The sequence below is a fragment of the Bradyrhizobium sp. DOA1 genome (assembly GCF_001593325.1).
Classification (GTDB): domain Bacteria; phylum Pseudomonadota; class Alphaproteobacteria; order Rhizobiales; family Xanthobacteraceae; genus Bradyrhizobium.
In genome coordinates, this window is record NZ_JXJM01000001.1 from 7,044,547 (window position 1) to 7,092,228 (window position 47,682).

38 protein-coding genes and 1 pseudogene are annotated in these 47,682 nt (G+C 64.7%); 9 read left to right on the forward strand and 30 right to left on the reverse strand.

Features of this window, described 5'->3' with window-relative positions:
- The 4 genes from SE91_RS35800 to rimP form a co-directional block, all read right to left on the reverse strand.
- On the reverse strand, nucleotides 1–171 hold a 171-nt coding region (locus SE91_RS35800), incomplete at its 3' end, for a translation initiation factor IF-2 associated domain-containing protein (RefSeq protein WP_156490082.1).
- Between the two features lie 70 nt (nucleotides 172–241).
- Nucleotides 242–925, reverse strand: coding sequence for an RNA-binding protein (locus SE91_RS32645; RefSeq protein ID WP_061850568.1), 684 nt, complete (start codon nucleotides 923–925; stop codon nucleotides 242–244).
- Between the two features lie 23 nt (nucleotides 926–948).
- Nucleotides 949–2,556: a transcription termination factor NusA gene (nusA, locus tag SE91_RS32650; protein WP_061850569.1), complete on the reverse strand. Its 1,608-nt coding sequence runs from the start codon at nucleotides 2,554–2,556 to the stop codon at nucleotides 949–951.
- Between the two features lie 2 nt (nucleotides 2,557–2,558).
- Nucleotides 2,559–3,314: a ribosome maturation factor RimP gene (gene rimP, locus SE91_RS32655; protein ID WP_061850570.1), complete on the reverse strand. Its 756-nt coding sequence runs from the start codon at nucleotides 3,312–3,314 to the stop codon at nucleotides 2,559–2,561.
- A gap of 371 nt (nucleotides 3,315–3,685) precedes the next feature.
- Between rimP and SE91_RS32660 the strand changes: the two genes are divergently transcribed.
- A complete protein-coding gene (locus SE91_RS32660; RefSeq protein WP_061850571.1) occupies nucleotides 3,686–4,768 on the forward strand; it encodes a DUF2336 domain-containing protein in 1,083 nt (360 codons plus the stop codon).
- Here SE91_RS32660 and trmB read toward each other — a convergent pair.
- The 16 genes from trmB to murJ all read right to left on the reverse strand — a co-directional run bounded on the left by trmB (nucleotide 4,765) and on the right by murJ (nucleotide 19,805).
- On the reverse strand, nucleotides 4,765–5,475 hold the full coding sequence (gene trmB, locus SE91_RS32665; protein ID WP_060734341.1) for a tRNA (guanosine(46)-N7)-methyltransferase TrmB: 711 nt from the start codon (nucleotides 5,473–5,475) through the stop codon (nucleotides 4,765–4,767). The two genes, SE91_RS32660 and trmB, sit on opposite strands and share 4 nt — an antisense overlap.
- Nucleotides 5,472–6,629: a M20 family metallopeptidase gene (locus SE91_RS32670; protein WP_061850572.1), complete on the reverse strand. Its 1,158-nt coding sequence runs from the start codon at nucleotides 6,627–6,629 to the stop codon at nucleotides 5,472–5,474. The genes trmB and SE91_RS32670 overlap by 4 nt, the downstream gene beginning before the upstream one ends.
- Nucleotides 6,630–6,713: 84 nt before the next feature.
- The gene (locus tag SE91_RS32675) at nucleotides 6,714–7,127 is read right to left on the reverse strand and encodes a helix-turn-helix domain-containing protein (RefSeq protein ID WP_008540161.1); all 414 of its coding nucleotides are present in this window, start codon (nucleotides 7,125–7,127) and stop codon (nucleotides 6,714–6,716) included.
- Nucleotides 7,128–7,345: 218 nt separating this feature from the next.
- Complete coding sequence (gene lnt / locus SE91_RS32680) at nucleotides 7,346–8,959, reverse strand: apolipoprotein N-acyltransferase (RefSeq protein WP_061850573.1); 1,614 nt, start codon at nucleotides 8,957–8,959, stop codon at nucleotides 7,346–7,348.
- A complete protein-coding gene (locus SE91_RS32685; RefSeq protein ID WP_061850574.1) occupies nucleotides 8,956–10,074 on the reverse strand; it encodes a hemolysin family protein in 1,119 nt (372 codons plus the stop codon). Before SE91_RS32685 ends, lnt begins: the two co-directional genes overlap by 4 nt.
- 1 nt (nucleotide 10,075) lies before the next feature.
- Nucleotides 10,076–10,585 carry an rRNA maturation RNase YbeY gene (gene ybeY, locus SE91_RS32690; RefSeq protein ID WP_061850575.1) on the reverse strand — a complete coding sequence of 170 codons (510 nt, stop codon included), beginning with the start codon at nucleotides 10,583–10,585 and terminating at the stop codon, nucleotides 10,076–10,078.
- Nucleotides 10,586–10,641: 56 nt separating this feature from the next.
- Nucleotides 10,642–11,637, reverse strand: coding sequence for a PhoH family protein (locus tag SE91_RS32695; RefSeq protein ID WP_061850576.1), 996 nt, complete (start codon nucleotides 11,635–11,637; stop codon nucleotides 10,642–10,644).
- A 64-nt stretch (nucleotides 11,638–11,701) separates the two neighbouring features.
- Complete coding sequence (miaB, locus tag SE91_RS32700; RefSeq protein ID WP_061850577.1) at nucleotides 11,702–13,096, reverse strand: tRNA (N6-isopentenyl adenosine(37)-C2)-methylthiotransferase MiaB; 1,395 nt, start codon at nucleotides 13,094–13,096, stop codon at nucleotides 11,702–11,704.
- 191 nt (nucleotides 13,097–13,287) lie between these two features.
- Nucleotides 13,288–13,968 carry an HAD family hydrolase gene (locus SE91_RS32705; protein ID WP_061850578.1) on the reverse strand — a complete coding sequence of 227 codons (681 nt, stop codon included), beginning with the start codon at nucleotides 13,966–13,968 and terminating at the stop codon, nucleotides 13,288–13,290.
- A 4-nt stretch (nucleotides 13,969–13,972) separates the two neighbouring features.
- Nucleotides 13,973–14,428 carry a Fur family transcriptional regulator gene (locus SE91_RS32710; protein ID WP_008540193.1) on the reverse strand — a complete coding sequence of 152 codons (456 nt, stop codon included), beginning with the start codon at nucleotides 14,426–14,428 and terminating at the stop codon, nucleotides 13,973–13,975.
- A 39-nt stretch (nucleotides 14,429–14,467) separates the two neighbouring features.
- Nucleotides 14,468–14,953: a ribosomal protein S18-alanine N-acetyltransferase gene (rimI, locus tag SE91_RS32715; protein ID WP_061850579.1), complete on the reverse strand. Its 486-nt coding sequence runs from the start codon at nucleotides 14,951–14,953 to the stop codon at nucleotides 14,468–14,470.
- The gene (tsaB, locus tag SE91_RS32720) at nucleotides 14,950–15,645 is read right to left on the reverse strand and encodes a tRNA (adenosine(37)-N6)-threonylcarbamoyltransferase complex dimerization subunit type 1 TsaB (RefSeq protein ID WP_061850580.1); all 696 of its coding nucleotides are present in this window, start codon (nucleotides 15,643–15,645) and stop codon (nucleotides 14,950–14,952) included. Before tsaB ends, rimI begins: the two co-directional genes overlap by 4 nt.
- Before the next feature lie 88 nt (nucleotides 15,646–15,733).
- On the reverse strand, nucleotides 15,734–16,303 hold the full coding sequence (locus SE91_RS32725) for a NifU family protein (RefSeq protein ID WP_061850581.1): 570 nt from the start codon (nucleotides 16,301–16,303) through the stop codon (nucleotides 15,734–15,736).
- Nucleotides 16,304–16,542: 239 nt separating this feature from the next.
- Nucleotides 16,543–17,037, reverse strand: coding sequence for a universal stress protein (locus SE91_RS32730; protein WP_061850582.1), 495 nt, complete (start codon nucleotides 17,035–17,037; stop codon nucleotides 16,543–16,545).
- A gap of 102 nt (nucleotides 17,038–17,139) precedes the next feature.
- Nucleotides 17,140–18,192, reverse strand: coding sequence for a tryptophan--tRNA ligase (gene trpS, locus SE91_RS32735; RefSeq protein ID WP_061851437.1), 1,053 nt, complete (start codon nucleotides 18,190–18,192; stop codon nucleotides 17,140–17,142).
- A gap of 80 nt (nucleotides 18,193–18,272) precedes the next feature.
- Nucleotides 18,273–19,805, reverse strand: coding sequence for a murein biosynthesis integral membrane protein MurJ (gene murJ, locus SE91_RS32740; RefSeq protein ID WP_061851438.1), 1,533 nt, complete (start codon nucleotides 19,803–19,805; stop codon nucleotides 18,273–18,275).
- 126 nt (nucleotides 19,806–19,931) lie between these two features.
- Between murJ and SE91_RS32745 the strand changes: the two genes are divergently transcribed.
- On the forward strand, nucleotides 19,932–20,933 hold the full coding sequence (locus tag SE91_RS32745; RefSeq protein ID WP_061850583.1) for an adenosine kinase: 1,002 nt from the start codon (nucleotides 19,932–19,934) through the stop codon (nucleotides 20,931–20,933).
- Between the two features lie 188 nt (nucleotides 20,934–21,121).
- On the opposite strand, the gene SE91_RS32750 is transcribed toward SE91_RS32745, so the two are convergent.
- Nucleotides 21,122–22,927 carry an AMP-binding protein gene (locus SE91_RS32750; RefSeq protein WP_245318577.1) on the reverse strand — a complete coding sequence of 602 codons (1,806 nt, stop codon included), beginning with the start codon at nucleotides 22,925–22,927 and terminating at the stop codon, nucleotides 21,122–21,124.
- A 9-nt stretch (nucleotides 22,928–22,936) separates the two neighbouring features.
- Entirely contained in the window at nucleotides 22,937–24,133 is a 1,197-nt protein-coding gene (locus tag SE91_RS32755; RefSeq protein ID WP_061850585.1) for a serine hydrolase domain-containing protein, read from the reverse strand.
- Nucleotides 24,134–24,479: 346 nt separating this feature from the next.
- Between SE91_RS32755 and SE91_RS32760 the strand changes: the two genes are divergently transcribed.
- Nucleotides 24,480–24,800 (forward strand): hypothetical protein, encoded by a 321-nt coding sequence (locus tag SE91_RS32760; protein ID WP_008571809.1) that lies wholly within the window; start codon nucleotides 24,480–24,482, stop codon nucleotides 24,798–24,800.
- A gap of 126 nt (nucleotides 24,801–24,926) precedes the next feature.
- Nucleotides 24,927–26,420, forward strand: coding sequence for an NAD-dependent succinate-semialdehyde dehydrogenase (locus SE91_RS32765; RefSeq protein WP_061850586.1), 1,494 nt, complete (start codon nucleotides 24,927–24,929; stop codon nucleotides 26,418–26,420).
- A 176-nt stretch (nucleotides 26,421–26,596) separates the two neighbouring features.
- Here the strand turns inward: SE91_RS32765 and SE91_RS32770 are convergent, their stop codons facing one another.
- Nucleotides 26,597–27,511: a phosphoribosylaminoimidazolesuccinocarboxamide synthase gene (locus SE91_RS32770; protein ID WP_061850587.1), complete on the reverse strand. Its 915-nt coding sequence runs from the start codon at nucleotides 27,509–27,511 to the stop codon at nucleotides 26,597–26,599.
- A gap of 59 nt (nucleotides 27,512–27,570) precedes the next feature.
- On the reverse strand, nucleotides 27,571–28,488 hold the full coding sequence (locus SE91_RS32775) for a pirin family protein (RefSeq protein ID WP_060734330.1): 918 nt from the start codon (nucleotides 28,486–28,488) through the stop codon (nucleotides 27,571–27,573).
- Between the two features lie 158 nt (nucleotides 28,489–28,646).
- Here SE91_RS32775 and SE91_RS32780 point away from each other — a divergent pair, with 158 nt between their 5' ends.
- Nucleotides 28,647–29,708, forward strand: coding sequence for a helix-turn-helix domain-containing protein (locus SE91_RS32780; RefSeq protein ID WP_061850588.1), 1,062 nt, complete (start codon nucleotides 28,647–28,649; stop codon nucleotides 29,706–29,708).
- A 144-nt stretch (nucleotides 29,709–29,852) separates the two neighbouring features.
- Nucleotides 29,853–31,277: a serine hydrolase domain-containing protein gene (locus tag SE91_RS32785; protein ID WP_061850589.1), complete on the forward strand. Its 1,425-nt coding sequence runs from the start codon at nucleotides 29,853–29,855 to the stop codon at nucleotides 31,275–31,277.
- A gap of 197 nt (nucleotides 31,278–31,474) precedes the next feature.
- Here SE91_RS32785 and SE91_RS32790 read toward each other — a convergent pair whose 3' ends face one another.
- On the reverse strand, nucleotides 31,475–33,133 hold the full coding sequence (locus SE91_RS32790) for an ABC transporter substrate-binding protein (protein ID WP_061850590.1): 1,659 nt from the start codon (nucleotides 33,131–33,133) through the stop codon (nucleotides 31,475–31,477).
- 198 nt (nucleotides 33,134–33,331) lie between these two features.
- Between SE91_RS32790 and SE91_RS32795 the strand changes: the two genes are divergently transcribed.
- Entirely contained in the window at nucleotides 33,332–34,927 is a 1,596-nt protein-coding gene (locus tag SE91_RS32795) for an ABC transporter substrate-binding protein (RefSeq protein ID WP_061850591.1), read from the forward strand.
- A gap of 206 nt (nucleotides 34,928–35,133) precedes the next feature.
- Here the strand turns inward: SE91_RS32795 and SE91_RS32800 are convergent, their stop codons facing one another.
- The 3 genes and pseudogenes from SE91_RS32800 to SE91_RS38355 form a co-directional block, all read right to left on the reverse strand.
- Nucleotides 35,134–37,365: a CHASE2 domain-containing protein gene (locus SE91_RS32800; RefSeq protein WP_061850592.1), complete on the reverse strand. Its 2,232-nt coding sequence runs from the start codon at nucleotides 37,363–37,365 to the stop codon at nucleotides 35,134–35,136.
- 137 nt (nucleotides 37,366–37,502) lie between these two features.
- Nucleotides 37,503–40,115 (reverse strand): beta strand repeat-containing protein, encoded by a 2,613-nt coding sequence (locus SE91_RS38350; protein ID WP_502687185.1) that lies wholly within the window; start codon nucleotides 40,113–40,115, stop codon nucleotides 37,503–37,505.
- A pseudogene (locus SE91_RS38355) lies at nucleotides 40,092–41,855 on the reverse strand (FecR family protein); the annotation flags it as partial. The pseudogene SE91_RS38355 and the gene SE91_RS38350, both read right to left, overlap by 24 nt.
- A gap of 621 nt (nucleotides 41,856–42,476) precedes the next feature.
- Between SE91_RS38355 and SE91_RS32810 the strand changes: the two are divergent.
- Both SE91_RS32810 and SE91_RS32815 read left to right on the forward strand, forming a co-directional pair.
- A complete protein-coding gene (locus SE91_RS32810; RefSeq protein WP_061850594.1) occupies nucleotides 42,477–43,205 on the forward strand; it encodes a transglutaminase-like cysteine peptidase in 729 nt (242 codons plus the stop codon).
- A 198-nt stretch (nucleotides 43,206–43,403) separates the two neighbouring features.
- Nucleotides 43,404–44,519, forward strand: coding sequence for a lysozyme inhibitor LprI family protein (locus tag SE91_RS32815; protein ID WP_061850595.1), 1,116 nt, complete (start codon nucleotides 43,404–43,406; stop codon nucleotides 44,517–44,519).
- A gap of 205 nt (nucleotides 44,520–44,724) precedes the next feature.
- Here SE91_RS32815 and SE91_RS32820 read toward each other — a convergent pair whose 3' ends face one another.
- Both SE91_RS32820 and SE91_RS32825 read right to left on the reverse strand, forming a co-directional pair.
- Nucleotides 44,725–45,924 (reverse strand): ABC transporter substrate-binding protein, encoded by a 1,200-nt coding sequence (locus SE91_RS32820; RefSeq protein ID WP_060737251.1) that lies wholly within the window; start codon nucleotides 45,922–45,924, stop codon nucleotides 44,725–44,727.
- Nucleotides 45,925–46,017: 93 nt separating this feature from the next.
- Nucleotides 46,018–47,682: AMP-dependent synthetase/ligase (locus SE91_RS32825; RefSeq protein WP_061850596.1), on the reverse strand; the 1,665-nt coding region annotated here is incomplete at its 5' end.

Genomic DNA, 47,682 nt, shown 5'->3' on the forward strand with positions numbered 1-47,682 from the left:
CTCAGGCGCGCCGTCGATCCGGCGCTTGCCGCGCTTCTCGACCACGACCTGCTTGCTGCGGCCATGGCTGAAGCTCTGGCGCACGGTGCCCGTTTCGACGCGCGGCTTGAGCGATAGCGTCTTGCTCGGAACGCTCAGCTTCTTGTCGCCAGGGGTCTTGGTATCAACCATTCAGCAGTCCTAATCCTGATTATCAGTGTTGTGCGTTTACCGCACCGTCCTATCGGGTCGTCGTTATCTCTCAGAAATCCTGGCCGGGCTTTTCGGCAGTCTTGTCGGCGTCCGCCATCCGGTATCGGACCAGCATCTGGCTACGCGACAGGAATGACTTGCTCGCCGGGCCCGCGAGCAGGGCAGCATGTATCACATTTGACCGGGTCAGTGCCAAATCCAATTCTATCGATTTCAGTGCGGTGACGGCGGGAATCTGCGGCTTGGCGCCGCGATTCCCGGCATTTTGCCGCGCCAGCATGTCCAATTTGCGGATTCCGTCCGCGGCCCCGTCGCTGGCGTGGATCAGGACCTCGACCGTGCCTTCCCGAAGGGCGCTTTCGACCTTGCCGAAGCCCGCCACGACCTGGCCCGCCTTGGCGGCGATCCCAAGGGCCTCCGTCACGCTCCGAACCAGGAGCGCCTCGATATCGGCAGGAAGCGTCTGAAGGGTGCGCAGCTCGCGCTTGAAGGCCTTGCTAAATTGGTGACGCCGCACGGCTTCCGCAACCACCTGCCGGGAGGCGGTGACCCACATGCCGCGTCCGGGCAGCTTGCGCTTGAGATCGGGAACTATGTCGCCTTGCGGCGAGACGACGAAGCGGATCAGCTCGTCGATCGGCCGGACCTCGCGGCTGACCGCGCACATCCGCATGGTCGCGGACCTTTCGGTCCGCGGTCCATGGTCGAGTTCGTGGTCAGTATCTGCAAGCATTCGGGCGACATTCTCCGTTGCCCTTAAGCCGGCTGATCTTCGGTCGCCTCGGCCTCTTCGGGCTTGGCGAGATCGGCCTCGGTGATCCAGCCGGCCTTGAGGCGGGCCTGCATGATCCACGCTTCGGCATCGTCACGGGTGATCTCGATGCCGTCGAGCGCGCCGGCGTGCTTGGTCGGCTCGCTGCCTTCCTTGCGCTCGGTCCAGCCGACCAGATCGTCGGTGGCGCAGCCGGCGAGGTCGTCGACGGTCTTGATGTCGTTCTCGCCGAACTTCACTAGCATCTTCGAGGTCACACCGGGCACGTCCTTCAGAGCGTCCTCAACACCGAGCTCCTTGCGCCTGGCCTCGAGCTCGGCTTCCTGCTGCTCCAGATATTCGCGGGCGCGGTTCTGCAGCTCCTGTGCGGTCTCCTCGTCGAAACCCTCGATGCCGGCGAGCTCCTTGACGTCTACCATCGCGAGTTCCTCGACCGAGGTGAAGCCTTCGGACGCCAGGAGCTGGCCGACCACCTCGTCGACGTTGAGCGATTCCATGAAGACGCGCGTGGAATTCTCGAAGTCCGCCTGGCGGCGCTCCGATTCCTCCTGCTCGGTCAGGATGTCGATGTCCCAGCCGGTGAGCTGCGAGGCCAGACGCACGTTCTGGCCGCGGCGGCCGATCGCCAGCGAGAGCTGGTTGTTGGTGTCGGGCACGACGACCTCGATGCGCTCGCGGTCCTCGTCGATGACGACCTTGGAGACCTCCGCCGGCGCCAGCGCGTTGACCACGAAGGTCGCGATGTCGGGCGACCAGGGGATGATGTCGATCTTCTCGCCCTGCAATTCGTTCACCACCGCCTGCACGCGCGAGCCGCGCATGCCGACGCAGGCGCCGACTGGATCGACAGAGGAATCGCGGGAAATCACGCCGATTTTCGCGCGCGAGCCCGGATCGCGGGCCACCGCCTTGATCTCGACGATGCCGTCATAGATCTCCGGCACTTCCTGCGCGAACAGTTTTGCCATGAACTGCGGATGGGTGCGGGAGAGAAAGATCTGCGGACCACGGGTTTCGCGGCGGACATCGAAGATGTAGGCGCGGACGCGGTCGCCGTTGCGGAAGACTTCGCGCGGCAGCATCTCGTCGCGGCGGATGATGGCCTCGCCGCGGCCGAGATCGACGATCACGCTGCCATATTCGACGCGCTTGACGACGCCGTTGACGATGTCGCCGATGCGGTCCTTGAATTCCTGATACTGCCGGTCGCGCTCGGCCTCGCGCACCTTCTGCACGATCACCTGCTTGGCCGATTGCGCGGCGATGCGGCCATATTCCAGCGGCGGCAGGGTGTCGGCGATGGTGTCGCCGACCTGGGCGCCGGGATTGGCGCGCTGCGCATCCACCAGCGAGATCTGGTTGGAATGGTTTTCCACCTTCTCGACCACCAGCATGTGGCGCGACAGCCGCAGCTCACCCTTCTTCGGGTCGATCTCGGCGTGAACGTCAGTCTCGCTGCCGTAGCGGGCCCGCGCCGCCTTGGCGATGGCGTCCTCCATCGCGGCGATGACGATGCCGCGGTCGATGGATTTCTCGCGCGCAACGGCGTCCGCGATCTGGAGCAATTCAAGTCGATTGGCGCTGACTGCCATGGCTAGTCTCCTTGGTCAGGATCGATCTCGCCGCGCCGCGCGCGTTCGGCGGCAAGGCGATGTTTCTTGGTATTGGTCGGAGCCGGCTTCTTCTTCGGCTTGGTGTTCTTGGTCGTTTTCTCGCTGATCTTGGCGTGTGGAGCCTGCGGCGGCTCCAGGCCCAGATTGCGGCGCATCTCGCGCGCCTCGGCCTTGCCGCGACGCATCGATTCCGCGATCAGCTCGTCGGTCAGCACCAGGCGTGCTTCGCCGATATCCTCCATGGTCAGGAGAACGTTGGGATCATCGCCCGCCTTAACGTCGTCGCGATGCAGATGGACGCGATCGCCTTCGACGGCACCGATCGTGCCGCGGAACCGCTTCCGCCCCTCATGGGCAACCGCCATCTCGACCTTGACCAGATGTCCGGCATAGCGCTCGAAATCGGAGCGGCGCACCAGCGGACGGTCGATCCCCGGCGAGGAGATCTCCAGCCGGTAGGCGCGATCGATGGGGTCGGCGACGTCGAGCACGGGCGACAGCGCCCGCGAGATCGCTTCGCAATCCTCGATCTGCATCGTGCCGTCCGGCCGCTCGGCCATGATCTGCACGGTGCAGCCGGCCTCTCCGGAAATACGGATCCGCACCAGGCGATAGCCCATGCCCTGAAGCACGGGCGCTGCGACCGCGGACACCCGTGCCGCGACGCCCGGCTCGACCACGAGCCGCGGCTCGGCCAGCAATTCGGCATCCGTGGAACCAGAGATCGGTTCGGTCATGGCAGGGATCAAGGCGCTCGTTAGGTTTAATGCTTGGGTTAAGGCTTGGTTAATCTCAAAGCCCGCTTCGGAACTCTCCCGACACGCGTCGGGCCGCATCTTCCGCCAAGCCGCGTTCAGGTAATAAAAAAGAGCGGGTCCTTTCGGGCCCACTCTCACTACGCGGATCGTATGAGAAGATGAATTGGCGCTGATATAGCCCTTTCCACTCTCCCGGACAAGGCCCATTGCAGGGCCGAGGCGGCTTTTTGCGCCCTTCGGACCGCCCGCCGCGCAACGCTTCCTTCATCAAGCAGGCCTAGATTCCCTAATTGTGGGGCGGCTTGAGCTACGGCGCGCCCACGGCGTGCCAGATCCCGAGTTGCGTTTTCATGACCGTTGCCACGTCGCTCATTCCTGGACTGGACGATATCGTCAAACGCGGCGATCCGAGACGTCGTGGCGAGATCGCGCGCGCCATCTCCCAGCTGTTCTTCCAGGACGCCGAGAACCTCCGCCCCGAGCTCATCGCTCTCTTCGACAATCTCCTGATCGATCTCGTCCCGCATGCCGAGCTCGACTCGCGCGTCGATCTCGCCGAGCGCTTCTCGCGCCTGAACAACGCGCCGCCGCATCTGGTGAACCAGCTCGCGCGCGAAAACGAGATCATGGTGGCAGGCCCCGTGCTGCGCCGCTCGCCCGTGCTCGACGAGGCCGCTCTGGTCGAGATCGCGCGGCTGAAGGGGCAGGGCCATCTGCTGGCGATGACGGAGCGCCCCGCTCTGCCTGTCGTCGTCACCGACGTGCTGGTCGAGCGTGGTGATCGCGACGTGGTGCGCCGCGCTGCTGCAAATGCAGGTGCGGTGTTCTCGCCGGGCAGCTATTCCGAGCTGATCAAGCGCGCCGCGCAGGACGGCGTGCTGACACTCAAGATCGGCCAGCGCAACGATCTCTCGGGCGAGCACCTGAAGGAGCTTCTCAACGGTACGCTCGACGTCATCCGCCGCCGCCTCTCCAGCGTGGTCAATCCCGCGCGCCAGGTCGAGATCAAGCGCGCCATGGCCGCCATCGAGGAGGCTTCGCTGCCGCCGGGGCCACGCCGCGATTTCTCGGGGGCACAGCGCACGGTGCTGGGATTGCATCGTGATGGTCATCTCGGGGAGAGCGCACTGCTCGGTTTTGCCAAGGCCCACAAATACGAGGAATCGATCGCGACGCTCTCGGCGATGGCCGGCGTCCGTCTCTCAATTCTCGATCGCCTGATTTCGGGCGATCGCTACGATCCGCTTCTGATCCTCGGCCGTGTTCTGAATCTTGGCTGGCCCACGGTGCGCGCCCTCATCCTGCTTTGGTACGGCCCGCACCGCACGCCCGCCGATGCCGACATCGAGGCCGCGCGTGTCAACTACACGCGCCTGATGCCGGCGACCGCCGAGCGCATCGTGAATTTCTGGCGCAATCGGCAGACGATCTAAAGCCGCCTGAATCGCAGGTAAGCCGCCTTGCGTCCCTCGCGCGCGGCCTTCCGGCCGTAGCGCGTCATGGTGTAGCCGTCCCAGGGCTGCCTGAAATCATCGGCGCGCTCCGCGAGCCATTTGAAGTCCGAAGACCGCGCCAGATGCGACAGTGTCCAGGCGCAGTAATCGTCGATGTCGCAGACGAAGCGGAATTCGCCGCCAGGCTTGAGCACGCGCGCCATTGCGGCAATCGTCCTGTCCTGCACGAAGCGCCGCTTCCAATGCCGCCGCTTCGGCCAGGGATCGGGATGGATCAGGTCGATCCGCGACAGCGAGGCCTTCGGCAGCCAGGCCAGCAGCTCGGCGGCATCGCCGGCGAACAGACGGATGTTGCCGATATTGGCGGCCTCGATCTGCGCGAGGATCTTGGCCATGCCGTTGACATAGGGCTCGCAGCCGATGAAGCCGGTCGTGGAGAAAGTTTGCGCCTCGGCCGCGAGATGCTCGCCGCCACCGAAGCCGATCTCGAGCCGCACGTCCTCGGCCGCGGGGTCGAAGATCCCGCGGGCATCCGCCGGTGCTTCGCCCTCGATGTCGAGGGCAAGATGCGGCAGCAGCTGCTCGATCAATCCGGCCTGGTGCTGCCTGAGCTTGTGGCCCTTGCGGCGCCCGAAGAAGGCGCGCTCGGTGTCATCGCGCTCGGGATCTGACTTGCGCTCGCTCATCGCAGCGTCTGATACAGGCGATGGAGCAGCCGCGCACGCGGCGCGAGCGACGAGACGTAGAGCTGCTCATAATGGGTGTGTGCGCCCTTGCCGTCGACGCCGAGCCCATCGAGCGTCGCGGTATGCGCGGCGGTGAAATTGCCGTCCGAGCCGCCGCCGGTGTGGGTGTCGATCAGTTCGAAGCCAAGATCGGCCGCAACCGTCTTCGCATGCTCGTAGAGCGAGGCGCCTGCATTGCTCTTCTCGTAAGGCGGCCGATTGAGCCCGCCAGTGACCTTGACGGTGACGCCGTCGGTCTTCGATGTGAGCGCGAGGATCTTGCCGACGAACTCGTCCGCATCCTTCAGGCTCACGACGCGCAGATCGACTTCGGCATAAGCCTCCTCCGGCGTGACGTTGGGACGCGTGCCGCCCCGCGCCACGCCGACATTGACGGTGACCCCGCGCGTCAGATCGTTCATGCCTTCCAATGCCAGAATCACATTGGCGAGCTCGCGAACGGCGCTGCGGCCGTCTTCCGGCCGGGAGCCGGCATGCGCAGGCACGCCCTTGATGAAGACCTTGAAGCGTCCGACGCCCTTGCGCGCCGTGACGATCCTGCCGCCGTCGCGCGCCGGCTCCGTCACCAGCACGTATTTGGCCTTGCGCCCTTCCTGCTCGATCAGCGCGCGCGAGGTCGGGCTGCCGATCTCCTCGTCGGAGGTGAACAGGTGGGTGATGCCGAGCGGCGAACGATCGCCGCTCGAACAGAGCGCGCGAAAGGCGTGATGGGCGATATAGGCCCCGCCCTTCATGTCATAGATGCCCGGGCCGAACGCGCTGTCGCCCTCGACCTTGAACGGCAGGCGCTCCATGAAGCCGAGGGGATGAACGGTGTCGAGGTGGCTCAGCACCAGGATGCCCGGCCGGTCCTGGCCCCAGCTCGAACGCGCCACGAGATGATCGCCGCAGCCATCGACGCCGGCGATGCGCTCGAGCGTGACGGGCAGATCGCAATATTGCTCCGCGACCACGGAGATCAGCTTGTTGACCTGTTCGGGCGCTTCCGTCGGCGTCTCGATCTCCACCCAGCGGCGGATGCCATCGAGAATGGTTTGGGTATCGAACCAATTGGAGCTGGCCATCAACGCATCTATGCCTTTGAATCGCATCATCGGAGAGGACGCGCACCGAGGCGCGTCGCAAATGACGACATAGGCCAGATTTGACGCAGTCTCAAATCGCCATTGAGGATGGCGTCAGCGCTTGTCGGGGCCTTCGCGGGCGGCGATCTGCTCGACGAGATCGACGATGGAGCGGCGCATCTTGGAATCGGCGATCCGGGTGAACGCCTTGGTCAAGGCGAGTCCCTCCGATGTCGCGAGGAAATCCGAGACGTAAGAGGGCGAGGCGCCTTCGCTGAAGCCGTCCGGACCCGGCACGCCGCTCGGGCCGCCCTCGAACAGGAACGACACAGGCACCTGGAGAATTTCGGCAATCTGCTGGATGCGGCTCGCGCCGACCCGGTTGGTGCCCTTCTCGTATTTCTGGATCTGCTGGAAAGTCAGGCCCAAAGCTTCACCGAGCTTTTCCTGGCTCATGCCCAACATGATGCGGCGCATACGCACGCGACTGCCGACATATTTGTCAACAGGGTTGGGCGCTTTCGACATTTCCCCAGTCCTCCAAACATCACCTTCGGCGCAATCATCAAGCGTGCCTCGGGTGCAGCACCGTCAAATCAAACCCTCTTATTGGGAAACATTGCGGAGAAATTTAGCAATGCCCACTGTCTTTTGCAGCCGGTGCAGAATGGGGAGCCCGCGTGCAGTCTGTCAACCGTGGGACTACGGTTGTCAAAGGATTCCAGGCGACGTCCGCGGTGAGACGATCAGGAGTGCCGTTTGGTGACGCGACGGCGAACCGCCACAATCATAGCGAGCGCGACGAGCATGATTGCTGGTACATCACCCACCCGCGCATAGACAGTCGGCGGGATCGCGGCCGGAAGGCTTGCATCCAAAATGCCTTCGATTCCAAGGCCGAGACTGGCGATGGTGCGACCCATCGGATCCACCACTGCGGAGATGCCGGTATTGGCGGAGCGTACCAGCGGCAAGCCGAGCTCGATCGCACGCATCCGCGATTGCTCGAGATGCTGATAGGGACCGGTCGAGATGCCGAACCAGCCGTCATTGGTGAGGTTCACGATCCAGCCTGGACGTTCGTTGCGGCCTGCTACCTCGCCGGGAAAGATGGCTTCGTAACAGATCAGCGGCAGCGCCGGCGGTGCGCCCGCGACCGGTAGCGCATGCCGTACGGTGCCGGCAATGAAGCCGCCGCGCATACGCGTCAATTGCTCGAAGCCGAGCTTCTCCATCAGCCCCTGGTAGGGAAGAAATTCTCCGAATGGCACCAAATGCAACTTGTCGTACACAGCGAGGACGCTGCCGTCGTGATCGATGACGTAGATCGAGTTATAGGCGCGCGTGATCGGCGTGCCCCGCGGCAGGTCGGGCGCGCGGACCGAGCCCGTGATCAGCACCGTGCCGTTCGGCAGGAGGTCGGCGATTTGCGCCATCGCGTCGGCTTCGCGCGTGAGGAAGAACGGAAAGGCGGATTCCGGCCAGATCAGGATGGTGGCATCGCGCACGCCGGTCGATTGCGGACCCGAGGCCCGATCGGACAGCGCCAGGTATTTCTTCATCACCTCCGCCTTGGCGGCGTAGTTGAATTTCACATCCTGCTGGAGGTTCGGCTGCATCAGACGCAGCTTGGCGCCTGATACCATCGTGGTCGGATGCAGCGACAGGCGGATGGCGCCGAAGACGCCCATGGCGATCAGCAGCGCCATCGCGGCGGCCGGCGCGCGCCATTGCAGGCGGCGATCGGGCGATCGATCGATCAGTGTCGCGGGGCTCGCGAAGATCGCGACCGTCAGGAACGTCATGCCCCACAGGCCGATCAGCGATGCCGTCTGCGCCAGCGGCAGCGGCTCGGACAGCGCATAGCCGAACGCGTTCCAGGGAAAGCCGGTCAGCGCGTAGCCGCGTAGCCACTCACTGATGGTGAGGCTTGCCGCGAGCGCCAGCACGCGCGTGGCGTTCTTGGTCCAGAGCAGCCGCGCGAGCGCAAAGCCGATCGCGGTGAAGATCGAAAGGTAGGCTGGTAGCCCAAGCACGGCAAACGGCGTCAGCCAAGCGAATACGTCGGCATCGACGAAGAAGGCGTAGCCAATCCAATAGAGGCCGGGCACGAAGTAGCCGAGCCCGAACCAGTAGCCGGTCAGCGCCGCGGCAGGAACGCCGCCATAGCGTCCGCCGCCGGCGCCGTCGATCAGCCAGACCAGCACTGGGAAGGTGAGGAACAGCACCGGAAAGAGGTTGAACGGCGCCAGCGCCAGCACCGACAGCGCTCCGGCCGCCATGGCGATGACGGCGCGCTTCCAGCCCCAGGTGAGGATGATGGCAAGCGCAATCTGCCGAAGTCGCTGGAGTGCGCTCACTGCGGACCGGCCCCGTCGCTCGGCGGCGGGGTGGACGTGTCACTGGCCGGAGCTTGACCGCTCTCCGGCGCGGCTTCGCGGCGCCGGCTCTCGCGCTGGGTGCGCGGCGCGGGACGCTCCTTCCGCGTCGAGATGCGCAGCCGCTTGACGCGGCGCGGATCGGCATCGAGCACCTCGACCTCATAGGCGCCCGGGCCCGAGATCACCTCGCCGCGCACCGGCAGGCGGCCGACGAAGCTGACGAGATAGCCGCCCAGCGTCTCCACCTCCTCGCCGGCCTCGCCGGTGATGAAATCCTCGCCGATCACCGAGCGGACGTCGTCGAGGCTGGCGCGGGCGTCGGCGATGAAGGCGTTGTCGGGCAGGCGCACGATCGAGGGGGGCTCGTCGCTGTCGTGCTCGTCGTCGATCTCGCCGACGATCTGCTCGACGATATCCTCGAGCGAGACCAGCCCGTCGCTGCCGCCATATTCGTCGACCACCAGCGCGAGGTGGATGCGCGTGGCCTGCATCTGCGCGAGCAGGTCGATCGCCCGCATCGACGGCGGCACGTAGAGCAGCTTGCGGATGATGCGTGCGTCCTCGAGTGGCAGGGCAAGGTCCACGGCCTTCAGATCGAGGCCGGCCGGCAACGGTTTCTTGCGCTTGGCCTTGGTCGCTTCCGTCACGCGCGCCCGCACGGTCATGAAGGCGAGCAGGTCGCGGATGTGGACGATGCCGACGGGATCGTCGAGCGTCTCGTTGTAGACGACGAGTCGCGAATGGCCGGCGCTCTCGAAGCGGTCCATCAATTCGCCGAGCGGAATGTCGCGCTTCACCGCCACGATGTCGGCGCGATGCACCATGACGTCGGCGATGCGGCGCTCATGCAGGCCGAGGATGTTGCGCAGCATGGTGCGCTCGACCGCGGAGAAGCCGGTGTCATCAGGCGTCGACGCGTCGAGCACGACCTGGAGATCGTCGCGCACCGATCCCGCCTTCCAGCCGAACAGCGTCCGGATGGCGCGCAGTAGCCAGCCTTCCGCGGTCGGGCGCATCACCTCGCCTTGCGTCACGACGGCGGGCAGATTGCGCGTCTCGCGAGGGTTGTCCTGGACTGGATCGGAATCAGGCATCTCAGTTCGTCCCCAAGCGGTCTGCATAGGGATCGGGAATGCCGAGATGCGCCAGGATCTGTGTCTCCAGCGCTTCCATCTCCTCCGCCTCGGCGTCGTTCTCGTGGTCGTAGCCGATCAGATGCAGGAAGCCGTGCACGGCGAGGTGGCTCAGATGATGCTCGAATGGCTTGTGTTCTTCGTCCGCCTCGCGCCGCATGGTCTCGTAGGCGATGGCGATGTCGCCGAGCATGCGCGGCGCATCGCCAACCTTCCACTCTCCCTCCGGCTGCAGCGCGGGGAACGACAGCACGTTGGTCGGCTTGTCGATGCCGCGCCAGTTGCCGTTGAGGGTGCGGATGCCGGCGTCATCGGTCAGCATCACGGCCACTTCGGCGTCGGCAACATCTTCATCGACGCTCTCGGCGGCGGCCGCAACGGCGCGCTGGATCACGGCTTCGGAATCGGGCTCGCTCTGCCAGCAATCGGCGACGACGAGGACCTCGGTAATGGGCAGGTTGGGATGGGACATTGTTTTGTCTGGGACGAAAGGCGCTGTTCGCGACCTTGGGGTCCGATGTTGCCTCGTCAGGATTGACCGGAGGCCGGCCGCTGCGGCGACCCTTCGTAAGCGGCGACGATCCGCGCCACGAGCTCGTGGCGGATCACGTCCTCGGCCTTGAAATGAACTTGCGCGATGCCTTCGACGCCGCTCAGCAACCGGGTTGCTTCCGCTAGACCCGAGGTCTGGCCGTTCGGCAGGTCGATTTGGGAGGGATCGCCCGTCACGATCATGCGGCTGTTCTCGCCCAAACGGGTCAGGAACATCTTCATCTGCATCGAGGTCGTGTTCTGCGCCTCGTCCAGGATGATGGCGGCATTGGTCAGCGTACGGCCGCGCATGAAGGCCAGCGGCGCGATCTCGATCTCGCCGGTCTGGAGCGCGCGCTCGACGATGCGCGCGTCCATGAGGTCGTAGAGCGCATCGTAGATTGGACGCAGGTAAGGATCGACCTTCTCGCGGAGATCGCCGGGCAAAAAGCCGAGCCGCTCGCCGGCTTCCACCGCCGGACGCGACAGGATGATCTTGTCGACCTCCTTGCGCTCGAACAGCTGCGCGGCATGTGCGACCGCGAGCCAGGTCTTGCCGGTGCCGGCGGGGCCGATGCCGAACACAAGCTCGTGGCGCTTCAGCGCGCGGATGTAGGAATCCTGCGCGGCCGTGCGTGCTCGCACCGGGCGCTTGCGCAGATTGATGCTGTCGAAGGTGGACTTGGCCGATTTGGCGTCGAACTCGAACAGCGAGCCCTGGGCGATGACGGCGCGGATCGCGCCCTCGACCTCGCCCTGGTCGAGGTCCTGTCCCTTCACGGCCTGGGCGTACAGCATCTCCAGCACGCGGCGCGCGGCGTCGCAGCCGTCGCGCGTGCCGCCGATGGTGATGTGGTTGCCCTTGGAATCGACGACCACGCCGAGCCGCCGCTCGATCTGCGCCAGATGCTGGCCATACGGGCCGACCAGCGCGGATGCGGCACGGTTGTCGTCGAAATCGATGACGACCTGGGTCTCGGGCGGAACTTGCATGTCGCGGTCAAATTTGCGGCTGGGAGCGAACGAAGACGAATCCGATGCGCTTTTTGGCAAGGGTTCAGGCTCCACTGGCTTGCGATAAAGCGGGCTCGCGCGCATTGCGCGGCGTCACGAGCTCGCCGAGAAAGCTGTAGCGTTCGAGGCTGTCGATCCTGACCGGCAGGATTTGTCCGATGATGTCGGGCGAGGCCATCACATGCGCGGGCTGGAGGTAAGCGGTGCGGCCGACGATCTGGCCCTCCTTGCGGGCCGGACGCTCGAACAGCACATCGACCGTTGAGCCAATCGCAGCCTTGTTGAAGGCCGATTGCTGGCTGTCGATCAGTTCCTGGAGCCGCTCCAATCGCTGGTCCATCTCGGCGGGGGACACCGTCTCCTGCATATCCGCGGCCGGCGTACCCGGCCGGGCGGAATATTTGAACGAATAAGCCGCAGCGTAGCCGATTTGCGTGACAAGCGCGAGGGTCGCGCGAAAATCTTGCTCGCTCTCGCCGGGAAAGCCGACGATAAAATCTGATGAAAAAGCAATGTCTTGGCGTGCGGCGCGGAAACGGTCGACAACTCGCCGGTAATCATCGGCGGTATGTTTGCGGTTCATGGCCGCCAGAATCCGGTCGGCGCCCGACTGCACCGGCAGGTGCACGAACGGCATCAGGGCATCGAGATCGCGATGGGCCGCAATCAGGCTGTCATCGACGTCGCGGGGATGGCTGGTGGAATAGCGCAGCCGGGCGATGCCCGGAATCTTCGCCAGATGCTCGAGCAGCTTGCCGAGCGGCCAGCTTTGCCCGTCCGGCCCCTCGCCGTGATAGGCGTTGACGTTCTGCCCGATCAGCGTGAGCTCGCGCACGCCGTTGTCGGCGAGCCGCTTCACGTCGTCGACGATCTTCGCCACCGGGCGCGAAACTTCGGCGCCGCGCGTGTAGGGCACGACGCAGAAGGTGCAGAACTTGTCGCAGCCTTCCTGCACCGTGACGAACGCGGAAATGCCGCGCGCGCGGATCGCGTCGGGCTTGGGCTGCGCCAGGAAGCCGAACTTGTCCTGGGCGGGAAATTCGGTCTCGATGGCGCGGCCTTCGTCGCCGGCGCGCTTCAGGAGATCCGGCAGGTGATGATAGCTCTGCGGACCGACCACGACGTCGACGACGGGCGCGCGGCGCACGATCTCCTCGCCCTCGGCCTGCGCCACGCAGCCGGCAACCGCGATCTGCATCGCGCGGCCCGCGCGCGCGGCCTCGTCCTTGGCGACACGCAGCCGGCCGAGCTCGGAGTAGACCTTTTCCGAGGCCTTCTCGCGGATATGGCAGGTGTTGAGGATGACGAGGTCAGCATCCTCTGCGCTCGCCGTCTCAACGAATCCTTCCGGGGCCAGCGTGTCCACCATGCGCTGGGCATCGTAGACGTTCATCTGGCAGCCATATGATTTGATGTGCAGCTTGCGCGGCGGCGTCATGGAACCCAAAATGGAGGTGGAGGACCGCCCTCAGATATAGGCTGGAGGGACGAAAATCCAGCGAATGGAGCCTCCTGGCCGTCGTTCTGGGGCGCGACGCTGTCGCGAACCCGGAATCCAGAGATTTTAGCGCAAAATTCCGGGTTCACGCGCGTCGCACGCGCCCCGGAATGACGGTGCGAGGCACCAAATCAGCCCGCCAAGGCCTTGGCTCCCGCCTTCCGGACCAGATCCGGCAATTGTCGCATATCGTCGAATGTCAGGTTGGCGCCTGCGGCGCGCAGCCTCTCGGCGTGACCCGGCGGGCAGTGGCCGCCGCCATGAAAGCCCAAGACTGTCATCCCAGCGGCACGCGCGCCTGTCACCCCGGGGACGCTGTCCTCGATCACCAGGCACCGCTCCGGCGCGACCTTCATCTGCGCGGCGGCGAACAGGAACAGGTCGGGCGCCGGCTTGCCGCGCGCGACCTGGCTTGCGGAAAAGATGTTCGGGGCGAGCAGGTCGTAGAGGCCGGCGCAAGTGAGGCCGTGATGAATCTTGTCCGGCGTGCCGCTGGACGCAACGCATTTGGGCAGATCGATCGCGGCGATCGCTGCCGCGACGTGGGTGATCGGCTGCAAATCGCTGGCGTAGGATTGCAGCGTCGCCGCATTGACCTGCTGCTCCAGATCGTCCGGGAGGCTGCGCCCGATTTCCTGCTCGACGATCCTCCGCGCGTCTTTCTCAGACACGCCGAGGAAGCGGACCAGCACCTGCTCCGACGTGATCGGGTAGCCGTGTCTGGTCAGCACGTCCGCATGCGCGCGACAGGAGATCACCTCGCTGTCCACGAGCACGCCGTCGCAATCGAAGATGATGAGGTCGATGGGCACTAAATCAAGACGTCGGCTTGTCGTCGTCGAGCGGGACGCAATAGAGCTCGAGCCGGTGATCCACCAGCTTGTAGCCGAGCTTGCGGGCGATCTCCGCCTGCAGCTTCTCGATCTCCTCGGAGGTGAACTCGATCACCTTGCCGTCGCGCAGGTTGATGAGGTGGTCGTGATGGCTGTCGCGCATCGTCTCGTAGCGCGCGCGGCCCTCGCGAAAATCGTGGCGCTCGATGATGCCGGCATCCTCGAACAGCTTCACGGTGCGATACACCGTCGAGATCGAGATCTTGTCGTCGACGGCAACGCAGCGGCGGTACAGCTCCTCGACGTCGGGATGGTCGACCGCCTCCGCGAGCACGCGCGCGATGACGCGGCGCTGCTCGGTCATGCGCATGCCGGTGGCGGCACAACGCGCCTCGATGCCGGAGGCTTTGGATGCGGCGGAAGCTTTAAGTCCAGTCATGTGTTGTCTGCCTGACGAGGGCGCTTTCTGCCACCGATGTTACGCCAAGTCACGCCGCATCAGAAGGGCGTTCAATTGTTCCCCGTTCGGCTGCTTATAGTAGCGTTCGCGGCGCCCCACCACCATGAATCCGGCCCTCTCGTAGAGCCGGCGCGCCGGCTGGTTATTTTCCTCGACCTCGAGAAATATCGTGCGCACGCCGCGCCCGGCGAGATGGCCGAGATGGGTCATCAGCAGCGTGCGGGAGAGGCCGCGGCCGCGATGCGCCTGGTCGACCGCGATCGAGAGGATTTCCGCCTCATCCGCGCCGATCCGCGACACCGCAAAGCCGATCGTCTTGCGGCCGAGACGCAAGCGATGCACCAGCGTGTTGCGCTCGCTGATCATGCCCTCGAACTCGCCTTCGCCCCAGCCGCGGGCGAAGGAGGCGCCATGAAGCTGCGCCAGCCGCGCGGCATCGCGCGCGGACGCGGGCTCGACGGCAGCGGTGCCGCCGCGCCACCATTGCGACAGCCATCCCATCATGAGCTTGCGGCTTGTGCCGCGAACTGTGGCAGTGCGGCCGGCTTGGCGTCGGGCGCCTTCAGATAAAACGGCCGTGCCGGCGTGGTGTCGGGATTGGCGGCCGCGCCGAGCCACGCGACCCAGGCGATGTCGGGTGCGGCTTGCGCGTCGACTGCAACGGGCTGCGGCGCATCCTTCGGCCAGCGCTCGGCGAGGATGTTCGCGGCATTGCCGACCAGATGCGGCGCGCCGAATTGCGAGGCCGCGATTGCCTCGTCGATCGGCGCGACGCGTGGCCGCACCAGCTGGCTGCCGTCGCCGGCGACGATCTGGAAGTAAACGTGATCGTGTCGTGCATCGATCGCCGAGATGACCGGTGCCGATCGGCTCTGGCCGACGATTGCGGCGGCATAGGCGGACAACGTGGTCAGGCCGACCGCGGGCTTGCCGGCGGCGAGCGCAAGGCCGCGCGCCGCCGAAATGCCGACGCGCAGGCCGGTGAAGCTGCCGGGACCGACGGTGACGGCGATGCGGTCGAGCGCGGTGAAGGCGAGATCGGCCGATCGCATCACCCGTGCGATCAGCGGCATCAGGGCTTCGGCATGCCCGCGCTTCATCGGCAGCGATTCCTGCGCGCGCAGCTCGGCGGTTTCAGTGTCGAGCACGGCCGCCGCGCAGGCGTCGAGCGCAGTATCGATGGCGAGGATCAGCATGGAAAAGCGAATGGCGAGTGGTGAATGGCGAACAGTCTAGCCGATCGGAATGCCATTCGCCATTCGCTACCCGCCATTCGCTGATCGATCACATCGGCCGGACTTCGACCACGTCGGGCACGAAGTGCTTGAGAAGGTTCTGGATGCCGTGCTGAAGCGTCGCGGTCGATGACGGGCAGCCGGAGCAGGCGCCCTTCATGTTGAGATAGACGATGCCGTCCTTGAAGCCGCGGAAGGTGATGTCGCCGCCGTCATTGGCGACTGCCGGCCGCACCCGGGTCTCGATCAGGTCCTTGATCATGTCGACCGTCTCGGCATCGGCCTCGTCGAAGAACTCGTCCTCGTCGTCGAGATCGGCATGGCTGGCGGCCGTGCCGTCGGCGAGCAGCGGCGCGCCGGACATGTAGTGCTCCATGATCGCGCCGAGGATCGCGGGCTTGAGCTGCTGCCACTCACCGCTCGCCTTGGTCACGGTGATGAAGTCCGATCCGTAGAACACGCCGGTGACGCCAGGCACGTCGAACAGCTTCTCGGCCAGCGGCGAGCGCGTGGCGGCTTCGCGGCTCGAAAATTCCATCGGGCTGCCGTCGACCACGACGCGGCCGGGAATGAATTTCAGCGTGGCGGGATTGGGGGTGGCTTCGGTTTGAATGAACATGGTTTTCTCCAGACGTCGCCGGTTCAAGGCCGGCGCGTTGCCCTTATCCCCTAGCAGATGGCGATGGGGAACGCACGATCAAGGGGAGAGGTGGGCGTTTCGCTGTTATATCAGGAGGTTAGGGTACTCTGATGTTTCCGCGCCGTCATGGCCGGGCTTGACCCGGCCATCCACGCCTTGCTTCGCGGAACCAAGAACGTGGATGCCCGGGACAAGCCCGGGCATGACGAGTCCCTGAACTACGACAGCGAATCCACGCTTTGGTCGCTCAACGCGCCGGAAATGATGGTCACGGGGATCGGGAACGTCCCCACCGCATGGGCCAGCAGTGCGACGAGGGGGCCCGGCCCTTCCGCGCCGGGATTGGCCGCGAGCACCAGCATGGCAATATCAGGATCCTCGTCGATCACCGCTAGCAATTGTTCCATCGCGACGCCTTCGCGGATCACCCGTTCCGGCGTGATCGCGGCGATGCCGTTGGCTCGCCCGGCGGCGCGGTCGAGCGCGGCCTCCGCGGCTTCCTGCGCCTCGGCGCGCATGATGTCGGCGACGCCAAGCCATTCCTGGCTCTGCTGCTCGGGCTCGATGATGCGCAGCATCACCACGCCGCCGCCGGCGCGGATCGCCCAGCGGCTGGCGTAATACACCGCGCGATCCCATTCGGCGGTGTCGTCGACGATGACGAGGCATTTGGGCTTGTGGCCCGGCTCGTAGCAAAGTCGCTTGCTCGTCATGCATGTCCCGGAATGTGCACGACGGACATGCTGCCACACTCCCTGCCGCTTTGGGAGAGGGGGCGTCGGCCGGCGTCGCGGCGCCGGCCGAGTTTCGCCCGATCAGCGCCGGCGGATGAAGCCGACGATGTCCTTCGACTGCTTCATGGTCTCGTCGGCGATGGCGCGGGCCCTGTCGGAGCCGTGGTTCAGGACCGCGTCGATGTGGGCGGGGTCGGCGACGAGGCGCTTCATCTCGCCGGCGATCGGCGCGAGCTTGGTGACGCAGAGCTCTGCCAGCGCGTTCTTGAAGCTGGAGAACTGGCCGCCGCCGAAATCCCTGAGCACCTCGGCCTTGGAGCGGCCGGAGAGCGCGGCGAAGATGCCGACGAGATTGTCGGCTTCGGGCCGCGCTTCCAAACCCTTTTCCTCGCTCGGCAGCGGCTCCGGATCGGTCTTCGCCTTGCGGATCTTCTGCGCGATGGTGTCGGCATCGTCGGTGAGGTTGATGCGCGAATTGTCCGACGCATCCGACTTCGACATCTTCTTGGTGCCGTCGCGCAGGCTCATCACGCGCGTCGCCGGGCCCGTGATCAACGGTTCCGGCAGCGGGAAGAACAGGCCGTCATCGTTGCCCTGGACCCGAATGGAATCGGCGAAATCGTTGTTGAACTTCTGCGCGATGTCACGCGAAAGCTCGAGATGCTGCTTCTGGTCCTCGCCGACAGGCACGTGGGTGGCGCGGTACAGCAGGATGTCGGCCGCCATCAGCACGGGATAATCGAATAGCCCGACCGACGCATTCTCGCGGTCCTTGCCGGCCTTCTCCTTGAACTGGGTCATGCGGCCGAGCCAGCCCATGCGCGCGACGCAGTTGAAGATCCAGGCGAGCTCGGCGTGGCCCGAGACCTGGCTCTGGTTGAACACGATGTGCTTCTTCGGGTCGATGCCGGCTGCGATGAACGCCGCGGTGACCTCGCGGGTGCTGCGCGAGAGCACCTCCGGTCCGCCCCAGACGTCGACGCCTTGCGTGATCGCGTGCATGTCGACGACGCAATAGATGCAGTTGTGAGTTTCCTGCATCTTCACGAAGTTGACGATCGCGCCGAGATAATTGCCGAGGTGCAGATTGCCCGTCGGCTGGACGCCCGAAAAGACCCGTTCAACGAATGGCATGGTCAGCCTTCCCATAGGTATTCGGCCGTCGTTTCCAACAGCGGCGCTGCCCCGTCAAGGGTATTTCGCCGGGCTTGCGGTTAGCCGGGCCGTTTCAACGCGTTAACCGCCTCGCGCCAGGAGGCGGCGCCGAGGATTTGCAGCAGCAGGCCGTAGACGACGATCCCGACCGCGATCTGCACGCCCAGCGCAATGAAGTGGATGAACCCATGGGCCCCGGCAGGCACCAGACCCGTGGTCAGCCAGAGCAGGGCGCCCATGGCGAGCGCGGCCAGCACGATGCGCGGCAGCCGCGTGCGGGCGCTCGCATCGATCGAGAAGCCGAACACGGCCCTGCCTTTGCGGAGCAGCGAGAGTGCGCTGCTCCAGGCACCAAGCGCGATGCTCGCCGCGATCCCGCTCGCGCCAAGGAGATGGCCGAGCAGAACCGCGAGCGCGATCGTCACCACGAAGCCCTTGGCGGTCGCAAGCAGCGGCGTCATCGTGTCGCTGCGGGCATAGAACGCCGGCGACAGCGCCTTGATCAGCACATGCGCGGGAAGGCCGAGCGCCAGCCACATCAGCGCCTGCGCCGTCGCCGCGCTGTCCTGCGCGCCGAAGGCGCCATGCTCGAACAGCAGCCGCACGATCGGCTCGGCCAGCACGATCAGGCCGAGCGTCGCCGGCAGCGCCATCCCGGTCGCAAGCTCCAGCGCGCGGGATTCGGCATGCGTCACCGCATCGCGGTCGCCGCTTCCAACCGCGCGGGTCAGCTCCGGCACCAGCACCGTGCCCATGGCCACGCCGACGATGCCGAGCGGCAGCTCGATCAGGCGGTTGGCGAAATAGAGCCACGACACCGCAGAGGGTGTCGCCGAGGCGATGATCGCGCCGGCCACCATCAGCCATTGCGGCCCGGAGCTCGCGATCATGCCGGGGATCGCCTTGCCGAAAAACGCGCGCATTTCCTTGTCGAAGCTCACGCGCAGCGGTGTCGCAAGGCGCGCGCTTCGTTGCGACAGCAGCATCAGCAATTGCAGCAGGCCGGCAATGCCGACCGTGGCGGCCAGCATCCACGCTGCGAGCGCCGCATCGGCATGCCAGGCGAGCAGCATCGCGATCGCGACGATCAGCGCGATGTTGAACAGCAGCGGTGAGAACGCGGTGAGGCCAAAGCGCCCTTGCGCGTTGAGCAATCCCATCAACACGGTCACCGGGCCGGCGAAGGCGAGATAGGGCAGCATCAGTCGCGCGTTGTTCACGGCGAGATCGAGCGTCCTGCTGCCGACAAATCCCGGCGCGATCACCATGATGATCAGCGGCATCAGAAGCGCGATGCCGATCGAGATCAGAACCAGCGCCGCGCTGACCGTGCCGAGCACGCGCCCCGCGAACGCCGCTGCGGCCGGCACGCCATCGCGGTCGCGGATCCGCAGCCAGGCCGGGATCAAAGCCGCATTCAGCGCCCCCTCGCTGAGCAGCCGGCGCACCACGTTGACGAGCTGGAACGCCGCTAGGAACGCATCCGCCACCGCGCCGGTGCCGAGCAGCGCCGCGATCAGCGAATCCCGGGCAAAGCCCAGCAGCCGCGAGGCCAGCGTTCCCGTCGAGACGGTCAGGAAGGAGCGGATCATTGCGCTTTGATAATACCGTTGCTTGCCCGCGCAGGCCCGGTCGTGATAGGCCGCGAGCCAGATTTTCAGGGCGACAGGAAGCGGATTTTCGCAGGGATCGCAATCCGCCAATCAGGATCAAGGTGAATGGCTGACGTGAAATATGACGTTCTCGGCATCGGCAACGCGCTGTTCGACGTACTGGTCAGGACTGACGAGGCCTTTCTGGCCAAGCATGGCATGACCAAGGGCAGCATGTCCCTGATCGACGAGGCCCGTGCGGCCGCCATCTACAAGGACATGGGCCCGGCGACCGAGGTTTCCGGCGGCTCGGCCGCCAACACCATCGTCGGCATCGGCAGCCTGGGGGCACGCGCCGCCTATGTCGGCAAGGTCAAGGACGACCAGATCGGCAAGCTCTACGTTCATGACATCCGCGCCGCCGGCGTCGCCTTCAACACGCCCGCCGCCAAGGACGGCCCCGCCACCGGCTGCTCCTACATCCTGGTCACCGGCGATGGCGAGCGCACCATGAACACCTATCTCGGCGCGGCGCAGGATCTGTCGCCCGCCGATATCGATCCGGCCGAGGTCGCGGCCGCCGGCATCGTCTATCTCGAAGGCTATCTCTGGGACCCCAAGAACGCCAAGGACGCCTTCGTCAAGGCGGCCAAGATCGCCCATGATGCCAAGCGCAAGGTCGCGCTGACGCTGTCGGATTCCTTCTGCGTCGACCGCTATCGCGACGAGTTCCTGGGCCTGATGCGCGACGGCACCGTCGACATCGTCTTCGCCAACGAGTCCGAGCTGCACTCGCTCTACATGACCTCGGACTTCGACGCCGCGCTGAAGCAGCTTCGCAATGACGTCAACCTCGGCGTCGTCACCCGCAGCGAGAAGGGCTGCATGGTGGTGTCGTCGGAAGACGCCGTCGCGGCTCCGGCCTTCCCGGTCGACAAGGTGATCGACACCACCGGCGCCGGCGACCTCTTTGCCGCCGGCTTCCTCTATGGCCTCGCGCGCAACTTCGGCTACAAGCAATGCGGCGAACTCGGCGCACTCGCGGCCGCCGAAGTGATCCAGCACATCGGCGCGCGGCCCCAGGTATCGCTGAAGGAGCTGGCCGGTCAGCGCGGGCTGACGGGTTAAGGCTCGTCTCTCTCCTCCGTCATTGCGAGCCACAATCACCGCCGTCATCGCCCGGCCAGTGCGCAATTGCGCACTAGGACCGGGCGATCCAGTACTTCGAGACTTCGGTGATTCATCGAGAAGTCGCGGAGTACTGGATTCCCCGCCTTCGCGGGGAATGACAGTGCTTACGTGGCGAGGGCGCCACCTTACGCCGTCTTCGCCGCCTTCAATCCCAATCGCTGCTCGACTTCATCGCGCATCAGGAATTTCTGGATCTTTCCGGTGACCGTCATCGGGAATTCGTCGACGAACTCGACGTAGCGCGGGATCTTGTTGTGGGCGATCTGGCCTTCGCAGAAGGCGCGCACGTCCTCCGCCGTCAGTTGCTCACCCGATCTGACGCGGATCCAGGCGCAGAGCTCTTCGCCGTAGCGGGTGTCGGCGACGCCGAAAATCTGCACATCCTGGATCTTGGGGTGACTATACAGGAATTCCTCGATCTCGCGCGGATAGAGATTTTCGCCGCCGCGGATCACCATGTCCTTGATGCGGCCGACGATGTTGCAATAGCCTTCGTCGTCGAGGGTGGCGAGATCGCCGGTGTGCATCCAGCCGTTGGCATCGAGCACGTCGGCCGTTTTCTCCTTCTCCTCCCAATAGCCCAGCATCACGCTGTAGCCCCGGGTGCAGAGCTCGCCGCGTTGGCCGCGCTTGACGATCCTGCCTTCGAGATCGACGACCTTCACCTCGACATGCGGATGGATCCGGCCGACGGTGGAGACGCGCCGCTCGAGCGGATCGTTCACAGCGCTCTGGAAGCTGACCGGGCTGGTCTCGGTCATGCCATAGGCGATGGTGACCTCGCGCATGTTCATCTCGGTGTTGACGCGCTTCATCACCTCGATCGGGCAGGGCGCGCCCGCCATGATGCCGGTGCGCAGTGACTTCAAATTGAACGCCTTGAACTCGGGGTGATCAAGCTCCGCGATGAACATGGTCGGCACGCCGTAGAGCGCCGTGCATTTCTCCTGTTCGATCGTGCGCAGCGTCGCAAGCGGGTCAAAACCCTCGCCGGGATAGACCATTGCGGCGCCGAGCGTCACGGAGGCGAGGTTGCCCATGACCATGCCGAAGCAATGGTAGAGCGGCACCGGAATGCAGATGCGGTCCTGCTCGTTGAGGCGCATCGCGCGGCCGACGAAATAGCCGTTGTTGAGGATGTTGTGATGGGTCAGCGTCACGCCCTTGGGCGAGCCGGTCGTGCCGCTGGTGAACTGGATGTTGACGGGATCGTCGAATTGCAGCTCCTGGCCGAGCGCGGCCAATTGCTGGCGGTGCCGGTCGCCGCCCATACCCGCGACCTCGTCGAAAGCGATCGTGCCCGGCGCGGCCGGGCCGCCGATCTGGATCACGTTGCGGAGGGCAGGCAGCCGTGCCGCATGCAACTGCCCCGGCTTGGCGGCTGATAGTTCCGGCAACAGCGTGTTGAGCATCTCCATGTAGTTGCTGGTCTTGAACGCCGTCGCCGTGACGATCGCCGCGCAGCCGACCTTGCGCAGGGCGAACTCCAGCTCGCTCAGGCGATAGGCAGGATTGATCGTCACCAGGATCAGGCCGGCCTTGGCGGCCGCGAACTGGGTCAACGTCCATTCCGGCCGGTTCAGCGACCAGATGCCGATCCGCTGGCCCCGCTCGAGCCCGAGCGCGAGAAAGCCGGCGGCGAGCGCATCGACCCGTTCGGCGAATTCCGACCAGGTCCATCTCACGCCGTGGCTGGGCGAGACCAGCGCCTCGCGGTTGCCCCAGCGCCGCACTGCATGGTCGAGACTGCGGCCGATGGTGTCGCCGAGCAGCGGCGTGTCCGAGATGCCGCAAACATAGCTGTCGGCTTTGCCTGCAAGATCGTCCGCCAAGTTCGTCTCCTCAAAATTGCTGCCTCGTGCCTGAAGCCGATGGCTTTCGGGCACGAGGTTAATCCTTGCCGGGAAGGCGCGCGACGCCGCGCGCCTCATACTAAGGGGTTAGGCCGCCTTCTTCCCGCTCCCGGCAGCATCGAGCCCGGCATAGACCCCGCGCTCGAAGCCCGCGAATGCCTCCAGGCATTTTGCGTCGGCGAACGGCAAAAGCTGCATCAGGATCACGCCGGTGACGTCGCGGGCAGGATCGATCCAGTAATAGGTGTTGGCAAGGCCCGCCCAGGCGAGGCTGCCTGCGCTGCGCCCTTCCGCGGTCTTTGCGGTGTTGATCATGAAGCTGAGGCCCCACTTCTTCACTTGCTCCGGATAGAGATCGACGTCGTTGGTGTACATCGGCGCCGCCGTGGTCATCTTGCCCATGGCGAGGTCGCCGATGTGGTTCTGCCCCATCGTCGCGACGGTCTCGGCCTTCAGCACCTGGTTGCCATTGCCGCGGCCCTTGTTGAGGATCATCTGGGTGAACTTGATGTAGTCGGCCGCAGTCGAGTAGAGGCCGCCGCCACCCATGTGGAATTCGGGCTCCTGCTCGAGCTCGAACGGGATCGATGCGAGCTGGCCATCTTCGCCGCGCGCATGCATGCCGACGAGGCGCTTGCGCATGTGGTCGGCGATCTTGAAAGCCGTGTCGCTCATCCCGAGCGGGTTGAACAGATTGTCGCGCAGATAAGCGTCCAGCCGCTTGCCGCTGGCGGCCTCCACGGCCTTGCCGACGAAATCGATATTGGTGCCGTATTCCCAGCGCGTGCCGGGATCGGACATGATCGGCGTCTTCAGCGCAGCGTTCTGGCAGGTGGTGATGGCGGGAATGCCGTTCTTGTCGAGATAGACCGCGAGATCGCCGTTCCACATGTTGTAGCAGAAGCCGGCGGTGTGGGTCATGAGCTGGCGCAGCGTGATCGGCCCCTTGGCCGGGCGCAGCTTGGCCTCGCCCTTGGCATCGAAGCCTTCGAGCACCTGCGGCTTGGCGAGATCGGGCAGAACCTCGCCGATCGGCGCATCCAGCGACAGCTTGCCCTGCTCGACCAGCTGCATCGCGCCCGCCGATGTCACCGCCTTCGTCATTGAGGCGATCCAGAACACGCTGTCCGCCGTCATGGCATCCGGCTTCGACAAATCGCGCTTGCCGAACGCGCCCTGATACAGCACCTCGTTGCCGCTGGCGGCGATGGCGACGACGCCGGGGATCTCCTTGGCGTCGCTCTTCTGGCGCAGAATTTCGTCGATCTGGGCTTGGCCTTGCATCGTGTTTCCTCCGGTTTGATTATTGTTGGAAGTGATCGATTGTCCTCCCGCACGCCGCGCGCGGCAAGCGTGTCCAGATGCCCGCGATGGTCGCGATGTCGTGACTTGACGGTCCGCGGCCGGCGCAGGACGACAGGGCGGCTGAACTGCAACACTCCGTCACAATCTGCGGTGGATGACCGCAGCCCGCCGTGACCGTGGATGGGCACCGGCGGTATGTTTCGCGTGTTTGATTCACTTGAAACATTTTGTGCTTTGCGGCGTTTCAGCACGCGGCCCATCGGCCGTGTGACGTTAAGACTTGATGCAAATTTGCGGCGGCTGACGGCCGCTTGGGGGATCTCAAATGATTTCGACCTGGAGCGAATGGAAGCGCTATCCCCGTGCCGGACGGGGCGATAATCTGGAGGCGCCGATCTCTCCCGGCATTTACGAGGTCCGCATCGCCGGCACCGGCGCGCTCTATTCCTTCGGCGCGGTCGACAATCTGGCGCAGTCCCTGGCGCTGCTGCCGGTCGGCTCGAAGTCCTGGTTCGGGCGCCGTGACCGCTCCGACGCGCCGGATCTCGAATACCGGACCTGCGCGACCTCCTCGAAGGCCGACGCCAAGGCCGCGGCCGAGCGCATGATCGGCCGGCGCGAGACTTATATGAGCGGCGCGGCGTAAGGCCACGCTGCTCCGAGCCTAGCTCCCAGCAGATGTGCGTTGCGGGGCGGTGCATTGCGCACCGCTTGCTCCTATATTCCGGGCCGATCCGATCGCCCCCAGTCCGATCGCCCAAGGGAGTACGCCATGACACCGACCGCCGCCGCACGCGCCGCTCAAGCCACCGCCACCTTGCGCGACCGGTTGAAGGACCCGTCGCTGCTGAAGGAGGCCTGCTACATCGATGGCGCCTGGGTCGGCACGCCGGTTTTTGCCGTCAACAATCCCGCGACCGGGGTCGAGCTGGCGAAAGTTCCGCAGCTTGGTGCGGACGAGACGACCAAGGCGGTCGAGGCCGCCGAGCGCGCCTTCCCGGGCTGGGCCAAGCACACCGCCAAGCAGCGCTCCAACATCCTGCGCAAATGGTTCGAGCTGATCATCGCCAACCGCGAGGACCTTGCGCTGATCCTTACCTCCGAGCAGGGCAAGCCGCTCACCGAGGCGCTCGGCGAGGTCGATATCGGCGCCGCCTATATCGAGTTCTTCGCGGAGGAAGCCCGCCGCGTCTATGGCGAGACCATCCCGAGCCAGCGCGCCGATGCGCGCCTGCTCGCGATCAAGCAACCGATCGGCGTCTGCGGCGCGATCACGCCGTGGAATTTCCCGAACTCGATGATCACCCGCAAGGTCTCGCCGGCGCTCGCGGCCGGCTGCACCGTGGTGCTCAAGCCCGCCAATGAAACGCCGCTGTCGGCGCTGGCGCTGGCCGTGCTCGCCGAGAAGGCCGGCATCCCCAAGGGCGTGCTCAACATCATCACCGGCGACGCGCCGCCGATTGGCAAGGTGCTGTGCGAGCATCCGGCCGTGCGCTTCGTCGGCTTCACCGGCTCGACCGCCGTCGGCAAGATCCTCTACCAGCAGGCTTCCGTCGGCGTGAAGCGGCTCGGCCTCGAGCTCGGCGGCAACGCACCGTTCGTGGTGTTCGACGACGCCGACATCGACGCCGCGGTCGAGGGCGCCATCGTCTCGAAATACCGCAACATGGGCCAGACCTGCGTCTGCGCCAACCGCATCTACGCCCAGGACAAGATCTACGACGAGTTCGTGCAGAAGCTGTCGAAGAAGGTCGCGGCGATGAAGATCGGCGACGGCACCGAAGGCGGCGTCACGCAGGGTCCGCTGATCAACATGAAGGCGATCGACAAGGTCGAGCGCCATATCGCCGACGCCGTCAAGCGCGGCGCCAAGGTCGTCACCGGCGGCAAGCGCAGCGAGCTCGGGCGCTCCTTCTTCGAGCCGACGGTGCTGGCCGACGTCAAGCCGGACTCGCTGGTGTCGCAGGAGGAGACCTTCGGCCCGCTCGCGCCCGTGATCCGCTTCAAGGACGAGGCCGACGTCATCGCGATGTGCAATGCCTCGCCGTTCGGCCTTGCCTCGTACTTCTACTCCCGCGATCTCGGCCGCGTCTGGCGCGTCGCCGAGGCGCTGGAATCGGGCATGGTCGGCGTCAACACCGGCCTCATCACCACCGAAGTTGCCCCCTTCGGCGGCGTCAAGGAAAGCGGCCTGGGACGCGAAGGCTCGCGTCACGGCATGGAAGAATATGTCGAGATTAAATACGTGATGATGGCGGGGGTGTGAGAACGTCGCCGGTACCTCACATATGTGAGCCCGGCAAGAATGCTGGAGAGGCGCATTGGTCCCTCCACGTCATTGCGAGCGAAGCGAAGCATTCCAGAATCGCTCAGCGGAGGCAGCCTGGATTGCTCCGTCGCAAGGGCTCCTCGCAATGATGGAGCGCGCGGCGGCCGCGGAGCCTAAATCTTCAGCTCTTTCCCCGTCACGCGCTTGTAAGCTTCGAGATACCGCTTGCTGGTCGCGTCCACCACGCTCGCGGGCAGCGGCGGCGGCGGAGCGTCGCCGTTCCAGCGGCCGGCGCGACGCTCGGCGTCGAGATAGTCGCGCAGCGGCTGCTTGTCGAAGCTCGCCTGCGGCTGGCCGGGCTTGTAGGCGTCGACCGCCCAGAAGCGAGAGGAGTCCGGCGTCATGACTTCGTCGATCAGGATGATGCGCCCGTCCTTGTCACGGCCGAATTCGAACTTGGTGTCGGCGATGATGATGCCCTGCTCGCGAGCCAGCTCCTCGCCGAGCGTGTAGATCGCGCGCGTCATGCTCTCCAGCGTGTAGGCGACCTCGTCGCCGACGACGTCGCGCATCTTCGCGATGGTGATGTTCTCGTCATGGCCGCTCTCGGCCTTGGTCGCCGGGCTGAAGATGGCAGGCTCCAGCTTTTCGCTCTCGACGAGGCCGGCCTTCAGCTTCTCGCCCGCCAGCGTGCCGCTCGCGGCATATTCCTTCCAGGCCGAGCCCGAGAGATAGCCGCGGATCACGCATTCGATCGGGAACACGGTGGTGCGCTTGCACAGCATGGCGCGGCCGAGAATCTCGGCGCGGTGCGGCTTCAAGGCCGGTACGGCCGCGACGATCGCGTCGGTGTCGGCGCTGATCATGTGGTGCGGCACCACGCCTTCGAGCTCGTCGAACCACCACGCGCTGATTTGAGTCAACACTGCGCCCTTCATCGGAATGGTCTCGCCCATCACGACGTCGAAGGCGCTGATGCGGTCGGTGGTGACGAGCAGCAGGCGGTCGTCGTCGACAGCGTAGATATCGCGCACCTTGCCGCGTCCGATCTTGGGGAGCGGCAGGTCGCTGGAGAGCATGGTGGTCATCGGCAAAGCCTTCGCACAGGACATCCGGCCGCGATGGCGCGGCCGGAGACCGGATTAGCCTATTCCGGCAGCGGAATGAACTCATGTTCCTGCGGAACTGCGGCGAAGCGGCCGGTTTTCCAGTCCTGCTTGGCCTGCTCGATCCGCTCCTTGCTGGAGGAGACGAAATTCCACCAGATGTGGCGCGGGCCTTCCAGTGCATCGCCGCCGAGAAACATCATCCGCGTCGCCTTGAGCGCTTTCACGGTGATGCGGTCGCCGGGGCGGAAGATCAGCAGCCGCGGCCCCTCGTAGCGCTCGTTCGCGATCTCGACCTCGCCATCGACGACGTAGATCGCGCGCTCCTCATGGTCGGGGTCGAGCGGCACGCTCGCGCCCGCCACCGCCGTGACCTCGGTGTAGAACCAGGGCGACACCATCGACACGGGCGAGGCGATCCCGAAGGCGGAGCCTGCGATCACGCGCGCGGTGAAATCGCGCTCGGAGATCATCGGCAGATCGCCGGCGGCATAATGCTGGAACGACGGCGCGATCTCTTCCGATCCGGCCGGCAGCGCGATCCAGCTTTGCAGGCCCAGCATTTGCTGGCCCGAGGCACGCTGCGCATCCGGCGTGCGCTCGGAATGCGCGATGCCGCGCCCGGCGGTCATCAGGTTCATCGCGCCGGGCGCGATTTCCTGGACGTTGCCCTCGCTGTCGCGATGCATGATCGCGCCGTCGAACAGATAGGTGACGGTGGCAAGCCCGATATGCGGATGCGGCCGCACGTCCATGCCCTTGCCGGAGACGAACTGCACCGGTCCGAAATGATCGAAGAAGATGAAGGGGCCGACCATCTGCCGCTTGCCGTGCGGCAATGCGCGCCGCACCGCGAATCCGTCGCCGAGATCGCGCGTGCGCGGCACGATGACGAGATCGAGCGCATCGCAGGACATGGGATCGCCGAGCACGGGATCGTTCGAGGGTTGCCAGCTCATGAGGGACTCCTTTTGGCCTTGTTGCGCCGACCGTAGCATAATTTCATATCGCCGTCGCGATGAGGCGCCGCTAACCCCGGTGGACAGTTGGTCCTTGAAAAAGCCCGCGCAACAAAGGATGTTTGGCGGCTTCCAACCGCGACCGATCGCATCAGTCGATGACCCTTGCCGCAACCGAGCTCGCATTCCGCTCCGCCAGCGTCGCGCTGCTGCTGTTGCTCGCGGCGTCGCTATTGCACGATTTTCGCAAAGTGCTCGCAGCGCGCCTCGGCACGGCCTTCGCGCTGGGCTCGGCCGCGCATGCGGCGAGCTATTCGGTGGATGTGACGTCGCCGGTCCCGCTCTGGCATGCGCCGCTGATCGCCTTGTCGACTGGCGACATCGTGGTGTTCTGGCTGTTCACGCGCTCGCTGTTCGACGACGAGTTTCGTCTGCGCTGGTGGCACGGATCGGTCTGGGCGCTGGTGACGGCCTTCAGCTTCGCTGGCTGCGTCTGGATTGCACCCAGCGGCCATGTGCGGTTCTCGGTGACGGTGGTCAATCTGATCGTGCTCGGCTTCATCGCACTCGCGGTCGGGCAGACGATCGCCTCCTGGCCGGCCGATCTTGTCGAGCGCCGCCGCCGCGCTCGTGTCTTCATCGTTTGCGCGACCGCACTCTGTGGCGGGCTGAACGCCGTGCTCCAGATCGCCGTCGCCGGCCACCACGTCGGCGATGTCGCCGAAACCGTCAATGCCGGCGTGCTCGCCTGCACCGTCGCGGCGATCGTCTATGCCACGATGCGCGTCGATGGCGCGGACCTGTTTCCCGTTGCCGCGGAGCCCGCACCTCCTGATGTTTCCAGTCAGCCTGCGGCCGATGACGGCGCCGATCAAAAGCTCATCGATGCCTTGATGCGGCTGATGGCGGATGAGCGGATCTATCGCCAGGAGAACATCTCCATCGGCGTGCTGGCGGGGCGGCTGAAAATTCCCGAGTACCGGCTGCGCCGGCTGATCAACCAGCGGCTCGGTTATCGCAACTTCAATGTGTTCCTCAACAATCACCGGATCGAGGAAGCCAAGGCCGCGCTGGCCGATCCCGCCCAGGCCGAGGTCCCCGTCATCACCATCGCGATGGACGCCGGCTTCCAGTCGCTGGGCCCCTTCAACCGTGCCTTCAAGGCGATCACGGGCGTGACGCCGACCGAATATCGGCGGCTGAAGGTGGGGACGGCGTAGTTCCTAATCCTTTATAATCACGCCAAATTTCCAGAATCGGCGAGCTTGGCTCGGTTTAAGTCAGGTCGTTTTCCAAATCCGGCGAGCATCCACTCCCCGCATTCCGCTTCCTCCCGCAATACGCCCCAGCCGGAGAGAAAGCCCGTGACCCGCCGCCGCAAGATCATCCTCCTCGCCACCACCATGGCCTGCGCCGGCCTCGCGCTCGGCGCGGCCCGCGCCCGCGACGTGCCGAAGGTCGCGACCGGATTCCTCGCCGACATCCTGTGCTCCGAGACGTTCGTCACCGGCCTCGATCCCAGGCGCACCTTCGCCGAGACCACCGATGCCATGCCCGGGACCGGCCTGATCAGCTGGGCGATGGACTACCGGATCGACCGTGTGCGCAAGGACGTCACGGTGACATTGTTCGGTCTCGGTCGCAGCCAAGCGGTCTATCGCGAGGGGCTCGGCTGCACGCTCGCGCATGAGGCCGGGATTGTCCCCGTCGAGCCGCCTGCAGACGACGGGCAACCGGCGCTGCTGCCCGAGATCGCCGGCCCCGCGATCGTGCCGCCGCAAAATGAGGCGCTTGCCGTCGCGCTCGACCGCGCCTTCGCCGAACCCGCGCAGCCGCCTTACCGCCGCACCCGCGCGGTCGTCGTGATGAAGGCCGGCCGTATCATCGCCGAGCGCTATGCCGACGGCATTGGACCTGAGACGCAGCTGCTCGGCTTCTCCATGACGAAGTCGGTGATGTCTGCACTGACAGGCATCCTGGTGCGCCAGGGCAAGCTGAAGCTCGATGGACCCGCGCCAATCGCTGCCTGGAAGAATCCGGATGACCCGCGCCATGCCATCACCGTCGATCAATTGCTGCGCCACACCGCCGGCCTCGCGCTCGGCAACTCGTTGCAGGCCTCGCTCGCCTCCGCTCTCGAGCCGGTCAACCGGATGAAGTTCGTTGAGACCGACATGGCGGCCTATGCGACGAGTATCTCGCTCGCGACCGCGCCGGGCACGGCGTGGAATTATCACGACGGCAACACCGTGATCCTCTCGCATCTCATTCGCAACGCCGCCGGCGGCAATCCGGCCGATGCGCTCCGCTTCGCGCGCCGCGAATTGTTCGCCCCGCTCGGCATGCGCCATATCACGCTTCAGCTCGACGGCTCCGGCACGATCGAGGGCTCCGGCGAAATGCTGGCCTCTGCGCGCGACTGGGCGCGCTTCGGCCAGCTCTATCTCGGCGACGGCGTCGCCGGCAGCAAGCGCATCCTGCCGGAGGGATGGGTGAGCTATTCGTCCTCGCCCACGCCAAATGCCTGGGTCGGCATCGGCGCCGGTGTCTGGACCAACCAGGGCGACAGTTTTGGTGCGAAATTTCGCGTGGAGCACGGCTGGCCGCGCGATGCTTTTTTCGCGAAGGGTACGATCGGGCAGTACACGATCGTGATCCCGTCGGAGAAGCTGGTGATCGTGCGCCTCGGCCGCTCGCCGAACGCGCCGCCGGAAGCGGACGGCGTGTTCGATCTCGTGCGGGATGTGATCGCGGCAACGCGCGAGGAGAAGCTGGCGGGGGCGCGGTGATAGGAGCGGAACGACAAGCGCGTCATTCTTCCTTCTCCCCTTGTGGGAGAAGGTGGCGCGAAGCGCCGGATGAGGGGTCTCTCTCCGCGCATTCAAGTGAGAGTTGGACTCGCGGAGAGAGACCCCTCACCCGGCTGCGCTTCGCGCATCCACCCTCTCCCACAAGGGGCGAGGGTGCAGCGAGTACGCGGTGCGAGCTATTTCGCGATCGACACCGGCGAGAAGTCGATGAACCAGCTCTTCGGCTGCACGACGCCTGTCACCTTCGGGCTCATGGCGCGCGGGCCGACGTCGTGGGCGACGTAGAGGAAAGCAGCATCGTCGACGGAGGCCGCGTGCAGCTCGGCGAGCGCGGCGTCACGCGCAGCGGGATCGAAGGTCTGCCGTGCCTTCTTCACCAGCTCGTCGAACTTGGGCTCGTTGATGAAGCCCCAATTGTTCGAGACCGGCGGCGCCATGCCCGATTGCAGGAAGCGCACCAGCGCGAAGAACGGGTCCATCGCCGCATAGGTGACGTTGGTCGCGTTCGAGCCGTTGGCGCTAGGGTCCTTGGCGCCGCGGCGCCAGTTGGTGAACAGCGTATTCCACTCGATGACGTCGAGCTTCACGTCGAAATAGCATTCGGCCAGCGCCTGCTGGAGATATTCGTTCATCGCCAAAGGCTGCATCTGACCAGAGCCGGATGCGGACGTCTGCGTCTTCACGGTCAGCTTCTTGTTCGGGCCGTATCCGGCCTCCTGCATCAGCTTTTGCGCGGCTGCCTTGTCATACTTGATCTGGAAGCTCGGCTTGCCGCGCCAGGGATGGCCGGGCTCGAAGGTGCCGGTCGCAGGCACCATCAGGCCGGCGAGCAGGCCGTCCCTGAGGCCTTCGCGATCGATGCAGAGGTTGGCCGCCTTGCGCACGCGGATGTCGTTCCAGGGCGAGCCTTCGATGCGCGAGAACTGCCAGGGCCAGACATGCGGCTGCTCATTGGAGTAGAGCTTGAAGCCGCGCTGCTTGAGCTCGGGCAGCGCATCCGGCGCGGGCGCCTCGACCCAATCGACCTGCCCGGAGAGCAACGCCGCGGTGCGCGCATTCGGCTCCGGCATCGGCAAGAGCACCATTTTGTCGACCTTGGGCACGCGATCCTTGTTCCAGTAGGCCGCATTCTTGACGAGTTCGAGCCGCTCGCGCGGCGTGAAGCTGGCCATCTTCCACGGGCCGGTGCCCGAGGCGTCCTTGGCGAAAGCGGTCCAGGCGGCCTGCGACTTCGCCTTGGCGTCGGCGCCTTCGGCCTTGTCATAGAAGGCCTGCCACTTCGTCGGACTGGCCATGAAGAGGTTGGTGAGATTGATCGGCAGGAAGCTGTCGGGCTCCTTGGTGGTGAGCTCGACCGTCATGTCGTCGATCTTCTTGGCCGAGGCCAGCGTCGGCATGCGCGAGGCCGTGACGCCGACCTGGCTGGCGTCGAACTGCGGCGCGTCCTGCTTCAGGACCTTCTCGACATTCCACACCACGGCGTCCGCATTGAACGGCGAGCCATCATGGAAGGTGACGCCGGGGCGCAGCTTGAACACCCATTTGGTCTTGTCGGCATCGTCGACCTTCCACTCCGTGGCAAGGCCGGGGATCACCACGCTGGCCTTCTCGGCCGAGGACAGGTCCCAGCCGGTCAGCGCGTCATACATGGTGAGGCCGGTGAAGCGGTTGCCCTCGAAGCCCTGGTCGGGCTGGCCCAGCGTGCGCGGAATATCGGCAGCAGTCATGCCGATTCGCAGCACCGTTTGGGCGCTCACGACGCGCGGCCATGCCGCCGCCGTCGTCAGAGCAAGCGCCGCGATCAATGCCGCGCGTGTCGTCTTCTTCATAAGCATCGCCTCAATCCTTTTCCGGCTTCGATGACTATTTTTGATGCAATCGTATGCAATGGCTATGCCAATGAGAAACTTATTCTGCAATTTGTCACTGCGACGACAAGTCCTTGTGGTCAATGCACCGACCGACGCATCGCATTGCCTATTCTGGCATCAAGATTGCAAGTCCGCTCCCGAAATCCCTGGGAGCTTTGGACCATGCGTAACCGCCTATCGACCTGTCTCGCCGTGCTTGCGCTGGCGGCAACCGCAATCTCGGCGCGCGCCGAAAGCGTGGTGCGCTACGGCATCTCGATGGCGGACATTCCGCTGACGACCGGCCAGCCCGATCGCGGTGCCGGTGCTTATCAGTTCACGGCCTACACGATCTACGATCCCCTCGTCGCCTGGGAGATGGACGTCGCCGATCGTTCCGGCAAGCTGGTGCCGGGGCTCGCGACCGAATGGAAGGTCGACGATGCCGACAAGACCAAGTGGCGCTTTACCCTGCGCAAGGGCGTGAAGTTTCACGACGGCAGCGAGTTCAATGCCGACGCGGTGATCTGGAATTTGGACAAGGTGCTCAACGACAAGGCGCCGCAGTTCGACAAGCGGCAGAGCGCGCAGGTGAAGACCCGCCTTCCCTCCGTCGCCAGCTACGCCAAGATCGACGATTTCACCGTGGAGATCACCACCAAGACCGTCGACTCCTTCTTTCCCTATCAGATGCTGTGGTTCCTGGTGTCGAGCCCGGCGCAGTACGACAAGCTCGGCAAGGACTGGGACAAGTTCGCCAGCCAGCCCTCGGGCACCGGTCCGTTCAAGCTGACCAAGCTGGTGCCGCGCGAGCTCGCCGAACTCACCAAAAATCCAGACTATTGGAACAAGAAGCGCATTCCCAAGGCCGACAAGATCGTGCTGGTGCCGATGCCGGAAGCGCTGACGCGCACCAATGCGCTGCTCGCCGGGCAGGTCGATTTGATCGAGACGCCGGCGCCGGATGCCGTGCCCCAGCTGAAAGCAGCCGGCATGAAGCTCGTCGACAACGTCACGCCGCATGTCTGGAACTATCATCTCAGCGTGCTGCCGGGTTCGCCCTGGACCGACATCCGCCTGCGCAAAGCGCTGAACCTCGCGATCGACCGCGAGGCCGTGGTTGGGCTGATGAATGGGCTGGCAAAACCCGCCAAAGGACAGGTCGATCCGTCGAGCCCCTGGTTCGGCAAGCCGAGCTTCGAGCTGAAATACGATCTCGCCGCCGCGAAGAAGCTGGTCGAGGAAGCCGGCTACTCCAAGGCGAAGCCGCTGAAGGCCACCTTCATCATCGCGCAAGGCGGCACCGGCCAGATGCTGTCGCTGCCGATGAACGAGTTTCTACAGCAGAGCTTCAAGGAGATCGGCATCGACATCGACTTCAAGGTGGTCGAGCTCGAGACGCTCTACACGCACTGGCGCAAGGGCGCGGCGGACGAGATGAACGCCGGCATCACCGCCAACAACATCGCCTATGTCACCTCGGATCCGCTCTACGCCATCGTCCGCTTCTTCCACTCGGGCCAGATCGCGCCCGTCGGCGTCAACTGGGGCGGCTACAAGAACCCGAAGGTGGACGCGCTGATCGACGAGGCCAAGCAGACCTTCGATGCCACCAAGCAGGACGCGCTGCTGGCGCAGGCGCACGCGCTGATCGTCGACGACGCCACGCTGGTCTGGGTCGTCCACGACACCAACCCGCACGCGCTGTCGCCGAAGATCAAGCAGTTCGTGCAGGCGCAGCACTGGTTCCAGGATCTGACGACGATCGGGATGGAGTGAGGGCTGACCACACTTACGCATCACATTAGACCGTCGTCCCGGGGCGCGACGCAGTCGCGAGCCCGGGACCCATAGCCACAGGCCGCAATTGTGCGGAAACTCGGAGTTGCCGGCTCGCGCCATAACCGCTCCCTGTGGGTATGGATCCCCGCCTGCGCGGGGATGACACCGCCGATGGGGCGGCCTTCAAACCACACCTGACGACCCTACTTCGTCAGCAGCGCATAGGCCCCCGTCCATCCTTCCGCGGGCGGATTGAGCTGGAAGTCCTTGATGCGCTTTTCGTACAGCCTGAACAGCTTCTCCAGCGTGTCGGCATCCTCGCTCTTGCGGCCGCGCTCGATGGCGTCGAGGGCGCCCTGCCAGTCGCGGCTGCGGTAGCAGCCGAGCATTTCGATGGTGATGTTGCGCAGGCGCTGGAAGGCGCCCGAATGCATCACGTCCTCGCGGCCGGCGATGGCGTAGATCACCTCCGGCTCGGACTTGCCCTTGACCATGATGAAGTCGAGCTCGAGGATCGCGAACTTGTCCTTGGCGGCGAGCGCCGTCCGGGATCCCACGATGATCGGGAAGCCGTATTCCTTAGTCTGGCCCTCGAGGCGCGAGGCCAGGTTCACGCTGTCGCCGAGCACCGAATAGTTCTTCTTCAGGTCGGAGCCCATGTTGCCGACCACGCCGATGCCGGTGTTGAGCCCGATGCCAACGTTGAGCGGAATGTAGACGTGGCCGCCATCGGCGGCTTCCTGCTCGCGCTCCTTGTTGACCGTGTCGATCTGCTCCAGCATCTGGATGGCTGCTTCGCAGGCGTTGACCTCGTGCTTGTTATCGTCGAGCGGCGCGTTCCAGAACGCCATGATGGCGTCGCCCATGTATTTGTCGATATAGCCCTTCTGCTCGATGATCACGTCCGTCAGCGGTGTCAGGAAGCGGTTCATCAACTCGATGAGGCCTTGGGGATCGTGCTTGTAGCTCTCCGAGATCGTGGTGAAGCCGCGCACATCGGAGAACATGATGGTCATCTCGCGCTCCTCGCCGCCGAGCACGAGCTTCTCCGGCGACTGCACCAGCTGCTCGACCAGCACCGGCGACATGTATTGCGCGAACTGGCCGCGGATCTGCACGCGCTGGCGTTGCTCACGCACGAAGCTCGCGAAGATCAAGGTCAGATAGACCGCGGTGGTCGACAGCAGCGGATAGGTGAAGTCTATGAGATAGCGGTATTGCGTGTAGAAGAACCAGGACACCCCAACCAGGATGGCGGCGAAGGCCGCGCCGGCGAGCACCAGACGCACGGGACCGAGATTCGGCGTGAAGATGATGACGAGCAGCCCTATGACCAGCGCCGCGATCAGCTCGATGCCGAGCGCGTAGTTCGGCTGCGAGATCACCGCGCCGCTGAGCACGCTCTCCAGCACCTGGGCATGGATCTCGACACCCGGCATGGTCGCGGATACCGGCGTGGTCTTGATGTCGTTGAGCCCCGCCGCGGAGGTCCCGACCAGCACAAGCTTGCCGGCGAACTTGCTCGGTGACACGCTGTTGTCGAGCACGTCGGCCGCGGAGACGTAGATCGAGGGATCCCGGCGGGCGTAGTGCACCCAGAACTGGCCGTTCTTGTCGGTGGGGATCTCGACGCCCTTGAGGCGCACGGCCCGCACGCCGGTCTTGTCGGTCCTGACGAGCAGCGTTGGCGTGCCCGTGACCACGCGCAGGATCTCGAGGCTGAGCGACGGCATGATGTTGCCCTGGGCCCGCATGACCATCGGCACGCGGCGGATGAACCCGTCGCGCTCTTTCCTGATCGAGAACAGGCCGCGGCCGGCAGCGACCTTCTCTATGTCCGGCACGTTGCGCAGCAAGCCTGGAAATTCGAACAGGAAGCGTTCGGCGCCCTCCTCCCCGACCGTCGCCACGCCGGTAAACGGAAGCGATTTATCGAGTTCGGACAAGACGGCCGGAAGCCCGGTCTCGCCCAGCACCACGCGCGAGCGCTTGATCGCTTCGGCGAGGATCTGGTCGTTGGTCGGCAGTTCGCGCAGCTTGGCGCGGGTGGCATCGTCGAGATGGCGCATCTGGCTCGCGACTAGATCCGGATTGAGCCGATCGGGCTCGGAGAAGACCACGTCGAAGCCGATCGCGGCGGCGCCGTTACTGGTCAGGTTCTGGATCAAATCGGCGATCCGCGTGCGCGGCCACGGCCATTGCCCGAGCTTGGCGAGGCTCTTGTCGTCGATGTCGACGATGACGACAGGCCGCGCCGCCTTGTGCCTGGGATCGATCAGCTGGAACATGTCGAAGGTGCGCAGCCGCAATTCCTGGATCGGCGGCGGATCCCACAGGCGCGCGCCGGCGAACAGCACCAGCAGCGCGAGGCACATCAGCCGCGCGAAGCCGAACTTGCGCGCAAACCACCGCCGCAGGATTTTGAGACGTTTCATGCCAGTCAGACTTCCTGCCCCGGATCATGCCGGGCGCAGCGATCATGGAGCGTCGGCGTGCGATTGGCTATTCCCGAGTGCTGAGGATCATGGATTTTTTGCCGCGGTTACAGGCCAGCCGGCGGCCACCGCATTCACTAGGCGCCGTGAGTGCCGAAGATGAAATCGCTGGATTGGAGATTCGCGAGGGCGACACCCTTGAGCAGGATCGTCTCGTGGCTATCCAGCGTGAGCAGCGTGCCGCCATCCTGCGCGGTGGTCGGGGTAAGGTCGCTCAAAGAGCTGATGCCGCTGAACTGTCGCAGGTCGATCTTGTCGAGACCGAACTCGAAATCGTCGACGGTGTGTTGGACCGTATCCTGCGACGAGGCTGGCGCAAACACGAACTGGTCCTTGCCGCCGCCCCCGATGAGCGTGTCGCTCGACTCAGTCGCGAAAATGACGTCCTTGCCGGCGGTGCCTTGCAGGGTCATGCCCTGGCTCTCGGCTCCTTCGACGAAGATGAAGTTCACGGTGTCAGAACGACCGGCCGAGTCGGCAACGGTCAGCGTGATCTGTTCGATTCCGGGCAGCTCCGCCTCGGGATCGGCGCCGATCGGATCGTAGACGATGCCCGCGCCCTCTGCGAGGCCCGTGTTGATCTGGGCGAGCGTGCCGGTCGTCGGATAAACACTGGCGAGGCTGACGTTCGGATTCGCAGTCGACAGCGTGACGGTGAAAGTGTCCGTCGCGGCGCCGGGATCGGTGTCAGTAATCTCGAGATCGGTGATGATCTCGTTGCTGTTCTCGGTGATGTGCTCGACCTGGAAGCTCTCGGTGTTGATGACCGGGCCGCCGGCGTCGTCGGCCCCAGTCACGTCCACCGTGAGCGTTGCCGTGTCGGTCGCACCATGGATGTCCGTGGTCTGAACCGTGAAGGTGTCGACATACGATCCGGCCGCCAGCGCGTTGATCGCCGCGTCATTCGGAACGTAGCTATAGCTGCCGTCGGAATTGACCGTCAGCGTCCCGTACAGGCCCGCGACGGTCGTCGCCGCGTGGTGATCTGCATTGAGGACGGCGTAGGTCAACGTCGCCGTCTCGCCGCTGTCGACGTCGGTCCCGGACAATTGCCCGGTGATATCGGAGAAGGTGTCGGCCGCGGCGGTGTCCGTGAGCGGACCGATGTGGAGATCGGACAGGGTCGGCGCGTCGTTCGTGCCGTTGATCGTGACGGTGACGTCCTGGGAGACCTGCGCGCCGTGATCGTCGGTGAAGGTGACGGTGTAGATTTGGGTGATGGTCTGGCCCTGCGCCAGCGACTGCAGCACCGCGTTGTCGTTGTCGAGGCTGAAGTGCCAGCCCAGTGTCGCACCGTTGTCGGTGTCGGTGTTGAACTCTGCGACCGCCGAATCAATCGTGAAGGTGCCCAGCGGCGTATCGCCGTCGAAACCATGCAGAAGCGCGTTCGACGTCGCCGATTTGAACACGGCCTGCGCGGTGTGGGTGTCGATCAGATCGAAATCCTGGATCGCCAGCGTGCCGTCGATCGAGAGCGTGTTGCCCTCGTCCTCGACAACCGAGCCCGTCGCCGCGCAGGCATCGCTCGTGATCGTCGGCGCATCGTTGGCGCCGTTGATCGTGACGGTCACGTCCTGCGAGACCTGCGCGCCGTGATTGTCGGTGAAGGTGACGGTGTAGATTTGGGTGATGGTCTGACCCTTCGCCAGCGACTGCAGCACGGCGTTGTTGTTGCCGAGGCTGAAGTGCCAGCCCAGCGTCGCGCCGTTGTTGGTATCGGTGCTGGATTCGAGCACCGACGGATCGATCGTGAAGGTGCCGATGTTCGCGTTGGCACCGAACCCTGGCAGAGGCGAGCTGACCGACGACGACGTGAACACCGCCTGCGCGGTGTGGGTGTCGATCAGGTCGAGATCCTGGATCGCGAGCGTACCATCGATCGACAGCGTCGCGCCGGAATCCTCAGTGACGGTCCCCTTTGCGGCGTCGGCATCGCTCGTGATCGTCGGCGCGTCGTTGGTGCCGGTGATCGTGACCGTGACGTCCCGGGTGACCGTGCCACCGTGATGGTCGTCGACGGTCACGGTATAGACCTGCGTGATGGTCTGGCCTTTGGCCAGCGACTGCAGCACCGGATCGTTGTCGTTGAGCGTGAAGGTCCAGCCCACCGATCCGCGCGTGCTGACGCCGGGGCTCTCGCTCACCGCCGCCAGGGCGAAAGTGCCGATATGCGAGGTGCCGTTGCCGAAGCCGGGCAGATGCGCGTTCGAGGTCGTCGACTTCAGGACGTAGCTCGCAGTGTGCGTATCCGTGAGGTCGGGATCGTTGAAGGAAACCGTGCCGTTCGCCGTCAGGGTTGCCGCCGAATCCTCCGTCACAGCGCCCGTCGGCGTCGTCGAGTCCTCGACGATCGTCGGGACGTCGTTGGTGCCCTCGACATTGACGTCCGCGCCATCAATGGAAACCGTGAGCGGCGTACTGACGACGCCGCCGTGGCCGTCATCGACCTGAACCACGTAATTGAGAATCAGCTTCTCGCCTTTGCCGAGGAAATCGAACAGATGGTCGGGAACGCTATAGGTCCAGGTGGCCGTGCCGTTGTTGCCGTTTCCGGCGCCCTGAACCACGGTCAGCGGCACCTCGACGGCGGCGATCGCGGCGCGTTGCTCCGGCGTCAGGAACACGGTGACATCGGTGCCTTCGGCATCGAGATATTTGAACGGCTGGGCGGTCGAGAGCGCCGCGCTCACGATCGGCCGGTCGGTCAGATCGACGTCGGTGAAGGTGACCGTGCCCGTGATGACGTCCAGCGCCTCGTTACCGGTCCCGACCTGCTCGATGACGGTGCCACCTGACGTCGCAACGGTAGGCTTGTCGTTCGTTCCCGTGATCGTGATGGTGATGGGAATGAACTTGCTCTCGGGGTTCACCGTGAAATTGGTGTCGACGCGGACCATGTAGGTCAGCGTCAGCGTCTCGCCGGCCGCGAGGAAGTCGAAGACCTTGTCCGGGATCGTATAGGTCCAGACCGCCGAGCCGCTGTTGTTGTTGCCGGGATCGGGGACGACGCCGATCTGGATCTGCGTCGCCGCGATGGCCTGCTTCTGGAGCACGGAGAGTGAGCCGGTGACGTCCTGCTGGCCCGCATTCTTGTAGATGTAGTTCGGCGCCTCGGCGAGGCTAATGCTCACCGTCGGCCGGTCGCCGAGATTCTGATCGATGAAGGTGATCCGGCCGAAGACCGTGTCGGGCGTCGTCGCGCCCGTCGTGTCGGCGCGCTCGGTCAGTGCGAACGCCGTCTTCACGTTGCCGCCGGAATCGAGGCTCTGCACCAGCGGCTGGCCGGGAATACGGGTGACGAGCGGCGGGGGAGTGCTCGGCCCCTCCTGCCCTTGCGTATTGAGGTTGACGAATGTCGCGGTTGCGACGGCGCCGGATGCCGACTTGAACACCACGTCCAGGCTCATCGGCGTAAGCGTGTCGGTGAAGTTCGTGGTCAGCTTGGTGTTGGTGTTGTCGGTGAACTTCAGCGTGAACACGTCCGTGATCAGCTTCTGCACATCCGGCGACATCAGCGCATTGGAGATCGAGACGTTGCCGCCGCTGATCTGGATCATTTGACCGGCCTGGTTGACCGTCGCGATCGGCAGCAGCGTGACCTTGTCGAACAGGATGTAGGAGCCTGTCGTGCCGTTCGGCTCGACCAGCACCTGGAAGCTGGCCTGCGGCTGGGGATCGCCGCCCCCGGCCGGGACGACGAAATTGATCTGGGTCAGCACCGCCGTGCCGCGGATGCCCATGGTTGCGACCGGCGTGTCGATCTTCATGTCGCCGTGCTTGGCGGTCTCGCCGGCGACGAAGGTGATGGTGCCGGCGACCAGGCTCAGCAGCGAGGAGTTGCTCGACCCGTTGGGGTCGTAGACCATCTCGTTCAGCACCATCCGCGCATTCGAGGACAGGCCGAACACGGTGCCATCGATGAAGGTGATGCCGAGCGTTGAATCGGCACCGGTCGAGACCACGTCGCCCTTCTCGACGTTGTCGCCATTGTTCAGGATGACCGAGACGCCGTTACGGATCGCTGTCGCGCTGCCGACCAGCTTGGTGACGTGGCCGATGACCTGGGCCGCGGCAGGGCCGGGCGCGGCCTGCGCATATTGCACATGGCCGGTGAGCGCGTTGACGATGTCGCCGGTGAGGTGAGCGCCGTCCGGCGAGGCGATGGCCGGGCGCTTGTCGCCTCTAAAATAATCGTGAACGACGAACTCGCGCCCCTCATGGGACAGCACGAGATCGAGGCCCGTGCGCTTGAACTCGCCATTGAAGATCAGGTTGGGGTCGGGAACGACGACCGCACCCTCGGGCACGTGACCATGCGCCTTTGCGATGAACGGCTTGGGTGCAAAAGAATCGACATGGATATCGCCGAGCGAACGGGAACCCTGGCCATCCAAGGGGATCGCGGCGTCAAATTTGCCAGCGTAATTCAACCGCGCACCGTAAAAAGGGTTAAAATCTAAGTAAGTATCTACTGCCTAAGCTTGCATAGCATTACCAAGTCCTTAGCGAAACCATCTATTGCTTGTGTGATTCCGCATCACCGAGCCGCCAACAGCGCAATCGGGCCATGTCCTCATAGAGGAGGCAGGGGAACTCTGGAGGTATTTGCAAGTATAATTGCGGTTATTCGAGCCCACCTTCAGCACCCCACAATATTCCAATGTATAGTTCAGGCAGCGAATACTCGTGTCATCTTTTCTTCGTGCTGCCCCGCAGCATACTGCGGCAAATACAGGTCCAAATCTGTGACCTAACTAACAGAAGCCCTGAAAAAGCGGGCCGTTAGCCATAGGAGGCAGATTCGACGGGCGCACAACCACTACCTGCAAATGGTTCCATTTCGCGGCAGCTGGCAATCTCCTAGCCCCCGATTCTTAAAGTTTTACGCAATTTGAGCAGGCGCATTTCAGCCTGTTTCCCGGTTTTGGAACCCCTGCCGGGCGCGTTAAGCAGAACAAAACGGCCAATCCCGCACTATCTCCGCGAAAGCAACAAGGCCCGGCACGCCGAGATCGAGGGGGATCTCGCGAAGCCTGGGAAGGGGATGTCAGATGGAGACCGCTACTCGCTCGCGCGCCTGGCGCGCAATCCTTGTCATGTGCGGATTGATCCTGCTCGGATCGGCCGCCGAGCTTCGCGCTGGCACGCTGCTGTCGCCGGGCGCCGGCGTCCTCGTGCGCAAGTCCGCCGAACCTTTCGGCGTGTTCGCCTTCTCCATCTCCGCCGGCAATTTGCGGCAGAAATGGCTGGTGCTGAAGGACAAGCTCGACGACGACATGGTGCAACTCGCGCTGTGCGACGGCGACCGGGACAATTGCGCATCGCCTGCGGCCCTGAAGCTGCTCGCCATCGTCGACCAGGTCCGCGGCCGCGACGGCCGTGCGCGCCTCGGCGAAGCCAACCGCGCCATCAACCTCGCGATCCGGGCCGCCGATGACGGCACCGACGACGTCTGGAGTTCGCCGCTTGCGACCTTCCAGCGCGGCGCCGGCGACTGCGAGGACTATGCCATTGCCAAGCTCGCCGCACTGAGGCTCGCCGGCGTTGCCGCCGAGGACCTCCGCATCGTCGTGGTGCGCGACGTCAGGGCCGGCGAAGCGCATGCGGTCGCCGCCGCACGGCTCGACGGCCACTGGCTGATGCTCGACAATCGCCGCATGGCGATGGTCGAGGACGAGGCTGCACAGATCTACCGGCCGCTGTTCGTGCTTCACCAGTCGGCCGTTCTGAAATATGTCGACGAACCGATCCGGGTCTCGATGGCCGCCGAGACGCGTTGATTGCGGCCCTCGCGTCGCCTGCCCCGCCATAAAGCCGTTTCGTTGCACGATCCGGACGGCTAGAGCATAATCGGTTCTGATTGAATCAGAACCGAAGCTCTAGATTCTTGTTTTGACGCGTTTTCTTTACGCGAACCGGTATCCACTTCGCTCGAAAACGCTCTAGCATGGCCGCGGCCACGCTGAGGGACGAAGAGAATGCGGTTCATCGTGCTGACTGTGCTTGCGCTGCTGGCGTTGCCGACGGCGCCTGGCTCCGCGCAATCCGACCGCTCCATCGCCGACAGGCTGCCGCTGTTCGCCAAGAACAACTGCCAGCAGATTCGCGATCCCGGCAATCAGCTGTTCTGCGGCGATACCGAGCTGGCTGCCGCCGCCGAGAAGCTGAGCACGGCGGTCGAGGCGCGGCTCGCCCGCCTGCCCGATCGCCTGCCCGCGATCGAGGAGAATGCGATCTGGATCCGCCAGCGCAACCTCGGTTGCGGCATCGTCGGCCAGACCGCGATCCGCGCCGACGAGTTCGACCGGGTGAAGGCGTGCCTGCTCAAGGTGACCGAGGAGCGCACCGCGATCGTGCGTGATCCGGATTTCGACTGTCTCGCGGCCAACACCGCGGCCGGCGCGCTGATCTGCGCGGATCCTGCGCTGGCGGTCGCCGAGACCGAGCTCAACGGCCTGGTGCTCGGCCTGATCGGCAAGCTGGACCCGACCGCCGCGCGCTTTGCCTTCGCCGAATACGGCAGGTGGACGCGAGAGCGCGACCGCAAATGCAATCTCGTCGGCAAGGAGAACGTGCCGCTCCAGGAATTGGAGACTGCGGAAGACTGTCTCGCCGACCATCTGAAGCGCAGGACCGACGAGATTCGTGCGGCGAGGGGCGATCCCAAGAAGGTGTTCGGCCGGCAGGTCGCAGCCCGCTCACCCGACACCGACGCGGTCGACTTCTGCGCCGCGCGCATCCACGCGGCCAATTCCTGCGGCAACTTCCTGCGCATCAACCGCGTCTACGCACTCGACAGTCATGTGACCGACCAGGAGGCGCAGGTCACGGGCGAGATCGAGATGGTCGTGCTGGCGCCCTTCACCATGTGCAGCAAGGTCGCCTCCACCTGCACCGGCACCTGCTGGGACGGCAGGACCGGCCGTCCGCAGCCGGGAGCCGGAAACAAGGAGCGTTCCGCAGAAGCCTTCAACGTCACGCGGCGCCTGCGGATCCAGCGGAATTTTGCCTTCGTGAAAGCCGCCGACGGCTGGCGCTGCCGCGAGGACGAACTGGCTCCGGTGAATTCGGGTACGGCAGGCGGGGGATCGTGAACTCTTGCCCTCCCTGGCGGGCTCGCATTGAGCTTTCACTATCCCCTGGAGGGCTATCGCATTTGGACCGTTACAAGAGGTCGTCATGCCCGGGCTTGTCCCGGGCATCCACGTTCTTTGTGCTGCGTAGTAAGACGTGGATGGCCGGGACAAGCCCGGCCATGACGATGAGAAGGCTCTCGAACCCCAAGTGCGAAGCGAAGCATCAGAACATCAGATTGTCCTTCACGAGCACCCAGCGGCCGCCCTTGACCTGCTGCACCTGGGTGATGGTGTTGGCGAGGTGGTCGGTCTTGGAGAATTTGGTCGGCGGCGAGTTGAAGATGTCGAGGAACTTCTCGCCCGACTCCAGCGAGTCCAGCATCTTCTGGCCCGTCAGTTCCTTACCCGCCTTGTTCGCGTAGAACGCAAACGTCATCATCGCATTGTAGCCGATGATGGCCTGGGTGTTGGCGTCGGCGTTGAACATCTTCTTGTAGTTGACGAGCCAGTCCTTCACCTTGCCCTTGGCGGTGTCCTCATAGGGAATCTCGAAGCCGCTGGCGGCATAGAGCCCTTCGACCGCCTCCTTGCCCAGCGCCGGAACCTCCATCACGTTGGTAGGGGTAGCCCCGAGGAAGGTGACGTCCCAGCCGAGCTTCTTGGCTTCGGTCATCGCCCCGATGGTCTCGCGGAGCACGGTGCCGAGCACGACGAGATCGCAACCATCGGACTTCATCTTGGCGATCTGCGCGCTGAAATCGGAGGCGCCGCGCTTGTAGCTCGTGATCGAGGCCGGCTGCGCCTTCATCGCGGTGAGCTGCTGATTGAAGCCGTCGAGCACGTTCTTACCGTATTCGTCGTCCTGGTGCATGATGCAGGGCTTCTTGAAGCCCTTCCACTCGATCATGTATTTCACCGCGGCCCGCGTGCTCTCGACATAGGGCAGCAGGTTGTTGAACTTCAGCCGTTCCTGCGGCTTGGCCGGATCGAACTTGAAGGTGAACTCGGCCGCCGTCAGCGGGAAGAGCTGAAGCACGCCGGCGTCGAACAAGATGTCCTGCGCGGCGAGCACCGTCGGCGATCCCATCGGCCCCACCATGGCGAAAATCTTGTCGCGCTCGATCAGCTTTTGCGACGCCAGCACCGCTTTCTTCGGATCGTAGCCGCTGTCCTCGACGACCAGCCGGATCTTGCGGCCGTTGATGCCGCCGGCCGCATTGATCTCCTCGGCCGCCATCTTCATGCCGTTCGCGACCGGAACACCCCACCCCTTGATCGGACCCGACAGGTCCTGGTGCGTGCCGATGACGATCTCGGATGCCGAGATGCCCTCGTTGGTGACCTTGGTTTGCGCTGCGGCCGGCAGATGCGTGAGCACCACTGCGCTCACCGCAAGGCCGAACGCCCTGAACGATTTCGACATTGACGTCTCCTCTCCCTGGCCAGTGTTGCGCGAAGGGCGTGGCCATCGCTCCCTCGCTAATTTTCTCGTCGCCTGGCTGGCGGGCCAGGCGCCTCACGCCACCGCGCGCTCGCGATACATCGCCTCGATCTCGGCGGCGTAGCGCTTGTTCACGAAGCCGCGCTTGAGCTTCATGGTCGGCGTCAGCTCCTCGTCCTCGGGCGTCAGCTGGCGTTCGATCAGGTAGAATCGCTTGATGCTCTCGACGCGGGCGATATTGCGATTGACCTGCTCGATCTCGCGCCAGATCAGGTCCTGGATCTCGACTGCCCGGCACAGGCTGGCATAGTTGGTGAAGGGGATGTCGTGGTCCTGCGCGAACTTCTCGACATTCTCCTGGTCGATCATCACGAGGCAGGTCAGGTACGGCCGCTTGTCGCCGATCACCACGGCGTCGGAAACATAGGGCGAGAATTTGAGCTGGTTCTCGATCTCGGACGGTGTGACGTTCTTGCCGCCGGAGGTGATGATGATGTCCTTCATCCGATCCGTGATGCGGACGAAGCCCTCATTGTCGATGGTGCCGACGTCGCCGGTGTGCAGCCAGCCGCGGGAATCGATCGTTTCGGCGGTCTTCTCGGGCTGATTCAGATAGCCCATGAACAGGAAGTCGCCCTTGATCAGGATCTCTCCCTCGGGCGACAACATGACCTCGCCCCAAGGCACGGCGGTGCCGACAGAGCCGAGCTTGGTCCGCTCCGCCGGCATCATGGTGGCGACCCCGCAATTCTCGGTCTGGCCGTAGACCTCGTGGATGTCGATGCCGAGCGCGAGATACCAGCGGATCAGCTCCGGTGCGATCGGCGCCGCGCCGGTGAAGGCGATGCGGCAGCGGTCGAGCCCGATCATGCGGCGGATGTTGCGGAACGCGACCTGGTAGGCGAGACGATTGGCGATGCGCAGCGACAGCGGCGGCGCCTTGCCCTCGAGCCGGCACTCGACCATGCGGTAGCCAATGTCGATGGCGCGACCATAGACCCATTGCTGGAGCGGCGTCGCATCCCTCAGCGCGATGGTGATCGCGGAATAGAACTTTTCCCAGATACGCGGCACCGCGAGGAAGACGGTCGGCTGCACCTCGCGCAGGTTGTCGGGCACGGTTTCCTGGCTTTCCGCGAAATTCATCACCGAGCCGAGTGCGACCGAGATGTAGTAGCCGCCGATGCGTTCGGCGACATGGCAGAGCGGCAGGAAGATCAGCCGCTCCTCGTCTTCCTGCGCCGGGATGAAGTCGTTGGCGTGCCGCATCTGATGCGTCACACTGCGGTTGGCGTGCATCGCGCCCTTGGGCGGGCCGGTCGTGCCTGAGGTGTAGACGAGAATCGCGAGATCGCCGGCGCTGCGGCTGTCGATCATCTCCTGCCACAGCGCTTCGCGACCGACCATGTGGTTGCGGCCGAGCGCGCGAAACTCGTCGAGCGACAACACCATGTCGTCGGAGAAGCCGCTGAGGCCCTCCATGTCGAACACGATGATCTTCTGCAGGGTCGGGCAGCGGGCGCGGCAGGCGAGCACCTTGTCGAGCTGCTCCTCGTCCTCGACGAAGATCACCTTGGTGGCGGAATCGTTGACGAGGTACTCGACCTGGGACGACGCATCGGTCGGGTAGATGCCGGAGGCGACGCCGCCGGCACACAGGATGCCCATGTCGGCGTGGACCCATTCGGGAACGGCATTGGCGATGATGGAGGCGACGTCGCCGGGCATGAAGCCGATCGC

Excerpts from the sequence above, each read along its gene's own strand:
- SE91_RS32645 (WP_061850568.1), bottom strand. The coding sequence starts at position 925 with ATGCTTGCAGATACTGACCACGAACTCGACCATGGACCGCGGACCGAA.
- nusA (WP_061850569.1), bottom strand. The coding sequence starts at position 2,556 with ATGGCAGTCAGCGCCAATCGACTTGAATTGCTCCAGATCGCGGACGCC.
- rimP (WP_061850570.1), bottom strand. The coding sequence starts at position 3,314 with ATGACCGAACCGATCTCTGGTTCCACGGATGCCGAATTGCTGGCCGAG.
- SE91_RS32660 (WP_061850571.1), top strand. The coding sequence starts at position 3,686 with ATGACCGTTGCCACGTCGCTCATTCCTGGACTGGACGATATCGTCAAA.
- trmB (WP_060734341.1), bottom strand. The coding sequence starts at position 5,475 with ATGAGCGAGCGCAAGTCAGATCCCGAGCGCGATGACACCGAGCGCGCC.
- SE91_RS32670 (WP_061850572.1), bottom strand. The coding sequence starts at position 6,629 with ATGATGCGATTCAAAGGCATAGATGCGTTGATGGCCAGCTCCAATTGG.
- SE91_RS32675 (WP_008540161.1), bottom strand. The coding sequence starts at position 7,127 with ATGTCGAAAGCGCCCAACCCTGTTGACAAATATGTCGGCAGTCGCGTG.
- SE91_RS32685 (WP_061850574.1), bottom strand. The coding sequence starts at position 10,074 with ATGCCTGATTCCGATCCAGTCCAGGACAACCCTCGCGAGACGCGCAAT.
- ybeY (WP_061850575.1), bottom strand. The coding sequence starts at position 10,585 with ATGTCCCATCCCAACCTGCCCATTACCGAGGTCCTCGTCGTCGCCGAT.
- SE91_RS32695 (WP_061850576.1), bottom strand. The coding sequence starts at position 11,637 with ATGCAAGTTCCGCCCGAGACCCAGGTCGTCATCGATTTCGACGACAAC.
- miaB (WP_061850577.1), bottom strand. The coding sequence starts at position 13,096 with ATGACGCCGCCGCGCAAGCTGCACATCAAATCATATGGCTGCCAGATG.
- SE91_RS32710 (WP_008540193.1), bottom strand. The coding sequence starts at position 14,428 with ATGACTGGACTTAAAGCTTCCGCCGCATCCAAAGCCTCCGGCATCGAG.
- rimI (WP_061850579.1), bottom strand. The coding sequence starts at position 14,953 with ATGATGGGATGGCTGTCGCAATGGTGGCGCGGCGGCACCGCTGCCGTC.
- tsaB (WP_061850580.1), bottom strand. The coding sequence starts at position 15,645 with ATGCTGATCCTCGCCATCGATACTGCGCTCGACGCCTGCGCGGCGGCC.
- SE91_RS32725 (WP_061850581.1), bottom strand. The coding sequence starts at position 16,303 with ATGTTCATTCAAACCGAAGCCACCCCCAATCCCGCCACGCTGAAATTC.
- SE91_RS32730 (WP_061850582.1), bottom strand. The coding sequence starts at position 17,037 with ATGACGAGCAAGCGACTTTGCTACGAGCCGGGCCACAAGCCCAAATGC.
- trpS (WP_061851437.1), bottom strand. The coding sequence starts at position 18,192 with ATGCCATTCGTTGAACGGGTCTTTTCGGGCGTCCAGCCGACGGGCAAT.
- murJ (WP_061851438.1), bottom strand. The coding sequence starts at position 19,805 with ATGATCCGCTCCTTCCTGACCGTCTCGACGGGAACGCTGGCCTCGCGG.
- SE91_RS32745 (WP_061850583.1), top strand. The coding sequence starts at position 19,932 with ATGGCTGACGTGAAATATGACGTTCTCGGCATCGGCAACGCGCTGTTC.
- SE91_RS32750 (WP_245318577.1), bottom strand. The coding sequence starts at position 22,927 with ATGAGGCGCGCGGCGTCGCGCGCCTTCCCGGCAAGGATTAACCTCGTG.
- SE91_RS32755 (WP_061850585.1), bottom strand. The coding sequence starts at position 24,133 with ATGCAAGGCCAAGCCCAGATCGACGAAATTCTGCGCCAGAAGAGCGAC.
- SE91_RS32760 (WP_008571809.1), top strand. The coding sequence starts at position 24,480 with ATGATTTCGACCTGGAGCGAATGGAAGCGCTATCCCCGTGCCGGACGG.
- SE91_RS32765 (WP_061850586.1), top strand. The coding sequence starts at position 24,927 with ATGACACCGACCGCCGCCGCACGCGCCGCTCAAGCCACCGCCACCTTG.
- SE91_RS32770 (WP_061850587.1), bottom strand. The coding sequence starts at position 27,511 with ATGACCACCATGCTCTCCAGCGACCTGCCGCTCCCCAAGATCGGACGC.
- SE91_RS32775 (WP_060734330.1), bottom strand. The coding sequence starts at position 28,488 with ATGAGCTGGCAACCCTCGAACGATCCCGTGCTCGGCGATCCCATGTCC.
- SE91_RS32780 (WP_061850588.1), top strand. The coding sequence starts at position 28,647 with ATGACCCTTGCCGCAACCGAGCTCGCATTCCGCTCCGCCAGCGTCGCG.
- SE91_RS32790 (WP_061850590.1), bottom strand. The coding sequence starts at position 33,133 with ATGCTTATGAAGAAGACGACACGCGCGGCATTGATCGCGGCGCTTGCT.
- SE91_RS32795 (WP_061850591.1), top strand. The coding sequence starts at position 33,332 with ATGCGTAACCGCCTATCGACCTGTCTCGCCGTGCTTGCGCTGGCGGCA.
- SE91_RS32800 (WP_061850592.1), bottom strand. The coding sequence starts at position 37,365 with ATGAAACGTCTCAAAATCCTGCGGCGGTGGTTTGCGCGCAAGTTCGGC.
- SE91_RS32810 (WP_061850594.1), top strand. The coding sequence starts at position 42,477 with ATGGAGACCGCTACTCGCTCGCGCGCCTGGCGCGCAATCCTTGTCATG.
- SE91_RS32815 (WP_061850595.1), top strand. The coding sequence starts at position 43,404 with ATGCGGTTCATCGTGCTGACTGTGCTTGCGCTGCTGGCGTTGCCGACG.
- SE91_RS32820 (WP_060737251.1), bottom strand. The coding sequence starts at position 45,924 with ATGTCGAAATCGTTCAGGGCGTTCGGCCTTGCGGTGAGCGCAGTGGTG.